This window comes from Pseudomonas sp. BR20 (genome assembly GCF_050780135.1).
In the GTDB taxonomy this organism is placed as follows: domain Bacteria; phylum Pseudomonadota; class Gammaproteobacteria; order Pseudomonadales; family Pseudomonadaceae; genus Aquipseudomonas.
In genome coordinates this window covers 169414-227084 of sequence record NZ_CP172012.1, presented here as the reverse complement: position 1 = coordinate 227084, position 57671 = coordinate 169414, and the positions used below count along the sequence as shown (strand labels likewise).

At 59.2% G+C, this 57671-nt stretch carries 49 protein-coding genes and 1 pseudogene (2 of these 50 only partly in view); 33 read left to right on the top strand and 17 right to left on the bottom strand.

All coding sequences use genetic code 11. From position 1 onward, the window contains the following. On the bottom strand, positions 1-289 hold the 5' portion of the coding sequence (gene hemF / locus ACHPFG_RS01005; RefSeq protein ID WP_431701361.1) for an oxygen-dependent coproporphyrinogen oxidase. It extends 644 nt beyond the left edge of the window; the window shows 289 of its 933 coding nt (coding positions 1-289); its start codon is at positions 287-289; the stop codon falls past the left edge of the window. A 160-nt stretch (positions 290-449) separates the two neighbouring features. Here hemF and ACHPFG_RS01000 point away from each other — a divergent pair, with 160 nt between their 5' ends. Continuing rightward, positions 450-1427: a quinone oxidoreductase family protein gene (locus ACHPFG_RS01000; RefSeq protein WP_431701360.1), complete on the top strand. Its 978-nt coding sequence runs from the start codon at positions 450-452 to the stop codon at positions 1425-1427. A 102-nt stretch (positions 1428-1529) separates the two neighbouring features. Here ACHPFG_RS01000 and ACHPFG_RS00995 read toward each other — a convergent pair whose 3' ends face one another. The 3 genes from ACHPFG_RS00995 to ACHPFG_RS00985 form a co-directional block, all read right to left on the bottom strand. After that, positions 1530-2087, bottom strand: coding sequence for an L-threonylcarbamoyladenylate synthase (locus ACHPFG_RS00995; protein ID WP_027608149.1), 558 nt, complete (start codon positions 2085-2087; stop codon positions 1530-1532). Between the two features lie 75 nt (positions 2088-2162). Beyond that, positions 2163-3266 (bottom strand): DNA-processing protein DprA, encoded by a 1104-nt coding sequence (gene dprA, locus ACHPFG_RS00990; protein WP_131699615.1) that lies wholly within the window; start codon positions 3264-3266, stop codon positions 2163-2165. 63 nt (positions 3267-3329) lie between these two features. Further along, positions 3330-4106, bottom strand: a complete 777-nt coding sequence (locus ACHPFG_RS00985) for a peptidoglycan-binding protein (protein ID WP_431701359.1) — start codon at positions 4104-4106, stop codon at positions 3330-3332. Between the two features lie 136 nt (positions 4107-4242). Here ACHPFG_RS00985 and def point away from each other — a divergent pair, with 136 nt between their 5' ends. The 5 genes from def to ACHPFG_RS00960 all read left to right on the top strand — a co-directional run bounded on the left by def (position 4243) and on the right by ACHPFG_RS00960 (position 8805). Then, a complete protein-coding gene (gene def / locus ACHPFG_RS00980) occupies positions 4243-4749 on the top strand; it encodes a peptide deformylase (RefSeq protein WP_005783383.1) in 507 nt (168 codons plus the stop codon). Positions 4750-4818: 69 nt separating this feature from the next. Then, positions 4819-5772 carry a methionyl-tRNA formyltransferase gene (gene fmt, locus ACHPFG_RS00975; protein ID WP_431701358.1) on the top strand — a complete coding sequence of 318 codons (954 nt, stop codon included), beginning with the start codon at positions 4819-4821 and terminating at the stop codon, positions 5770-5772. Then, complete coding sequence (gene rsmB / locus ACHPFG_RS00970; RefSeq protein WP_431701357.1) at positions 5769-7079, top strand: 16S rRNA (cytosine(967)-C(5))-methyltransferase RsmB; 1311 nt, start codon at positions 5769-5771, stop codon at positions 7077-7079. The genes fmt and rsmB overlap by 4 nt, the downstream gene beginning before the upstream one ends. A 22-nt stretch (positions 7080-7101) precedes the next feature. Next, entirely contained in the window at positions 7102-8475 is a 1374-nt protein-coding gene (gene trkA / locus ACHPFG_RS00965) for a Trk system potassium transporter TrkA (RefSeq protein WP_027608153.1), read from the top strand. Positions 8476-8493: 18 nt separating this feature from the next. Further along, positions 8494-8805 (top strand): tetratricopeptide repeat protein, encoded by a 312-nt coding sequence (locus ACHPFG_RS00960; RefSeq protein ID WP_431701356.1) that lies wholly within the window; start codon positions 8494-8496, stop codon positions 8803-8805. A gap of 124 nt (positions 8806-8929) precedes the next feature. Here the strand turns inward: ACHPFG_RS00960 and ACHPFG_RS00955 are convergent, their stop codons facing one another. Together ACHPFG_RS00955 and ACHPFG_RS00950 are read right to left on the bottom strand one after the other, a co-directional pair. After that, entirely contained in the window at positions 8930-9817 is an 888-nt protein-coding gene (locus tag ACHPFG_RS00955) for a lysophospholipid acyltransferase (RefSeq protein WP_431701355.1), read from the bottom strand. Positions 9818-9857: 40 nt separating this feature from the next. Then, on the bottom strand, positions 9858-10415 hold the full coding sequence (locus ACHPFG_RS00950; RefSeq protein WP_145338372.1) for a DNA-3-methyladenine glycosylase I: 558 nt from the start codon (positions 10413-10415) through the stop codon (positions 9858-9860). Positions 10416-10496: 81 nt separating this feature from the next. Here ACHPFG_RS00950 and glyQ point away from each other — a divergent pair, with 81 nt between their 5' ends. The 4 genes from glyQ (at position 10497) to ACHPFG_RS00930 (ending at position 14893) form a co-directional block, all read left to right on the top strand. After that, entirely contained in the window at positions 10497-11450 is a 954-nt protein-coding gene (gene glyQ, locus ACHPFG_RS00945; protein WP_003187265.1) for a glycine--tRNA ligase subunit alpha, read from the top strand. Further along, positions 11447-13501 (top strand): glycine--tRNA ligase subunit beta, encoded by a 2055-nt coding sequence (glyS, locus tag ACHPFG_RS00940; RefSeq protein WP_431701354.1) that lies wholly within the window; start codon positions 11447-11449, stop codon positions 13499-13501. The genes glyQ and glyS overlap by 4 nt, the downstream gene beginning before the upstream one ends. Further along, on the top strand, positions 13501-14040 hold the full coding sequence (gene gmhB, locus ACHPFG_RS00935; protein ID WP_431703540.1) for a D-glycero-beta-D-manno-heptose 1,7-bisphosphate 7-phosphatase: 540 nt from the start codon (positions 13501-13503) through the stop codon (positions 14038-14040). The genes glyS and gmhB overlap by 1 nt, the downstream gene beginning before the upstream one ends. 82 nt (positions 14041-14122) lie before the next feature. Then, positions 14123-14893, top strand: coding sequence for a lysophospholipid acyltransferase family protein (locus ACHPFG_RS00930; RefSeq protein WP_431701353.1), 771 nt, complete (start codon positions 14123-14125; stop codon positions 14891-14893). Positions 14894-15071: 178 nt separating this feature from the next. Here the strand turns inward: ACHPFG_RS00930 and ACHPFG_RS00925 are convergent, their stop codons facing one another. Next, positions 15072-17354, bottom strand: coding sequence for a CHASE2 domain-containing protein (locus ACHPFG_RS00925; RefSeq protein WP_167655881.1), 2283 nt, complete (start codon positions 17352-17354; stop codon positions 15072-15074). A 3-nt stretch (positions 17355-17357) separates the two neighbouring features. Further along, positions 17358-17518, bottom strand: a pseudogene (locus ACHPFG_RS00920) (hypothetical protein); the annotation flags it as partial. A 285-nt stretch (positions 17519-17803) separates the two neighbouring features. Between ACHPFG_RS00920 and ACHPFG_RS00915 the strand changes: the two are divergent. Next, a complete protein-coding gene (locus tag ACHPFG_RS00915; protein ID WP_431701352.1) occupies positions 17804-18526 on the top strand; it encodes a response regulator transcription factor in 723 nt (240 codons plus the stop codon). Between the two features lie 99 nt (positions 18527-18625). On the opposite strand, the gene gyrB is transcribed toward ACHPFG_RS00915, so the two are convergent. From gyrB to dnaA, 4 genes are read right to left on the bottom strand one after another with little or no spacing between them, the layout of a single operon-like run. Continuing rightward, entirely contained in the window at positions 18626-21043 is a 2418-nt protein-coding gene (gyrB, locus tag ACHPFG_RS00910) for a DNA topoisomerase (ATP-hydrolyzing) subunit B (RefSeq protein ID WP_431701351.1), read from the bottom strand. 4 nt (positions 21044-21047) lie between these two features. After that, on the bottom strand, positions 21048-22151 hold the full coding sequence (recF, locus tag ACHPFG_RS00905) for a DNA replication/repair protein RecF (protein WP_012721452.1): 1104 nt from the start codon (positions 22149-22151) through the stop codon (positions 21048-21050). A gap of 20 nt (positions 22152-22171) precedes the next feature. Next, entirely contained in the window at positions 22172-23275 is a 1104-nt protein-coding gene (gene dnaN / locus ACHPFG_RS00900; protein WP_065926810.1) for a DNA polymerase III subunit beta, read from the bottom strand. Between the two features lie 38 nt (positions 23276-23313). Further along, positions 23314-24834: a chromosomal replication initiator protein DnaA gene (dnaA, locus tag ACHPFG_RS00895; RefSeq protein WP_131699627.1), complete on the bottom strand. Its 1521-nt coding sequence runs from the start codon at positions 24832-24834 to the stop codon at positions 23314-23316. Between the two features lie 585 nt (positions 24835-25419). Here dnaA and rpmH point away from each other — a divergent pair. The 5 genes from rpmH to mnmE all read left to right on the top strand — a co-directional run bounded on the left by rpmH (position 25420) and on the right by mnmE (position 29369). After that, complete coding sequence (gene rpmH / locus ACHPFG_RS00890; protein ID WP_003213577.1) at positions 25420-25554, top strand: 50S ribosomal protein L34; 135 nt, start codon at positions 25420-25422, stop codon at positions 25552-25554. A gap of 16 nt (positions 25555-25570) precedes the next feature. Then, entirely contained in the window at positions 25571-25975 is a 405-nt protein-coding gene (rnpA, locus tag ACHPFG_RS00885) for a ribonuclease P protein component (protein WP_431703539.1), read from the top strand. Then, positions 25968-26213 (top strand): membrane protein insertion efficiency factor YidD, encoded by a 246-nt coding sequence (yidD, locus tag ACHPFG_RS00880; RefSeq protein WP_010207715.1) that lies wholly within the window; start codon positions 25968-25970, stop codon positions 26211-26213. The genes rnpA and yidD overlap by 8 nt, the downstream gene beginning before the upstream one ends. Before the next feature lie 2 nt (positions 26214-26215). After that, positions 26216-27919, top strand: coding sequence for a membrane protein insertase YidC (gene yidC, locus ACHPFG_RS00875; protein ID WP_431701350.1), 1704 nt, complete (start codon positions 26216-26218; stop codon positions 27917-27919). 79 nt (positions 27920-27998) lie between these two features. After that, positions 27999-29369: a tRNA uridine-5-carboxymethylaminomethyl(34) synthesis GTPase MnmE gene (mnmE, locus tag ACHPFG_RS00870; RefSeq protein WP_131699629.1), complete on the top strand. Its 1371-nt coding sequence runs from the start codon at positions 27999-28001 to the stop codon at positions 29367-29369. Positions 29370-29429: 60 nt separating this feature from the next. Here the strand turns inward: mnmE and ACHPFG_RS00865 are convergent, their stop codons facing one another. From ACHPFG_RS00865 to ACHPFG_RS00855, 3 genes are all read right to left on the bottom strand, one after another. After that, complete coding sequence (locus ACHPFG_RS00865; protein WP_431701349.1) at positions 29430-31868, bottom strand: TonB-dependent siderophore receptor; 2439 nt, start codon at positions 31866-31868, stop codon at positions 29430-29432. Positions 31869-31959: 91 nt separating this feature from the next. Continuing rightward, entirely contained in the window at positions 31960-32904 is a 945-nt protein-coding gene (locus ACHPFG_RS00860) for a FecR domain-containing protein (RefSeq protein ID WP_431701348.1), read from the bottom strand. Then, the gene (locus ACHPFG_RS00855; RefSeq protein WP_145338378.1) at positions 32904-33410 is read right to left on the bottom strand and encodes a sigma-70 family RNA polymerase sigma factor; all 507 of its coding nucleotides are present in this window, start codon (positions 33408-33410) and stop codon (positions 32904-32906) included. The genes ACHPFG_RS00860 and ACHPFG_RS00855 overlap by 1 nt, the downstream gene beginning before the upstream one ends. Positions 33411-33974: 564 nt before the next feature. Between ACHPFG_RS00855 and mnmG the strand changes: the two genes are divergently transcribed. The 17 genes from mnmG to ACHPFG_RS00770 all read left to right on the top strand — a co-directional run bounded on the left by mnmG (position 33975) and on the right by ACHPFG_RS00770 (position 50223). Beyond that, complete coding sequence (mnmG, locus tag ACHPFG_RS00850) at positions 33975-35867, top strand: tRNA uridine-5-carboxymethylaminomethyl(34) synthesis enzyme MnmG (protein ID WP_431701347.1); 1893 nt, start codon at positions 33975-33977, stop codon at positions 35865-35867. Further along, the gene (rsmG, locus tag ACHPFG_RS00845; RefSeq protein ID WP_065926803.1) at positions 35864-36508 is read left to right on the top strand and encodes a 16S rRNA (guanine(527)-N(7))-methyltransferase RsmG; all 645 of its coding nucleotides are present in this window, start codon (positions 35864-35866) and stop codon (positions 36506-36508) included. Before mnmG ends, rsmG begins: the two co-directional genes overlap by 4 nt. 18 nt (positions 36509-36526) lie before the next feature. Beyond that, positions 36527-37324, top strand: coding sequence for a ParA family protein (locus ACHPFG_RS00840; protein ID WP_015886651.1), 798 nt, complete (start codon positions 36527-36529; stop codon positions 37322-37324). A gap of 9 nt (positions 37325-37333) precedes the next feature. Further along, positions 37334-38206: a ParB/RepB/Spo0J family partition protein gene (locus ACHPFG_RS00835; protein ID WP_131699633.1), complete on the top strand. Its 873-nt coding sequence runs from the start codon at positions 37334-37336 to the stop codon at positions 38204-38206. A 148-nt stretch (positions 38207-38354) separates the two neighbouring features. Next, positions 38355-38762 carry a F0F1 ATP synthase subunit I gene (locus ACHPFG_RS00830; RefSeq protein WP_431701346.1) on the top strand — a complete coding sequence of 136 codons (408 nt, stop codon included), beginning with the start codon at positions 38355-38357 and terminating at the stop codon, positions 38760-38762. 16 nt (positions 38763-38778) lie between these two features. Continuing rightward, positions 38779-39648, top strand: a complete 870-nt coding sequence (atpB, locus tag ACHPFG_RS00825; protein WP_017736231.1) for a F0F1 ATP synthase subunit A — start codon at positions 38779-38781, stop codon at positions 39646-39648. Between the two features lie 133 nt (positions 39649-39781). Beyond that, complete coding sequence (atpE, locus tag ACHPFG_RS00820; RefSeq protein ID WP_002555987.1) at positions 39782-40039, top strand: F0F1 ATP synthase subunit C; 258 nt, start codon at positions 39782-39784, stop codon at positions 40037-40039. Between the two features lie 55 nt (positions 40040-40094). Next, on the top strand, positions 40095-40565 hold the full coding sequence (locus ACHPFG_RS00815) for a F0F1 ATP synthase subunit B (protein WP_008439543.1): 471 nt from the start codon (positions 40095-40097) through the stop codon (positions 40563-40565). Positions 40566-40577: 12 nt separating this feature from the next. Next, positions 40578-41114, top strand: a complete 537-nt coding sequence (locus tag ACHPFG_RS00810) for a F0F1 ATP synthase subunit delta (protein ID WP_053127454.1) — start codon at positions 40578-40580, stop codon at positions 41112-41114. Between the two features lie 21 nt (positions 41115-41135). Next, on the top strand, positions 41136-42680 hold the full coding sequence (gene atpA / locus ACHPFG_RS00805; protein ID WP_053127456.1) for a F0F1 ATP synthase subunit alpha: 1545 nt from the start codon (positions 41136-41138) through the stop codon (positions 42678-42680). A 50-nt stretch (positions 42681-42730) separates the two neighbouring features. Next, a complete protein-coding gene (atpG, locus tag ACHPFG_RS00800; RefSeq protein ID WP_003195829.1) occupies positions 42731-43591 on the top strand; it encodes a F0F1 ATP synthase subunit gamma in 861 nt (286 codons plus the stop codon). Between the two features lie 27 nt (positions 43592-43618). Next, positions 43619-44995 carry a F0F1 ATP synthase subunit beta gene (gene atpD / locus ACHPFG_RS00795; RefSeq protein ID WP_003177062.1) on the top strand — a complete coding sequence of 459 codons (1377 nt, stop codon included), beginning with the start codon at positions 43619-43621 and terminating at the stop codon, positions 44993-44995. A 44-nt stretch (positions 44996-45039) separates the two neighbouring features. After that, positions 45040-45456: a F0F1 ATP synthase subunit epsilon gene (locus tag ACHPFG_RS00790; RefSeq protein ID WP_003195825.1), complete on the top strand. Its 417-nt coding sequence runs from the start codon at positions 45040-45042 to the stop codon at positions 45454-45456. A 123-nt stretch (positions 45457-45579) separates the two neighbouring features. Continuing rightward, positions 45580-46947 (top strand): bifunctional UDP-N-acetylglucosamine diphosphorylase/glucosamine-1-phosphate N-acetyltransferase GlmU, encoded by a 1368-nt coding sequence (gene glmU, locus ACHPFG_RS00785; protein ID WP_431701345.1) that lies wholly within the window; start codon positions 45580-45582, stop codon positions 46945-46947. Positions 46948-47174: 227 nt separating this feature from the next. Further along, on the top strand, positions 47175-47942 hold the full coding sequence (locus ACHPFG_RS00780) for a DeoR/GlpR family DNA-binding transcription regulator (protein ID WP_431701344.1): 768 nt from the start codon (positions 47175-47177) through the stop codon (positions 47940-47942). Positions 47943-47952: 10 nt separating this feature from the next. Then, complete coding sequence (gene glmS, locus ACHPFG_RS00775; protein WP_131699637.1) at positions 47953-49785, top strand: glutamine--fructose-6-phosphate transaminase (isomerizing); 1833 nt, start codon at positions 47953-47955, stop codon at positions 49783-49785. A 60-nt stretch (positions 49786-49845) separates the two neighbouring features. Further along, complete coding sequence (locus ACHPFG_RS00770; protein ID WP_431701343.1) at positions 49846-50223, top strand: hypothetical protein; 378 nt, start codon at positions 49846-49848, stop codon at positions 50221-50223. Here ACHPFG_RS00770 and pbpC read toward each other — a convergent pair. Beyond that, a complete protein-coding gene (gene pbpC, locus ACHPFG_RS00765) occupies positions 50220-52517 on the bottom strand; it encodes a penicillin-binding protein 1C (protein WP_431701342.1) in 2298 nt (765 codons plus the stop codon). The genes ACHPFG_RS00770 and pbpC overlap by 4 nt on opposite strands. Next, positions 52498-57671, bottom strand: the 3' portion of a protein-coding gene (locus tag ACHPFG_RS00760; protein ID WP_431701341.1) for an MG2 domain-containing protein. The gene runs 631 nt beyond the window's last position; 5174 of the gene's 5805 nt are visible here — the last part of the coding sequence; the start codon falls outside the window, past its right edge; the stop codon is at positions 52498-52500. The genes pbpC and ACHPFG_RS00760 overlap by 20 nt, the downstream gene beginning before the upstream one ends.

Genomic DNA, 57671 nt, shown 5'->3' with positions numbered 1-57671 from the left:
GAATCACCAGCGACACGCCCAGGGCTTCAAAGCCGCGACCGGCCAGTTCAGGGCGATGCGCACTGGCTGACGGAGGAAGGCCGCTGCCGAACACGTGGGAAAAGTTAACGCCGCCCTTTTCGATGACCGAACCGTTTTCGATCACACGGGTGCGACCGCCACCGCCGGCAGGCCGGGTCCAGGCGTCTTCGATAAAGCGAGTGTCCGTCTCGAAGGTTTCCAGGGCGCTGCAAATGCGGTCTTGCAGGTCGAGCAGGTAGGCCTTTACAGCCTCGGTGCGGGTAGTCATGGCATCACCTTGAATCGGGCAAAGCTACGCGAGGCCGTGGGGCGTCGGCGGCAAATGGGCGCACAGGATACCACTGCACTCCATGTCGCCACAGTTGACGAAGATCAAGCTTAGGAGTCCGATAGGGAGCTACGCGAGATCGACCCAAGGAGATGTGCAGATGGCCAAACGTATCCAGTTCAGTGCCCATGGCGGCCCCGACGTACTTGAATATGTGAGCTACACACCGGCAGAGCCGGGCCCGCAGCAGGTTCGAGTGCGTAACGAGGCGATTGGCCTGAACTTCATCGATACCTATTTCCGCAGCGGCCTTTACGCGCCGCCGGCCCTGCCATCGGGGTTGGGCGCAGAAGGCGCCGGCGTGGTTGATGCGGTGGGCGGCGAAGTCACGCAATTTAAAGTCGGTGACCGCGTGGCCTACGGCAGTGGCCCGCTCGGGGCCTACAGCGAATTGCACGTGCTGCCCGCCGCCAACCTGGTGCACCTGCCGGACGACATCAGCTTCGAACAAGCCGCCGGCGCCATGCTCAAGGGCCTGACCGTGCAATACCTGCTGCGCCAGACCTATGAGCTGAAAGCTGGCGAGACCATCCTGTTCCACGCCGCTGCTGGTGGCGTGGGCTCCCTGGCCTGCCAATGGGCCAAGGCACTGGGCGTGAAGCTGATCGGTACCGTCAGCTCGCCGGAAAAAGCCGCCCTGGCCAAATCCCTCGGCGCGTGGGAAACCATCGACTACAGCAAGGAAAACGTCGCACAACGCGTGCTGGAATTGACCGACGGAAAAAAGGTGCCCGTGGTGTACGACGGTGTCGGCAAGGACACCTGGCTGACCTCATTGGACAGCGTGGCACCACGTGGCCTGGTGGTGAGCTTCGGCAATGCTTCGGGCGCGGTGGATGGGGTGAACCTGGGGATACTCGCTGCCAAAGGCTCGCTATACGTGACACGGCCGACCCTGGCGACCTACGCCAACAATCCGGCGAACTTGCAGGTGATGGCGGATGATCTGTTTTCGATGATCAAGAGCGGCAAGGTGCGCATTGATATCAACCAGCGGTATTCGCTGGCAGACGCGGCGAAGGCACAGACGGAGTTGTCGGGGCGGCGTACCACTGGGTCGACAATTCTGTTGCCGTGAGGGAACCTTCGGGGGCAAGCGCCTCCCACATTTGACCGTGTTGTCATAACGGACGCGGTTCAATGTGGGAGGTCGCTTGCCCGCGATGGATGCGACGCGGTCTCAGGAAGGCCGCACCACCTCACCCGTTGCCAAATCACGAATCAGGCTCGGGTTCTTGCGCCCACCCAAGGCACCACCCAAAACCAAATCCACCTGCCCGCGGAAATACTGCTCCACACGAATCCGCGTGCGCGCCGCCGGGCGGCCCTGGGGGTTGGCTGAGGTAGAAATCAACGGTCCCACCAGCGCGCACAAATCCCGTACCAGTGGATGATCGCTCACCCGCAGCGCCACCGTGTCATGCACACCGGTGACCCATTCCGGCAACAAATCCTGATGCGGTACCAGCCAGGTATTCGGCCCAGGCCAGGTGCTGGCCATGCGTTCGATCCAGGTATCCGGGAAGTCTTCGAACAGAAAGTCGAACTGGCGAATATTGTCTGCCACCAGGATCAGGCCCTTGTCCACCGAACGGTTCTTGATCGCCAGCAGCCGATCCACCGCCTCTTCGTTCCAAGGATCACAGCCCAGGCCCCAGACCGCTTCGGTTGGATAGGCAATCACCGCGCCTGCGCGAATTTCTCGTGCGGCTTCCAGCACACGCCACCTGTTGACCATTGTTTACTCTCCGGACTAAAGCTCTGGGCAGTTTACCGATCTTCTTTACAAAACCTAGTTCCAAAAAACCGGCCGCTACAAAAGCTGGTGACGCGCAAGCCAGCGCCCGCTTTCGCAGATCACCTGGCCTTCAAGCTCCAACTCCGTGAGGGTCGCCAGCACCTGGGCCAACGAGCGCCCGCTGGCAATCGCCAGGGCTTCGCTGGTATGGGGTGCCGCGTGCAACAGCGCCACCAACGGATGTATGACGGGCATCGGCGCCGGGCGCGACAATGCCTGCCAGCCACGCAAACCTTCGAGGATGTGTTCAATGGTCTCCACCAGCATCGCGCCATCACGGATCAACTGGTGACAGCCCTTGGCCCCGGGATGATGGATGGAGCCAGGGATCGCATACACCTCTCGCCCTTGCTCGGCCGCAAGCTTGGCGGTGATCAGCGAGCCGCTGGCCATGCTGGCTTCCACCACCAGCACGCCCAGGGACAGGCCGCTGATGATGCGGTTGCGCCGAGGAAAGTTACCGGCCTGGGGAGCGGCGTCCAGCGGAAACTCAGAAACCACGGCGCTGCCCTGGGCAATCATCGCCGCCGCAAGCCGCCGATGGCGCTGTGGATAAAGATTTTCCAGGCCCGTGCCGAGTACACCGATTGTATGACCCCCCACATCCAAAGCAGCTTGATGGGCCGCACCGTCGATACCCAGCGCAAGGCCACTGGTGATGACAAAACCGGCGCTCGCCAGGCTGCGGGAAAATGCTGCGGCCGTGTCCATGCCGGGGCGGGATGCACGGCGGCTGCCGACCATCGCCAGTTGCGGTTTTTCCAGGATCCCGGGGTCGCCAGCGACGAATAAAAGCGGCGGGGCGTCGTCTATCTGGGCGAGCAGTGCCGGGTACTCAGGTTGGTCCCACATCAGCAAATGCTGGCCCTGACGCTCCAACCATGCCAATGCCTCACTGGCACCGTCGCGAATTTCATGGCTACGTCGGGCATCGGCGCTGATGGGCGGCAATCCCAGAGAACGCCAGGCACTGGCAGGGGCACTGATGGCCTTTGAGGCACTACCGAACGCTTCGATCAACAACCTAAAACGCTTCGGGCCTACTTCCGGCAACCTGTGCAAGCGTAGGCGGGCTTCCAGTTCTGAAGGGGAAATTTCACTGCTGTTTATCGGAAACATCTGATCATCCTTGACCGGAACAAGCTGTGGATAACTCTGTTGGTAACTTATTTAGCAGGCTATTTATTGCGCTTGAGGGGCAGTCTCGAAACGGTCCGTTATCGCCAGCGCGCGCGAGGCACTGAGGACCAGGCCGTAGCTGAGCTTTTCGTAGGTGCGAAACACCAGCAGGGTGCCGGCACGCTCATCGGGAAGCTTCACCGGAGCGCCAGTGAGGGTGTCGCGTACGGTGCCGCCGGTTTTGATGACGGCCAACAACTGGCCCTCCACCAGACCGTCGCGTCGGCCCTTGTTCAGAGTCACGGTGTCCAACACGCCGACCTGGGTAACACCCTTGGGAATATCAATGATTTGCCCCTGGATGAAAGGTGTAGGGTGCAGCGCCTCGGGTCTTCCTCCCAAAACAGGCGGTTCGGTACGGAGCAGACGGTCGCCGGGGCGCACCTCCTGGGTGACCCGTTGCACCGCCAGGGTGCTGAGGTCTCCGGCCATCACAAAGCGCGCGGTGCCGATATCGTCGGCGTTGACGCCCAGCAGTTCATGGGTTTCAGGGTCTTTGTAGATCTTGCCTCGGCGGAAAATCCCATAGCTTGGCTGAGACGGGTCCAGCGCTCCGCGGGCATGCACGCGCTCGCCATTGGCACCCAACACCCGCCCCGTCTCTGCCGCGACGATGTAGGGCGCGTTGTCCAGGTCCATGGGGCTATCGAGAATGCGGTTATGTAACAAAAACCGCTGGATGGCCTGTTGCGTCGCCTGATCCAACCGCAGGCCGGGTTGTGGAAGCAGGGCCATGGCGAACGGGGCCCATAGCAGCAAGACGAGTAGCGATTTCCTCATGGGGTGAATCTCCTTTATTATGTGCGTTCGCGTGAAATGCCACAGCCTTCGCGGCTTTCGGGCGTTTCACACCGGCCGTATGGGTCCATTCCCACCGCCGATTTGCCTCTACCTCACATGTGCAGCAATTACGCTTATGGCTATTTTGAACATCCTCGAATTCCCCGACTCGCGCCTGCGCACAATCGCCAAGCCGGTGGCCGTAGTGGACGACAAGGTTCGTCAGCTGGTCGATGACATGTTTGAAACAATGTATGAAGCCCCGGGTATTGGCCTCGCCGCCACCCAGGTCAACGTGCATCTGCGCGTCGTGGTCATGGACCTGTCGGAAGATCGCAGCGAACCACGGGTGTACATCAACCCCGAGTTCGAACCGCTGACCGACGAGATGGGCGAATACCAGGAAGGTTGCCTGTCGGTGCCGGAGTTCTACGAGAACGTCGAACGCCCGTTGCGCGTGAAGATCAAGGCCCTGGACCGCGACGGCAAGCCGTTCGAACTGATCGCCGAAGGCCTGCTGGCCGTGTGCATCCAGCACGAATGCGACCACCTCAACGGCAAGCTGTTTGTCGATTACCTGTCCACGCTCAAACGCGACCGGATCAAGAAGAAGCTGGAAAAAAAGCATCGCCAGCAAGCTTGATGCCCTCCTTCCAAAGGCTTGCTGCGGCAAGCCTTTTTCTTTTGTGACTGCTTTTAACCGAGACTTCCCATGACCGAGCCATTGCGCATTGTTTTTGCCGGCACGCCTGAATTTGCCGCCGAACACCTCAAGGCCCTGCTTGCCAGCCCTTATGACATCGTCGCGGTGTACACCCAGCCGGACCGCCCGGCCGGTCGCGGGCAAAAACTAATGCCGAGCCCGGTCAAGCAGTTGGCGCTGGAACACAACATCCCCGTGCTGCAACCGCCGACCCTGCGCAACGCCGAGGCCCAGGCTGAACTGGCGGCGCTGCAACCGGACCTGCTGGTGGTGGTGGCCTACGGTTTGATCCTGCCCCAGGTCGTGCTGGATATTCCCCGCCTGGGCTGCATCAACAGCCACGCCTCACTGCTGCCACGCTGGCGCGGTGCAGCGCCGATCCAACGTGCCGTGGAGGCAGGCGACAGCGAAAGCGGCGTGACCGTGATGCGCATGGAGGCGGGTTTGGACACCGGCCCGATGCTGCTCAAAGTCACCACCCCGATCACGGGCGCAGACACGGGTGGCAGCCTGCACGACCGCCTCGCCGAGATGGGCCCGCCCGCCGTGATTCAGGCCATTGCCGGTCTCGCTGCCGGAACCCTGCACGGTGAGGTGCAGGACGACAGCCTGGCCACCTACGCCCACAAGCTGAACAAGGACGAAGCCCGCATCGACTGGAGCCGCCCGGCGGTGGAGCTGGAACGCCTGGTGCGTGCCTTCAACCCGTGGCCGATCTGCCACAGCACCCTCAATGGCGAAGCCTTGAAAGTGTTGGCCGCGACCTTGGCCGACGGCAAAGGCGCACCCGGTGAAATCATCGGCGCCAGCAAGGACGGCCTGCTGGTCGCTTGCGGCGAACAGGCGCTGTGCCTGACCCGTCTGCAATTGCCCGGTGGCAAAGCGCTTAATTTCAGCGATTTGTACAACAGTCGACGTGAGAAATTTTCCCTGGGCACGCTCCTCGGAGTGGCAGCCCAATGAACCCACGTCTGGCCGCCGCCAAGGCCCTGGCCGCCGTACTCAACGGCAAGGCTTCGCTGAACAGTTCGCTGCCCACCCAATTGGATAAGGTTGAAGACCGCGATCGCGGTTTCACCCAAGACCTGGCCTTCGGCACCGCCCGCTGGCAACCACGGTTGTCGGCACTGGCAGCCAAGCTGCTGCAAAAGCCGTTCAAGGCGGCCGATGCTGATGTCGAGGCGCTGCTGCTGGTCGGTCTCTATCAGTTGCTCTACACCCGCGTGCCGGCCCACGCCGCCATCGGTGAAACCGTCGGTTGCGCCGACAAGCTGAAAAAGCCCTGGGCCAAGGCCCTGCTCAACGCGGTACTGCGCCGCGCCCAGCGCGAAAGCGAAGCACTGCTGGCCGAGTTGGAACATGACCCGGTGGTGCGCACCGCTCACCCGCGCTGGCTGCAAAAATCCCTGAAGGCCTTCTGGCCCGAGCAATGGGAAGCCATTTGCGCGGCCAACAATGCGCACCCGCCGATGATCCTGCGGGTCAATCGTCGCCATCACAGCCGTGATGCGTATCTGCAATTGCTGACGAACGCAGGTATCAACGCCACGCCATGCGTGTACAGCACCGACGGCATCGTGCTGGAAGCGGCCACCGACGTGCGCAGCCTGCCGGGCTTCGCCGAAGGCTGGATCAGTGTGCAGGACGAAGCCGCACAACTGGCCGCCGACCTGCTCGACCTGGCTCCCGGTCAGCGTGTACTGGACGCCTGCTGTGCTCCGGGCGGTAAGACGTGTCACATCCTCGAAGTTGAAAAGGACCTGGCCGGTGTAGTGGCTGTCGATCTGGAAGCCAAGCGCCTGGTACGCGTACGGGAGAACCTCGCACGCCTGGGCCTCAGCGCCGAGCTGATCGCCGCCGACGGCCGCGACACCGCCAGCTGGTGGGACGGCAAACCGTTCCAACGCATCCTGCTCGACGCGCCGTGTTCCGCCACCGGTGTGATCCGCCGTCACCCGGACATCAAGCTCACCCGCCAACCCGACGACATCGCCGCCCTGGCGGTGCTGCAAGGTGAACTGCTCGACGCACTGTGGCCGACCCTCGAAGTCGGCGGCATCCTGCTTTATGCCACCTGCTCCACCTTGCCGACCGAAAACACCGAGGTCATCCAAGCCTTCCTCGCCCGCACCAGCGGCGCGCGGGAACTGGACCTCGCCACGGCAGCCGGTATCAAGCAGCCCCATGGCCGCCAGTTACTCGCACAGGAAGGCGGGCATGATGGTTTCTACTACGCCAAACTGATCAAGATCGCCGCCGCGCGCGGCTGAACGGGTTTAAGGGAGTGACCGGATGAAAATCATCATCCTTGGAGCAGGGCAGGTTGGCGGCACACTGGCCGAACATTTGGCCAGTGAAGCCAATGACATCACCGTTGTGGACACCGATGCCGAGCGCCTGCGCAACTTGGGCGACCGCCTGGACATCCGCACTGTGCAAGGGCGTGCATCGTTTCCCACCGTGCTGCGTCAGGCGGGCGCCGACGATGCCGACATGCTGGTCGCCGTTACCAACAGCGATGAGACCAATATGGTCGCGTGCCAGGTCGCCCACACCCTGTTCCACACCCCGACCAAGATCGCCCGTGTCCGCGAAGCCGCGTACCTGACCCGCGCCGGCCTGTTCGATAACGACGCTATCCCCGTGGACGTGCTGATCAGCCCGGAACAGGTAGTCACCCACTACATCAAGCGCCTGATCGAAATTCCGGGCGCCTTGCAGGTGATCGACTTCGCTGGCGGCAAGGCGCAGTTGGTGGCCGTGAAGGCCTATTACGGCGGGCCGCTGGTGGGTCAGCAGTTGCGTCAACTGCGTGAACACATGCCGAATGTGGAAACCCGCGTAGCCGCGATTTTTCGGCGTGACCGGCCGATCCTGCCCCAGGGCGATACGGTGATCGAGGCCGATGACGAAGTATTCTTCATCGCTGCCAAAGCGAATATTCGTGCCGTCATGAGTGAAATGCGTCGGCTCGATGAGAGCTACAAACGCATCGTCATCGCCGGCGGCGGGCAGATTGGCGAGCGCCTGGCCGAAGCGATCGAGAGTCGCTACCAGGTGAAGATCATCGAGATGAGCCCTGCACGCTGCCGGCATTTGTCCGACACCCTGGACAGCACCGTCGTACTGCAAGGCAGTGCCTCGGACCGCGACCTGCTGATGGAAGAAAACATCGCCGACGCCGACATCTTCCTGGCCCTGACCAACGATGACGAGGCCAACATCATGTCGTCGCTGCTGGCCAAGCGGCTGGGGGCGAAGAAGGTGATGACCATCATCAACAACCCGGCCTATGTCGACCTGATCCAGGGCGGCGATATCGACATCGCCATCAGCCCGCAGCTGGCCACCATCGGTACCTTGCTCGCCCACGTGCGCCGGGGCGATATCGTCAGCGTGCACTCCCTGCGCCGGGGGGCGGCGGAGGCCATCGAGGCGATTGCCCACGGTGATTCGAAATCGAGCAAAGTGATCGGCAAGGCCATCCGGGATATAGGCCTGCCGCCGGGCACCACCATTGGCGCAATTATTCGTGATGAGGAAGTGATCATCGCCCACGACGACACGGTGATCGCCACGGGTGACCACGTGATCCTGTTCCTGGTGGATAAAAAACATATCCGCGATGTGGAGAAGTTGTTCCACGTGGGATTGAGCTTTTTCTGATCAACCGGAGTGACCGACATGCTCGAATCCCTGGAAAAAATGCTCGCCAAGGGGGTGGATAACTCGCTGCTGCGCTTTGGGCTGGGCAAGGGTTATCTGGACTTGAAGGACAATGCCAAGGCGGCAGAGCATCTAGGCAAGTGCGTCGAGTTCGATCCGAAGTATTCGGCGGCGTGGAAGTTGTTGGGCAAGGCGCAGTTGGGTCAGGGTGATAGCGCCGCAGCGCGACAGGCGTGGGAGAAGGGCATCGAAGCCGCCCAGGCCCATGGCGACAAGCAGGCCGAGAAAGAGATGACAGTGTTCCTGAAGAAACTCGGCCGCCAAAGCTAAGCAGATCGAAAATGTGGGAGGGGGCTTGCTCCCGATAGCGGTGGTTCAGTCAAATATGCATTGGCTGACACACTGCTATCGGGGGCAAGCCCCCTCCCACATTTGGTTTTGTATTGGCTCCGGGTCAATACCACCGATCTTCACCCGGCGGGCGTTTCTTGAAGCGCTTCATGCTCCACATGTACTGGCTCGGGTAAGCGCCGACGTAGCGCTCTACCACCTTGCTCATCGCCGCGCAGGAGGTGGCGGTGTCGGTGCTGTACATGTCTTCCGGCGCCGCTTCCAGGATCACTTTGTAGCCCGAACCGTCCGGCAGCCGCAGTGCGTGCAGGAACACCCCCACGGCCTTGTGGCCGGCGAGCATGTTCGGCACGAACTTGCTCGTGAGCGCCTGGGTGGCGAAGAACGGCACGAAGATCCCTGCGGATTCGGCCGGCTCGGGGTCCGCCGGAATCCCCACCTGGCCGCCTTTGCGCACTTCCTTGATCACACTGAGGATGCCTTCCTTGGTGGACGCCGCCACGCGGTTACCCAGTTGTACGCGCTGCTTGCGCAGCAACTCATCCACCGCCTTGAGCTTGGGCGGGCGGTAAAAAATGATCGGTTTGCATTGGCTGCAATAGAAGTGGTTCAACACCTCCCAATTGCCCAGGTGGCTGGTGATGCCGACTACACCTTTGCCCGAGGCCAGGGCTTCGTGCAGCACCTCAAGGCCTTCGACTTCGCGCACCAGGTCGATGGAACGCTGGGCCGGCCAGATCCAGGCACAGGCGCTTTCGGTCAGGGACTTGCCGATGTCCTTCAGGCTCTGGCCGACCAGGCGCTCGCGCGCGGTGGGGTCCATGTCGGGGAAGCATTTTGAGAGGTTGATCCGCACCGTTTCACGGGAGCGGTTGGGGGTTTTCCACATGACCCAGCCGATGGCCGAACCCACGGCTTGCACCGCGCGCCATGGCAGCAGGGCAAACAACCGAAGAGCGCCTACCAGCAAGGCGCCTTTAAACTTTTCCACAGGTCACTCCTGATCGTGTGTGGTGCGCAAAGCCGCCATTCTAACCGGCGTTGGCCAAGTCAGCGTAACGGTCGCAGTCCTGAGTGTGGTCCATGACCATGCCCGAGGCCTGCATGAACGCGTAACAAATGGTCGGGCCGACAAAGGTGAAGCCGGCTTTCTTGAGTGCTTTGCTCATGGCTTCAGCCTCCGGCGTAATCGCCGGGACTTCGCTGCGGTCCTTGAAGTGATTGACCTTGGGCACGCCGCCGACAAACGACCAGAGCAACCCCACCGGATCTTCAAGCGCCAGCCAGGCTGCGGCGTTGCGCCGGGTGGCGTTGAGCTTGAGGCGGTTACGCACAATGCCTGGGTCGAGCATCAGTGCTTCGATCTCGGCATCGGTCAGCTGTGCCAAACGCCGGGCATCAAAACCAAACAAGACCTTTCGATAATGCTCGCGTTTGCGTAAAACGGTGATCCAGGACAGGCCCGCCTGGAACCCTTCGAGCAAAAGCAACTCGAACAAACCCTGCGCATCGCGCAGCGGCGTTCCCCACTCCTGATCGTGATAAGCCATGTACAGCGGATCTTCAGAACACCAAAAGCAGCGTGGCATAAGGCTCCAGGGGATGGTGGCGCGGCCGAATCGGGTATACTCCCGCTCTTTAAATCGCAGCCCAAGTAACAGGTGAATTTCGTGAGCCAGCCTACGCCAGCCGTGCGTACCTTCCAAGACTTGATCCTCGCCCTCCAGCAATACTGGGCCGAGCAAGGTTGTGTGGTACTTCAGCCCTACGATATGGAAGTAGGCGCCGGCACTTTCCACACCGCTACATTCCTGCGGGCCATCGGCCCGGAAACCTGGAACGCCGCTTACGTGCAGCCCAGTCGTCGACCGACTGACGGCCGCTACGGCGAAAACCCGAACCGTCTGCAGCACTACTATCAATTCCAGGTAGTCCTGAAGCCGAACCCGGACAACTTCCAGGAACTGTACCTGGGCTCGCTCAAGCACGTGGGTCTCGACCCACTGGTGCACGACATCCGTTTCGTCGAAGACAACTGGGAATCCCCAACCCTGGGCGCCTGGGGCCTGGGCTGGGAAGTCTGGCTCAATGGCATGGAAGTGACGCAATTCACTTACTTCCAGCAGGCCGGCGGCATCGAGTGCTACCCGGTGACCGGCGAGATCACCTACGGTCTTGAACGCCTGGCCATGTACCTGCAGGGCGTGGATTCGGTCTACGACCTGGTGTGGGCTGACGGCCCGTTCGGCAAAGTGACCTATGGCGATGTGTTCCACCAGAACGAAGTGGAGCAGTCCACCTACAACTTCGAACACGCCAACGTCGACAAACTGTTCGAACTGTTCGACTTCTATGAAAGCGAAGCCAAGCGCCTGATCGAACTCGACCAGCCGCTGCCGTTGCCAAGCTATGAAATGGTGTTGAAGGCGTCCCATACCTTCAACCTGCTGGACGCCCGCCGTGCCATCTCGGTAACCGCGCGTCAGCAATACATCCTGCGTGTACGCACCCTGGCACGTTCCGTCGCCCAAGCCTACCTGCTGGCTCGCGCCAAGCTGGGCTTCCCGATGGCCACCCCGGACCTGCGTGATGAAGTGTTGGCTAAGCTGGAGGCTGCACAATGAGTGCTCAAGATTTCCTGGTTGAACTGGGCACCGAAGAGCTGCCACCCAAGGCACTCAATACCCTGGCCGATGCGTTCCTGGCCGGTATCGAAAAAGGCCTGCAGAGCGCTGGCCTGAAGTTTGAAGCGAAAAAAGTCTACGCCGCGCCGCGCCGCCTGGCCGTGTTGCTGACCGCGCTGGAAACCCAGCAGCCGGACCGCAGCATCAACCTCGACGGCCCACCACGCCAGGCGGCTTTCGACGCCGAAGGCAACCCGACCCAAGCCGCACTGGGCTTCGCCAAGAAGTGTGGCGTCGAGCTGAGCGAGATCGACCAGAGCGGCCCGAAACTGCGTTTCAGCCAGGTCATCAAAGGCAAGCCGACCGCCAGCCTGTTGCCGACCCTCGTCGAAGACTCCCTGAACGACCTGCCGATCCCCAAGCGCATGCGCTGGGGCGCGCGCAAGGAAGAGTTCGTGCGCCCGACCCAGTGGCTGGTGATGCTGCTCGGTGACCAGGTCATCGACTGCACCATCCTCGCCCAGAAGGCTGGCCGTGACTCCCGCGGCCATCGCTTCCACCATCCAGAAGCGGTGCGCATCACTTCGCCGGCTAACTATGCCGCCGATCTGCGGGCTGCTTACGTGCTGGCCGATGCCAACGAGCGTCGCGAGCTGATCAGCAAGCGTACCGAAGAACTGGCCCGCCTGCAGGAAGGCACCGCCATCGTGCCGCCAAGCCTGCTCGACGAAGTGACCGCGCTGGTTGAATGGCCGGTGCCGCTGGTGTGCTCGTTCGAAGAACGTTTCCTCGACGTGCCGCAGGAAGCACTGATCACCACCATGCAGGACAACCAGAAGTATTTCTGCCTGCTGGACGTGGACGGTAAGTTGCTGCCGCGCTTTATCACCGTGGCCAACATCGACAGCAAGGACCCGCAGCAGATCATCGCCGGTAACGAGAAAGTCGTTCGCCCGCGCCTGACTGACGCCGAGTTCTTCTTCAAGCAAGACAAGAAGCAGAAGCTGGAAGACTTCAACCTGCGCCTGCAGAACGTGGTGTTCCAGGAAAAACTCGGCAGCGTCTACGACAAGGCTGTGCGCGTTTCCAAGCTGGCGGCCTACATTGCCCCACGCATTGGCGGTGATGCCGCCTGGGCTGCGCGTGCAGGCTTGCTGTCCAAGTGCGACCTGGCCACCGAGATGGTTGGCGAGTTCCCGGAGATGCAAGGCGTTGCCGGTTACTACTACGCCCTCAACGATGGCGAGCCAGACGATGTTGCCCTGGCGCTGAACGAGCAGTACATGCCCCGCGGTGCCGGCGCTGAGCTGCCGGCCACCCTGACCGGTGCGGCCGTGGCCATCGCCGACAAGCTGGATACCCTGGTCGGTATCTTCGGTATCGGCATGCTGCCCACCGGTAGCAAAGACCCTTATGCCCTGCGTCGTGCGGCCCTGGGCGTGCTGCGTATCCTGATCGACAAGAAGCTGGACCTCGACCTGACCCAGGCCGTGGTGTTCGCGGTCGGCCAGTTCGGTGGCAAGGTCAAGCAAGCCGGCCTGGCCGAGCAAGTGTTGGAGTTCGTGTTCGACCGCCTGCGTGCGCGTTATGAAGACGAAGGCGTGGACGTTTCCGTCTACCTGTCGGTACGTGCCCTGCAACCGGGTTCGGCGCTGGACTTCGATCAGCGCGTACAAGCCGTACAGGCCTTCCGCAAGCTGCCGGAAGCCGATGCCCTGGCCGCCGTGAACAAGCGAGTGTCGAACCTGCTGAGCAAGGCCGAAGGCCTGGGCAACGCCGATGTCGACCCTGGCCTGTTTGCCGACGCCAAGGAGTTCTCGCTGAACTCGGCCATTGCCAAGGCAGAGAATGCGGTGAAGCCGCTGATCGCCGAACGCAATTACGCCGAAGCCTTGGCACGTCTGGCTACCTTGCGTGAGCCGGTGGATGCGTTCTTCGAAGCGGTGATGATCAATGCCGAAGATGCCGGCGTGCGGAAAAACCGCTACGCCATGCTGGCGCGTCTGCGTGGCTTGTTCGTCAACATCGCTGACATTTCGACGCTGAGCTGATCATGTTGAAACTGCTGATTCTCGATCGGGACGGGGTGATCAACTACGACTCCGACGCTTACATCAAGTCGGTGGCGGAATGGATTCCACTGCCCGGTTCGATCGAGGCCATCGCGCAGTTGAGCAAATCCGGCTGGACGGTGGCCATCGCCACCAACCAGTCCGGTATCGCCCGTGGCTATTACGACATCGCCACCCTGGACGCCATGCATGCGCGCTTGCGCACGCTGGTGGCGGAGCAGGGCGGTGAGGTGGGGCTGGTGGTTTACTGCCCTCACGGGCCGGATGAGGGCTGCGATTGCCGCAAACCCAAACCCGGCATGTTGAAAACCATTGCAGAACATTACAAGGTGCCTTTGGCTGGGATATGGTTCGTCGGGGACAGCCTCGGTGACCTGGAGGCGGCCAAAGCCGTCGACTCTCAGCCAGTTTTGGTAAAGACCGGGAAAGGCGAAAAGACCCAGGCGAAAAACCTGCCGGTAGGCACCTTGATTTTTGACGATCTGGCGGCGGTTGCCGCAGAACTTATCAACAACTAGCCGCCCTCGACTTCCTGGCCAAGGACTGTTCGGGAGTGCGCTTTTAACAGGCGGGCCATGTCCCGCAACGGTAAATGCCGCCATGTCGATTTTGCAGGCCATCAGAACCTTTTTCTTTTACCTGCTGTTGGGCACCAGTTCGTTTCTCTGGTGCACCCTGAGCTTTTTTATTGCGCCGTTCCTGCCGTTCAAGGCGCGCTATCGCTTTATCAACGTCTATTGGTGCCGCTGCGCGTTGTGGCTGACCAAGGTGTTCCTGAACATTCGTTTCGAGATCAAGGGCGCTGAAAACGTACCGGACCAGCCGTGCGTGATTCTGTCGAATCACCAGAGCACTTGGGAGACCTTCTTCCTCTCGGCTTACTTCTCGCCCTTGAGCCAGGTGCTCAAGCGTGAGCTGCTGTACGTGCCGTTCTTCGGCTGGGCCATGGCCATGTTGCGCCCGATCGCTATCGACCGTGACAACCCCAAGGCGGCGCTCAAGCATGTCGCCAAGAAGGGCGATGAGCTGCTCAAGGACGGCGTGTGGGTGCTGATCTTTCCGGAAGGTACACGAGTCCCCTTTGGGACCATAGGCAAGTTCTCCCGTGGAGGTACGGCATTGGCGGTCAACGCCAACCTGCCGGTGCTGCCGATTGCGCATAACGCCGGCAGGTTCTGGCCGAAGACGGGTTGGGCAAAACGCGCAGGCACTATCACTGTGGTGATAGGCGAGCCAATGTACGCAGAAGGGGAAGGCCCACGTGCCATTGCCGCGCTGAATGACCGTGCCCAGGCATGGAATGAAGCGCAGCAGCGGGCCATGGGCTCTCTGCCGCCGGAGCCGATTGTAGTGGAGACGCCGGTGGTATGAGCATCTGTGGATAACCTGTGCACGGTTTGTTGGCGAATTGGCTTTTTTTCACCCTAATAAGTTGATTTACTTAGATATTTCTAAAACAGATAAAATCTAAAAAAACGTGCATAAGTTTTTTCCGCATTAAAAAACCGGTCCTTGAGACCGGTTTTTTATGCACAGCAGAAAACTACGTTTAGCAGTCGTCCAGCAAGGGCAGCTGCAGGCTGAAAGTGGTGCCTTTGCCCACGGTGCTTTCACACCCGATACGGCCCCCATGACGCTCAACGACCGCCTTGACCATGCTCAGTCCCAACCCCAACCCTTCGCTGCCTTGGGCCGAGTCAAAGCGCTTGTACTGGCTGAACAGCTCAGGCAAATCCTCGGCGGCTATCCCGGGGCCCTGGTCGCTGATGCGGCATTCCAACCAGCCTTGCGCGCTGCTGTGTCGCAGCCGAACGGTGGTACCGGACCGGGAGTATTTGATCGCGTTCTCCAGCACATTGAACAATGCGCGGGTGAGCAATGATTGATCGGCTGACACCATCCCTTCGTCGGCCTCGTCCAGATCGTGGACCAAGTGAATACCTTTGAGGTGGGCGATCACTGCCACTTGATCAAAGGCATCCATTACCAACATGGCGAACAGCGTTGGCTCGAACTGGTAGCCATCGGCCTCAGCCCTAGCCAGTTGCACAAATGATTCGGTCAGGCCCAAGGCGCGGCGTACCTGCTGCTCGATCTGGGCAAAAATCGGCGACTCACTGTTGTGCACATCCAACAGTGCGAGGATCGCCGAGTGGGGTGCGCGCAAGTCGTGGGAGAGGAAGCGCAGCATGGTTTCCCGATGCTGCTGGGCTTCGCGTTCCTTGCTCAGGTCGGTGAGGCTCAGCAGCCAGCCCAGCGCCACATCCCCTTCCGCCGGCAGCAGGGGGGCAAGCTCCATGCGCAGGCTGCGTTGGTGGATATCACGAAACTCAACGAGTTCCAGCGTTGAGAGGGTGGGGCGTACGCCATTGTGCAGCGGCGGATAACCGAGGTCAGCCAGCTGCTCCAGAAGGTTATGGTTGATCAAGTCATTGCCGAATACTTCCCGCGCAATACGGTTGGCCAAAAGGATATTAGCCTGGGTGTCGGTGATCAGTGTCGCCACCGGCAAGCATTCCAACCCATCGGCCATAAAACGTCGGGTGTCCCGCGTACGACTTACGGCTTGCTCCAGGGCAAAGATACGGCCCTGCAATACGTCACCTTTGTTGGCGGGTGCGCGACGGCGTTCGGGCAAGACTTTGGGTTCGTTATCCAGGCGCGCCAATTCCCAGCCGAAGTAGGCCAGGATCACACTCAAACGACGCCAGTTCCAGATCAGGTAGCTGAGCAGCAAACCGATCAAGCAGGCCGCAGGCGACCACCAGTAGCCCAGGCGCAACAAGGCCGCTGAACCCACCAAGGCCATGAACATGCACCCCAGGGTCATCCACAGCGCATAGCGCGGGCGGTAGAGCAGCAGGCCCAGCAGCATCGCCACCAGGGACGTTGCGATCAGTGCGGCCAGCCATCCGGGCAAGTCCACAATACTTCGATCTTGCAGCAAGCCATTGAGCACATTGGCCTGGATCTCCACACCCGCGGTGGTGCCGGCCATAGGAGAGAGCGGTGTGACAAAACGATCGCCCATGCCCGACGCTGTCGCCCCCACCAGAATCAGACGGCCCCGCAACCGCTCGGGAGGGACCTCACCGCGTAATACGCTGACATAAGACACGCTCGGGAAATGGGTGTCGGCAGCAATAAACGGGATACGGACGGCATGCTCCCGGTGCCAATCCTGGGTGATCGACGTCAGGGCCTGCCCGGGCATCTCGGCCGATTGCCCGCTCATCGCGAAGGCCAGCCACGCTAACTGAAGCGCTGTGGCGCCGGCTGGCCCCTCACGCATATACAGCCTGCGCACCACGCCATCGCTATCCGCCTCCACATTGATATGCCCGACACCCTTGGCACATTTGAGCAGTGACAGCATTTGTGTCCCGGGCTGGCTGTAGCTGGTGGAATCGTCACGGGCCAAGGGCAACAATACGTTGCCGGCGTTGCACACCGAGTCGGCCAAGCGCTTGTCATTAACCGGGTTACCGGGCTCGCTGAAGATCACATCAAACAAGATACCGGCCGGCTGCGCTGCGCTAAGACGATCGATCAGGTCGGCGTGCAAACTACGCGGCCAAGGCCACTGGCCGAGTTTCTTCAGGCTAGGGTCATCGATGGTCACCAGCAGGATGCGCGGGTCCACCGGCAGTGGCGCCAGGCGGCGAAGGCTGTCGTATAGCGGGTTGTTCAAGGCCAGGCCTGGACTCATCGAGAGGTAGGCAGTGATTGGCAACAGCAGCAAACCAATCCATAACCACTCCCGTACCAGACCGTGGAACAGGCGCTGGGCATGGGTGGGTTGGCGCTTTTCGGCCTTTCCCCAGAGCATCATGGATCAACGCGCCGGTGTTGTTGGCATGCGGTAGATGATGGCATAGGCCCCCGATTCCTCCTCAGGCGTTGCACGTCGTAAGCCGACATACGTACGTGATAGAACGACGCTTTGAGCCCAGTGAAGCTCATTTTCGGCGCGGTGGAAAAAACTTCCTGCTTGATGTTCATAACGCGGGGATTCCAAAGGGCATCCACTATCAGGGCACAGGAGTTTACGACAGCGCATGCGTCGGCTGATCCTTTTCCTTAACGCCTGGAGTCGGTATCTTTCCCACATAGGTATGGAAGACTTTCAATGGCGTATTCGCTTATTGATCCCAGCCTACCGAGAGATCCAAGGGGTCGACGAACCTGAGCACAATTCTTCAGATTCAATGACCGGCATCTGCGCAGTACGTGCCCCTCAATATACGACTGCCGTACTCTTCAAAAAGAAAGGACCCTCCCATGCGTGTCGCAATACTGGATGACGAACCCGCAGAATTGCGACGGGTGGAACAGACACTGCGACAAATCCCCAGCACCGCCGAACAACCCTGGACCCTGCATTGCTTCGAGCGCGGCGAAGGCCTGCTGCGTCAATTGCGCCGGGAGACCTTCGACCTGTTGATACTCGACTGGCAACTGCCCGACATCACCGGTATTGCTTTGCTGCGCTGGACCCGTGAGCACATGGAGTCACCACCCGCTGTTATCATGCTCACCAGCCGTGATGCCGAAAGCGATATCGTTACCGCATTGAACAGTGGCGCCGACGATTACGTCAGCAAACCCTTTCGCCCTAACGAACTGAAGGCGCGAGTTACAGCCGTTCTGCGTCGGCATGGCCTGCAGAAATCGGCGACCCCCGAAGTGCAGAGTTTCAATGACCTGACCTTCGACGACGCAGAGTTGACCGTCACGCGCGCAGGCAAACCGATCAACCTCACCGAGCGCGAATACCGTCTGGCGAGCTGCTTGTTCGCCAACCTGGCTCGGCCCCTGTCGCGCGAGTACCTTTATGAGCGGTTCTGGACCCATGAAGAAATGGTGTCCTCTCGGCCGCTGGATACGCATATCTATCGGCTACGCAACAAGCTCGGGCTTACCGCTGATAGGGGTTGGCAGTTGTTGACGATCTATGGGTATGGGTACCGGTTGGAGAGCGTGGCTGCGGCTTCTTCTGGATAAAAACCATGATGTTCCACGTGGAGCATTTTGCAGACCATTCGCAATAAAAAAGGCCAACGCTATGCGTTGGCCTTTTTTATTTTGGGGGTCGCGCCTGGATCAGAAGTCCAGGTTAGACACCGCCAAGGCATTGCTCTCGATGAAGTCACGACGAGGTTCGACCGCATCACCCATCAGGGTGTTGAAGATCTGGTCTGCGCCAATGGCGTCTTCGATGGTCACACGCAGCATACGGCGCTGGGCTGGGTCCATGGTGGTTTCCCACAGTTGGTCCGGGTTCATTTCGCCCAGACCTTTGTATCGCTGGATAGTGTGGCGCTTGGTGCTTTCCGCCATCAACCAGTCCAGAGCTTCCTTGAACTCCTTGACCGCTTTCTTACGCTCGCCACGCTGAATATAAGCACCGTCGTCCAGCAGGGTGCTCAGTTGCGCGCCGAGGGTCACAACGGTCTTGTAGTCGTTGCTGCCGAAGAAGTCGCGGTTGAAGGTGACGTAGTTCGACAGGCCGTGGGAGATCAATTCGACCTCTGGCAGCCAGACATTACGCTCACGGTCTTCACGCAGACTGGCTTTGTACACCAGGCCGGATTTTTCGACAGTGCGCAGGCGTACTTCGTACTGGGCCAGCCATTCTTGCATGTGTGCGTGGTCGCCCAACTGCTCCAGGCTTACGGACGGCAGGTAGATGAAGTGCTCGGTCAGTTCCTGTGGGTACAGGCGCGACAGGCGCTTGAGCGTCTTCATCACCATACGGAAGTCGTTAACCAGGCGCTCCAGCGCCTCGCCGGAGATGCCCGGGGCTTCGTCGTTCAAGTGCAGGCTGGCATCTTCCAGGGCCGACTGCGTCATGTACTCTTCCATGGCGTCGTCGTCTTTGATGTATTGCTCTTGCTTGCCTTTCTTCACTTTGTACAACGGCGGCTGGGCGATGTAGATGTAGCCACGCTCGATCAGCTCCGGCAACTGACGGAAGAAGAAGGTCAGCAGCAGGGTACGGATGTGCGAACCGTCGACGTCAGCATCGGTCATGATGATGATGTTGTGATAGCGCAGCTTGTCGATGTTGTACTCGTCACGGCCAATACCGCAGCCCAGTGCCGTGATCAAGGTGCCGACTTCCTGGGAGGAAATCATCTTGTCGAAGCGAGCCTTCTCAACGTTGAGGATCTTACCCTTCAACGGCAGGATGGCCTGGGTGCGACGATTACGACCCTGCTTGGCGGAACCGCCAGCAGAGTCACCTTCCACCAAGTACAGTTCGGAGAGGGCAGGGTCCTTCTCCTGGCAGTCAGCCAGTTTGCCTGGCAAGCCGGCAATATCCAGCGCGCCTTTACGACGAGTCATCTCACGAGCTTTACGCGCCGCTTCACGGGCACGCGCGGCGTCGATCATCTTGCCGACAACCAGTTTGGCTTCGTTCGGGTTTTCCAGCAGGAAGTCGGAGAAGTACTTGCCCATCTCCTGTTCAACCGCAGTTTTCACTTCGGAAGACACCAGCTTATCTTTGGTCTGGGAGCTGAATTTAGGGTCCGGCACTTTCACCGAAATAATCGCGGTCAGACCTTCACGCGCATCGTCACCAGTGGTGGCAACTTTATGCTTCTTCGCCAGGCCTTCGGCTTCGATGTAGGTGTTCAGGTTACGCGTCAGCGCGGAACGGAAACCCACCAAGTGAGTACCACCGTCACGCTGTGGAATGTTGTTGGTGAAGCACAACAGGTTCTCGTTGAAGCTGTCGTTCCATTGCAGGGCGATTTCCACGCCAATGCCGTCTTCACGCTGGACGTTGAAGTGGAACACCTGGTTGACCGCAGTCTTGTTGGTGTTCAGGTATTCAACGAACGCACGCAAGCCGCCTTCGTACTTGAACAGTTCTTCCTTGCCGCTGCGTTCGTCCTTGAGGATGATACCCACACCGGAGTTAAGAAAGGACAGTTCACGAATACGCTTGGCCAGGATGTCCCAGCTGAAGTGGATGTTCTTGAAGGTATCAGCCGATGGCTTGAAATGGATCTGGGTACCGGTGGTTTCACTGTCGCCAACGATTTTCATCGGCTCCTGTGGCACACCGTGGACATAGGTCTGCTCCCAGATCTTGCCACTGCGGCGAACGGTCAGGATCAGCTCTTCGGACAGAGCATTCACCACCGACACACCCACACCGTGCAAACCACCGGAGACTTTATAGGAGTTATCGTCGAACTTACCGCCGGCGTGGAGCACGGTCATGATGACCTCTGCCGCCGAAACGCCTTCTTCTTTGTGCACATCTACCGGGATGCCACGACCGTTGTCGCGCACAGTAATGGATTCGTCCGGATGGATGATGATGCTGATGTCGTCGCAGTGACCGGCCAGAGCTTCGTCGATGGAGTTGTCGACCACCTCGAACACCATGTGGTGCAGACCGCTACCGTCATCAGTGTCGCCAATGTACATACCGGGACGTTTGCGTACGGCATCCAAACCTTTCAGCACTTTAATGCTGGTCGAGTCGTACGTGTTTTCTTCGCTCATGCCTTCACTCCCGATGGTCGTGGGTCTGGGTGATACGGCCTTGTTCCACGTGGAACAAAGCGACTGGCGTTTCCGTCTGCCAGCCTTCCCTCAATAATTCGTGGTCTACACAGGTGATAAACACCTGGCAGCGTAATTCTTCCAACAAGCGGCATAACGCACGGCGATGTTGCTCGTCGAGTTCAGACGGCAAGTCATCCACCAGATAAATACACTGACCACGTCGGGCTTGGCTAACCAGATGACCCTGGGCGATACGCAGTGCACACACCACCAACTTCTGCTGGCCGCGGGACAAGATGTCCGCAGCATTGTGTGCGCCTAATCTAAGACGCAAATCAGCCCGTTGGGGTCCGGCCTGGGTATGGCCAATTTGCTGATCCCGCTGCAGGGACGTCGCGAGCACTGCACTCAGCTCACGTTCTTTATCCCAACCACGGTAGTAACTCAGCGTCAGCCCCTCGAGATCCAACAACTCGCTCAAGGTCTGCTCAAAGACTGGTTTCAAGGCTTTGATATAGGCGCGGCGGTATTCATCTATTTCGTCGCTGGCCAGGCACAATTCCCGGTCCCAGGCCGCTTGCGAAGCGGCGTCAAGTGTACCATGCCGCAGCCATGAGTTCCGCTGCCGCAGGGCCTTCTGCAGGCGCTGCCAAGTGGCCATGAATCGCGGTTCCACGTGGAACACTCCCCAGTCGAGGAACTGCCTGCGGATTTTTGGCGCGCCTTCCAGCAAGCGGAAGCTGTCAGGGTTGATCAGTTGCAATGGCAGGATCTCTGCCAGTTGCGCAGCACTGCGAGCATTCTGCCCGTCGATGCGAATCTGGAACTCACCGCCGCGATCACGAGAAATCCCCAGGCTGCTGTGCCCACCTTCTGCAAGTTCGACTTGGCCAAATACTGTGCAGGCCAGTTGTTCATACTGAATCACCGGCAACAAGCGGGCACTGCGAAAGGAACGGGCAAGCCCTAGCAGGTGGATGGCTTCCAGCACGCTGGTTTTGCCACTGCCGTTGGCGCCGTGGAGGATATTGATGCGGGGGGAGGGGGAGAAGGTCACCGGGTGCAAATTGCGCACCGCGGTGACCGAGACGCGACTAAGGGACATCTAGCTTCTGCTGAGCATGATTACAGACGCATCGGCATAACAACGTAAGCCGAGTCGTCATTATCGGATTCCTGCACCAGGGCGCTGCTGTTGGAGTCGGACAGGATCAGGCGAACCTGTTCGGTGGTCATCACACCCAGCACGTCCAGCAAGTAGCTCACGTTGAAGCCGATTTCCAAAGTGCCGCCGTTGTAATCAACGCCCACTTCCTCTTCCGCTTCTTCCTGCTCCGGGTTATTGGCCTGGATTTTCAACTGACCATTGGCCAGTTGCAGACGAATACCACGGTACTTCTCGTTGGACAGAATCGCAGTACGGCTGAACGCTTCACGCAGGGCCTGGCGATCACCGATCACCAACTTGTCGCCGCCTTTAGGCAGAACGCGCTCGTAATCCGGGAACTTGCCGTCAACCAGCTTGGAGGTGAAGGTGAACTCGCCGGTAGTCGCGCGGATATGGTGCTGACCCAGTACGATGCTGACATTGCCATCCGGCTCAGTGAGCAGGCGCGCCAGTTCGAGAATACCCTTACGCGGCACGATCACCTGATGACGATCAGGTTGACCGATATCGGCGCGCATCGAGCACATCGCCAGACGGTGGCCGTCGGTGGCCACGGCGCGGATGATGCCTTCCGACACTTCCAGCAGCATGCCGTTGAGGTAGTAACGCACGTCCTGCTGAGCCATGGCGAAGCTGGTACGCTCAATCAGACGGCGCAGTTTGCTTTGCTCCAGGCTGCAGGTCAGTGAGCCTGGGCCTTCTTCCACAGTCGGGAAATCATTGGCCGGCAAAGTAGACAGCGTGAAACGGCTGCGTCCCGCCTTGACCACCAACTTCTGCTCATCAACCTTAATGTCGATCAGCGCGTCGTTCGGCAGGCTTTTGCAGATGTCCATCAACTTGCGCGCAGGTACTGTGATCTCGCCAGGTTCAGCGGGTTCTTCCAGTTGCACGCGACCGACCAGCTCGACTTCCAGGTCGGTACCGGTCAGGGACAATTGCTGGCCTTCGACCACCAGCAATACGTTGGAGAGCACCGGCAAGGTCTGTCGGCGCTCGACGACGCCTGCGACCAGTTGCAGGGGTTTCAACAGGGCTTCGCGTTGAATGGTGAAATGCATGGTCTAGTCCCTTGCCTTAATAAGCTGCGCTGGTGTCATCAAGTAGTCAGTGTACGCAGCAGGTTCTTGTAGTCCTCGCGAATATCCGCGTCGGATTCCTTAAGCTCGTTGATCTTGCGGCACGCGTGCAAGACCGTGGTGTGGTCGCGGCCGCCAAACACATCACCGATTTCCGGCAGGCTATGGTTGGTCAACTCCTTGGAGAGTGCCATGGCCACCTGACGCGGACGAGCCACCGAGCGCGAACGGCGCTTGGACAACAGGTCGGAAATCTTGATCTTGTAGTACTCGGCCACGGTGCGCTGGATGTTATCCACACTCACCAGTTTGTCCTGCAATGCCAGCAAGTCTTTCAGGGATTCGCGAATCAGCTCGATGGTGATGTCGCGGCCCATGAAGTGAGAGTGCGCGATGACACGCTTGAGCGCACCTTCCAGCTCACGCACGTTGGAGCGAATGCGTTGGGCGATGAAAAACGCAGCGTCGTGGGGCAGATCGACTTTCGCCTGATCGGCCTTTTTCATCAGGATCGCAACGCGGGTTTCCAACTCCGGCGGCTCTACCGCAACGGTAAGGCCCCAACCAAAGCGCGACTTCAAGCGTTCTTCCAGGCCTTCGATTTCCTTCGGGTAACGGTCACTGGTCAGGATGACCTGTTGGCCACCTTCGAGCAGGGCGTTGAACGTATGGAAAAACTCTTCCTGGGAACGCTCCTTACGCGCGAAGAATTGAATGTCATCGATCAGCAATGCATCAACGGAGCGGTAGAACCGCTTGAACTCGTTGATCGCATTGAGCTGCAGGGCCTTGACCATGTCAGCCACGAAGCGCTCCGAGTGCAGGTATACAACCTTGGCATTCGGGTTCTTCTTTAATAGGTGGTTACCCACAGCGTGCATCAAGTGGGTCTTACCCAAGCCAACGCCGCCATAAAGGAAGAGCGGGTTGTAACCGTGCTTGGGGTTGTCTGCGACCTGCCAGGCGGCCGCGCGGGCCAGCTGGTTGGATTTACCTTCGACGAAGTTCTCAAAGGTGAACGTGCGGTTCAGGTAGCTGGTGTGCTTGAGCGCGCCTTCGACCTGTACCGTGCGCTGCTCGGCGCGGACCGGAGCCTGCTGGGAACTGGCGCCCGCCATTGGATCGAAGCTGTCGCGGGACGGCTCTTCATTTATAGGCGCGTTTTTCTGCGACGAGGATTTCGAAGGCGTCTGGGCAACCGGCGCTGGCGAGTTATTAACAGGCGCCGCGGCGACTTGAGCCTGCGAGGCACTCGCTGCGAGCGGAGCATTCGGTGCAGCACGAGGTGCCGAGCTGCGTTTGCTGCCTATCAATAAGGAGAGCACGGGCGCGAGGCCATTGCCGTGTTCATCGAGCAATTCGAGAACGCGGCTCAGGTACTTTTCGTTGACCCAGTCGAGAACAAAACGATTGGGCGCATAGACACGCAACTCGTCGCCTTCGGCTTCGACCTGTAGCGGGCGGATCCAGGTGTTGAATTGCTGGGCAGGCAGCTCATCGCGCAAAAGCTCAACGCACTGCTGCCAAAGTTCCACTGACACGGATATCCCCTAAGTTGAAAGCCGGTGAGGCAAAAACAGCCGCCATTGTAGCGGCCAGCAGCCCACTTATCCACATGTAGGTTGCTCACAGGCCAGCCAAAATCAATGCCTTAACTGCAAAAAATGCGACAGATGGTCTGTGCATAAGCTCTGTGGATAAGCGTGCCTGAGCTCGTTGTACAAGTGGGGGCGAAAGTCTGTGGGTAACTGGCCTGTGGATAACATGCCATTCCACACACAGCTTATCCGACAGCGCAGCACAGGCAGAGCACCGTTTCTCCCCCGTTTTGTCATTCTCTGTACATCACGTGGAATAAGGCCTTAAGGCAGTTATCCACAGAGGATGGCCTGCCTAGCTTTTATAAGCTTTACAGAAAAGCTTTAAATAACTTCCTTCTTTATTTTTATATCTATGGCATTGCTCGTGGAAGCAGAACGGAAAGAAAAGGGCTGGAGGCTCGTAAAGATCTAATTGAAGGAAAAGCTGGTTGGAAATTGACCTAGAGGCTTGCTTTCTCTAGAATCGCCGGTCTCTTAAAACGGGGGCCATTCCGGCCCGTTGTGGACGAACCAGGTAACAACGCCATGAAACGTACTTTCCAACCAAGCACCATCAAACGCGCCCGTACCCACGGCTTCCGTGCTCGCATGGCTACCAAGAACGGCCGTGCTGTCCTGTCGCGTCGCCGCGCCAAAGGTCGTGCGCGTCTGGCAGTTTGATAATCCGGTACTGGTGGTGAGTCAGGACTTCAGTCGGGAAAAGCGTCTGCTAACCCCCCGGCACTTCAAGGCAGTCTTTGACTCCCCCACCGGCAAGGTTCCGGGGAAAAATCTCCTGCTCCTTGCGCGTAACAACGATCTTGATTACCCCCGTCTCGGGTTGGTGATCGGCAAGAAGAGCGTAAAGCTCTCCGTTGAGCGCAATCGCCTCAAGCGTCTGATGCGCGAATCGTTTCGCCTCCACCAGGACACTCTGGTTGGTTGGGATATTGTTATCGTCGCGCGCAAAGGCTTGGGGGATGTAGAAAACCCCGAATTGATTCAGCATTTCGGCAAGCTCTGGAAACGTCTGGCGCGTACCAACAAACCAGCACCAGCAGTCAGCACCGAAACTGTAGGGGTAGACAGCACCGATGCGTAAACTGGCACTCGTTCCGATCCAGTTTTATCGCTATGCCATTAGTCCTCTGATGGCCAGCCACTGTCGTTTCTACCCCAGTTGTTCCTGCTACGCGTTAGAGGCCATAGAAAATCATGGTCTTCTGCGCGGTGGCTGGCTGACCTTTCGTCGTTTAGGTCGCTGTCATCCGTGGAATCCCGGTGGTTATGACCCGGTTCCACCTATCCCTACCTCCCGTTCTTCTTCGATGGCCGAGTAATCATGGATATTAAACGCACGATCCTGATCGTCGCCCTGGCAATCGTGTCCTACGTCATGGTCCTTAAGTGGAACCAGGACTATGGCCAAGCTGCCCTGCCGACTCAGAATGTTGCTGCCAATGCTGTTCCAGCGGGACTTCCCGATACAGTAAGTGGCACCAATACTGCCGCCAGTGATGACATTCCACGCGCAGCGGGCGAAACAAAAGCACCTGCCGAAGTTGCAGTTGCCACAAGCACCGACCTCATCCAGATCAAGACGGATGTATTGGACCTGGCTATCGACCCGCAAGGTGGCGATGTTGCCAAACTGACACTTCCGCTGTATCCGCGTCGTCAGGATCACCCGGAAATTCCATTCCAGTTGTTCGATAACGGTGGCGAACGTGTTTACCAGGCACAAAGTGGCCTGATCGGCACCAACGGTCCTGATGCGAGCGCAACCGGTCGTCCGATTTTCTCTGCGGAGAAGAAGAGCTATCAACTGGCGGATGGCCAAGACCAGCTGGTCGTGGACTTGAAGTTCAGCAAGGACGGCGTCAACTACATCAAGCGCTTCACACTCAAGCGCGGGCTGTACGACATCGTTGTCACCTATTTGATCGACAACCAGAGCGCTCAGCCTTGGACCGGCGCAATGTTTGCGCAGCTCAAGCGTGACGCCAGCTCCGATCCATCGTCCAGCACTGCGACCGGTACCGCGACTTACCTGGGCGCAGCCCTGTGGACAAGTTCGGAACCGTACAAAAAAGTATCCATGAAAGACATGGATAAGGTGGCCGAAGACAAAACCAAGGCACCGATCACCTATAACGTGAACGGTGGTTGGGTAGCCTGGCTGCAACACTACTTCGTAACTGCGTGGATTCCTCAGCCTGGCCAGAACAATGCCGTACTGGCGCGCAAGGACAGCAAAGGTAACTACATCATTGGCTACACCGGCCCGGCGTTGACCGTCGCTCCAGGTGCCAAGGCTGAAACCAGCGCAACCCTGTACGCCGGCCCGAAAAGCCAAGCGGTGTTGAAAGAGTTATCCCCAGGTCTGGAACTGACTGTGGACTACGGCATCCTGTGGTTCATTGCCCAGCCGATCTTCTGGCTGCTGCAACATATCCACAGCATCGTCGGTAACTGGGGCTGGTCGATCATCTTCCTGACCATGCTGATCAAGGGGATCTTCTTCCCACTGTCGGCCGCCAGCTACAAGTCGATGGCGCGCATGCGTGCCGTGGCCCCTAAACTGGCCGCGCTGAAAGAACAACATGGTGATGACCGGCAGAAAATGTCGCAGGCCATGATGGAGCTGTACAAGAAAGAGAAGATCAACCCGTTGGGTGGATGCTTGCCGATTCTGGTGCAGATGCCGGTATTCCTTTCGCTTTACTGGGTACTCCTGGAAAGCGTGGAAATGCGTCAGGCACCGTTCATGCTGTGGATAACTGACCTGTCGATCAAAGACCCGTTCTTTATCCTGCCGATCATCATGGGCGCGACCATGTTTATCCAGCAGCGCCTGAACCCGACACCCCCGGATCCGATGCAGGCCAAAGTGATGAAAATGATGCCAATCATCTTCACCTTCTTCTTCCTGTGGTTCCCAGCTGGTCTGGTTCTGTACTGGGTGGTCAACAACGTGTTGTCGATCTCTCAACAGTGGTACATCACACGTAAAATCGAAGCGGCTACCAAAAAAGCCGAGGCGTAATTTACTCTGTGGATAACCACTCAAGACGCCCCCTAGTGGGGCGTTTTGCTTTCCGTCATTTTTATTCTGGAACCTGCTGATGAGCGCTACTCGTGAAACCATCGCTGCTGTCGCTACCGCTCAGGGTCGCGGCGGCGTCGGTATCGTTCGTATTTCCGGACCGCTCGCCGGCATTGCCGCGAAGGCCATCAGCGGGAGAGAGTTAAAGCCACGCTATGCCCATTACGGCCCGTTCCTGGGCTCTGATGAAGAAGTATTGGACGAAGGCCTGGCCCTGTATTTCCCGGGCCCCAACTCCTTCACGGGTGAAGACGTACTGGAATTGCAGGGGCATGGCGGCCCAATCGTTCTGGATATGTTGCTGCAGCGCTGCCTGCAATTGGGTTGCCGCCTGGCTCGTCCTGGAGAATTCAGTGAGCGGGCATTCCTTAACGACAAGCTCGACCTGGCACAGGCTGAAGCAATTGCCGACTTGATCGAGGCCAGTTCTGCACAGGCAGCACGCAACGCATTGCGCTCTTTGCAGGGCGCTTTTTCCCTGCGTGTGCATAACTTGACCGAACAGTTGATAAGCCTGCGCATCTACGTCGAGGCGGCGATTGATTTTCCTGAAGAGGAAATCGACTTCCTTGCCGATGGCCATGTATTGGCGATGCTGGATAAAGTTCGCGATGAATTATCCACAGTCCTGCGTGAAGCCGGGCAGGGCGCGTTGCTGCGCGACGGCATGACGGTGGTGATCGCTGGGCGCCCCAATGCCGGCAAATCCAGCCTGCTGAACGCTCTGGCGGGTCGAGAAGCTGCCATCGTCACCGAGATTGCCGGTACTACCCGGGACATTTTGCGTGAACATATCCACATTGATGGCATGCCGTTGCACGTGGTCGACACCGCGGGTTTACGCGACACCGACGACCAGGTGGAAAAGATCGGCGTCGAGCGTGCGCTCAAGGCTATCAGTGAGGCGGACCGTGTGTTGCTGGTGGTAGATGCCACGGCGCCGGAAGCTGTAGATCCATTCGCACTGTGGCCGGAATTCCTTGAGCAACGGCCTGACCCGTCCAAAGTCACCTTGATTCGGAATAAGGCTGACCTGACCGGTGAAGCCATAGCGATGGAAACCAGCGAGGATGGCCATGTCACCATCAGCCTGAGTGCGAAATCGGCCGGTGATGGACTGGAGTTGCTGCGCGACCACCTCAAGGCCTGCATGGGGTACGAGCAGACCTCGGAAAGCAGCTTCAGTGCACGTCGCAGGCATCTGGAGGCGCTGCGTCACGCAAGTGCAGCGTTGGAGCACGGTCGGGCTCAATTGACCTTGGCGGGGGCTGGTGAGCTGTTGGCTGAGGACTTGCGTCAGGCGCAGCAGCTGTTGGGAGAAATCACCGGCGCGTTCAGCTCGGATGATCTGCTGGGACGGATCTTCTCCAGCTTCTGTATCGGCAAGTAGGAGCTGGCTTGCCCGCGATGAAGGCCTGAAGAATATTTTGATTCTTCAGGCCTTCATCCTTCACCAGTTGTACGAAACAGTCCCAAGCAGTGTACGACTGTCACCCCAATAGCAGCGGCCCGCGTCGTTGCAGCCAGAAACATACTCCTTGTCGAACAGATTCTTGGCGTTCACGTCCACTGACCAGTGCTTGTCGATCTGATAGCCGACGGCTGCGTCCACCAGAGTGACGCTCCCAGCATCCAGCTTTCCGTACAGGCTGGGCTGGGTGTAAGAAAACGTACTGTCGAAATAGCGCACACCGCCGCCCAGGGACAACCCCTTGAGTTGGCCATCGAGGAAGCGGTACTTGCCCCACGCCGAGGCCTGGTTGCGCGGAACCCCCGTCATCTGATGCCCCTCAACCAGCGAGGTAGCCGAGTCCTTGGTAATACGAGCGTCAGTGTAGGTGTAGGCTGCGGTCACATTCAGGTTGGGCGTGATATTGCTGTTCACCTCGACCTCGGCACCTTTGGCCCGGCTTTCGCCCACCTGGCGGTAGCTGTTGGTGGTGGCGTCGAGGTAGGTGTCGTCTTCCTTGCGCAAGTCATACACCGACAGAGTCATCGCTGTATCCCAGCCGACCGGCTCGTACTTCACACCCACTTCGTACTGACTGCTGGTGATCGGCTTCAACGGTGAACCGGCGTTGGAGATCTGCTGTACAGGCACAAATGCTGTGGAGTAGCTGACGTACGGCGTCAGGCCGTTGTCGAACTGGTACATCACCCCGCCCTGGTAGGTAAACTTGCGGTCTTCGGAGCCGGTGTTGCTGGCTTTGTTGACCTTGTCGCGGAAATCACTGTCGACCCAGTCCTGGCGGCCGCCCAGCAGGAACAACCAGTGGTCATACTTGCTCTGGATTTGTGCATAAACACCTTTCATCTGCTGCTCGAGCAAGGTGTTTTGCACAGCCACCGGGGTAAGCGGTTCACGCAGGTACACGGGGTTATACACATTGATGGTGCCGGCGAAGCCTGCGTCCCAATCCTGGTTGAACGAGGTTCGGTCATAACTGGCGCCGAACAGCACCGTATTTTCCAGGCCCCCGACCTGGAATTTTCCTTCCAACTGGTTATCCAGGGAGTACACCATTGACTTGTTGTAGCGGTCGTAGGCGGTCATGTTCAGTTGGGTGCCGAAACCGCCATTGTTCAATGTGCTCGGCCAGGTTTCGTGACGGTTGATGCGCGATTGCATGTACCGCGAGTTCTGGCGGAACTGCCACTCATCATTGAAGCTGTGGCTGAATTCGTATCCGCTGCTCCAGGCTTCACGTTCGAACGTATTCCAGTCCGGGTCGCCGAGCATGGTGTGCTTGGACAGCTTTCCGTTCGGATTTGTAAGCAAGGTCCCCGCAGCGGGTAGGCCAAGTTCGAGATTGGTGTGGTCCTTTTGGTAATTGGCCAACAACGTGAGCGTATTGAAATCGTCGAAATTCAGCGTCAGTGAAGGCGCGATATACAGGCGATCATCAGGAACATGGTCAGTCTGCGTGTCAGACTTGCGGCCAAGCATCACAACCCGGCCAAGGATGTTGCCGCTGTCGTTGAGTGGACCAGAGATATCCACACCCAACTGACGCCGATTATTCGAGCCATAACCGAGCTGCACTTCACCTTGCGGCGTGGCAGTCGGATGTTTGCTCACCAAGTTCACTAAACCGCCAGGCGCGTTTTCACCGTACAGCAGGGAAGAAGGCCCACGAAAGATTTCGACCCGCTCCAGGCCATAGGGCTCACTGGTGGTGTCGTACCGATTGCCTTGTACGCGCAGGCCATCTCGCAGCAGGCCGTAGCCGTAATCCGTGGCATTGAAACCGCGGATGAAGAACAAGTCCCCCGCAAGACCGTCGCCAGCAGCAAAGGGCGGTGCGAAGATACCTGGCACGTAACCCAATACTTCAGTCAGGGTCTGCGACTTCTGGTCTTTGATGCGCTGGCCGGTGACGACCGATACCGAACGCGGTGTTTCCGACAGAGGCGTGCTGGTCTTGGTACCGATACGGCTGTTTTGCGCTTTGTAGCCCACATCCCCGGCAATCTCTTGATTGAACCCCACCTGTTGATAAGTGCTGACTGTGGTGGGCGCGAGCGTGAGTTGCCCTGTAGGAATAGTCTGCAGGACATAACTGCCAGGCGCCTGGACTACAGCTTGTAACCCCGAGTTCTGCAGCAACAGTGCAAAACCTTGCTCAACCGAATAGTCACCTTCCAGCCCGGTGGTGTTCAAGCGCGCGGTTTGCTGGGGCGAGAAAGACAGAATCACATTCGCCCTGGCGGCAAATTGGCTCAAGGCATTGTCCAGGGGACCGGCCGCAATGACGTAATGCTGCACCGCGCTGGCGGCCATGGCGTCACTGGATAGCAAAACACCGGCTGTGGCTGCCGTGCCGAGCAGCAGGCTGCACGTCATACCGTGGTAGGAAAGTCGCTGGCGGAGCTTGGTGTGAAGGCGCATAGGTGGATAAGCCCTGAAGGTGGCGTCGTGATTACCTTTAGGGCCGTGTCAGGTAAAAAAAAGATAACCCCTTGTGAGGATATTTTTGCGATCAAGCGATTCGCTTCACCGAAACCCAATAGCGAGTGAAGTATTTCACCTGAATAGGCAAGGTTGCCTGCAGATTCGCCAGTACCGCATCGGTGGAATCCAGGCGGAAGGTCCCGGAAACACGTAGACGTGCACAAGCCAAGTCGCATTTCAGGACACCGGGACGGTAGCGGGCAAGGTCTTCGATCACATCCCCGAGGCGAGCATCCAATACGATCAGTTGGCCATCGACCCAGGCTGCGTGGGACCCGCTATACGTGTGGTCAAGCCCCACGTTTTGACGATCAAAGTCAGCGCTTTCACCGGCACCGAGCAGTCGAGCATGGCCGGGCTGGTCACCAGGGGACACACTTACGCGATCCTCCAGAACACCGACACGTGTGGAATCCGGCAACTGGCGCACTGTAAACCGTGTACCCAGTGCCTGGACTCTGCCTTGGCGGGTTTCGACATAAAAGGGCGTCTGCCCGCCCAACTTCCCGGTGTGGATAAGTACTTCACCTTCACGCAGCCGGATCAAACGTTGGCGCCCATCGAATATCACGTCAATCGCCGTGCTGGTATTCAGATCAATCCGTGTGCCGTCAGCCAATACGACGCGCCGGCGCTCACCCACAGACGTCCGGTAGTCGGCCCATACATTACCCAGGGAGGTGTGTTGCTGAACATTCCAGCCCAGGCACCCGGTACCGCCCATTACCAACATCCACTTCAACACCTGACGACGTTGTTGCGTAGTCGACAATGCCCGGCGGGTGAAATCCTGGGGCAGGGCGCCGAGACTGCGCTGCAATTGCTCCATCTGGTTCCATGCCGCCTGATGGGACGGATCGCCGTTGAGCCATTGTTGCCAGGCAAGGCGTTCAGCGGCCGTAGGCGTTTGGGATTGAAACTGTACATACCAGTTAGCAGCGGCCTCGAAGGTCTTGCGATCGGGGGCGGCCATTACAGGCTGGCCACGATCAGCGAGCATTCAGTCAATGCACGGATCATGTGCTTCTTCACCGTGGTCAGCGACACCTGCAGTTGATCGGCGATCTGTTGATAAGTCAGCCCCTCGATCTGCGACAACAGGAAGATCCGTCGCGCTCGCTCGCCGAGTCCGGACAGAGCTTTATCCACAGCCACCAGCGTCTCGATAATGATGGCCTTGTCTTCTTCACTGATGGCTGTGGTTTCAGGCCGTTCGGCCAAGGTTTGCTTGTAGGCCTGCTCGATGCCATGCCGGCGATAACGATCAATCACCAGGCCCCTGGCGATGGTCGCCAGGTAGTCACGCGGTTCAACAATCTGCGCCGCATGCCGCCCACCCAAAATGCGCACGAACGTATCGTGCGCCACATCGGCTGCATCGCAGGCGTTATGCAACTTACCTTTGAGCCACCCGTGCAACCAGGAATGGTGCTGCTCGTAGATGTTCTGAACCGCAGCCGTGTGTGAAGAAGGGGACATAGGCCATGACAAGGTAGGTTAATGATAATCGCTATTATTAACTGCCTCGCTGTTTTCTCACAATAGATCTCTTTTTTGACGTGCTTCCCCCCAATAGAAAGATTCGGTGGGCTTCATCGTGGGCGAAATTCACACCATTGCACGGAGTTCTGTGGATTAAGCCCTGTGAATAACCGCCCCTGTGCCCAGTTGATAACAGGGCTTGAAACCTGAGTAAAAAACCCTCTGTGGATAACCTCCTGTTTAATCCACAGGCTTAAAGCACTTATCCAAGGGCCTCATTGGCACATGACCACAGACTTTTGAATCTATGTACACATTGTAAATAAAGGCCTGTAGAGATCTATCCACAGAAAACGTGCTCAGTAGAAATAAACATAAAAACAAAGATTTAATAACTTTCTCTCTTTTAATTTCTATTGTCTGTGATTCATCCACAGCTGGTTAAATTTTGTGCAAAGGGTTCTTTAGGAAGGGCGAAGTCCCTATACTTGCCGCCAAAGCTCCAAAACCCTTTCAACAAACAACTCCTGATTACCTACATAAGCAGGCACGAGGTGCGTGGTGGATTTCCCTTCCCGTTTTGAAGTGATCGTCATCGGCGGCGGTCATGCCGGTACCGAGGCAGCACTGGCGTCAGCACGCATGGGCGTAAAAACCCTGTTGTTGACGCATAACGTGGAAACCCTCGGTGCCATGAGTTGCAACCCTGCCATTGGTGGGATCGGCAAAAGCCATCTGGTCAAGGAAATCGATGCCCTCGGTGGCGTGATGGCCGAGGCCACCGACAAGGGTGGTATTCAATTTCGCGTGCTCAACAGCCGCAAAGGCCCGGCCGTGCGTGCCACTCGGGCCCAGGCAGACCGCATCCTGTACAAGGCCGCGGTCCGCGAAACCCTGGAAAACCAGCCCAACCTGTGGATATTTCAGCAAGCCGCCGATGACTTGATCGTCGAACAGGACGTGGTTCGCGGTGTTGTCACCCAAATGGGCCTGCGTTTCTTCGCAGAATCCGTGGTGTTGACCACCGGTACGTTCCTCGGCGGACTTATCCACATCGGTATGCAGAACTATTCGGGTGGCCGTGCCGGTGATCCGCCGTCGATTGCCTTGGCAAAACGCCTGCGCGAATTGCCGCTGCGCGTAGGTCGCCTGAAAACCGGGACCCCGCCGCGTATTGACGGACGTTCCGTGGATTTTTCGGTGATGACCGAACAAGCCGGCGACACACCGATTCCGGTGATGTCGTTCATGGGTTCCAAGGAGCAACACCCCAAACAGGTGAGCTGCTGGATTACCCACACCAACGCCCGCACTCACGAAATCATTGCCGCGAACCTCGACCGTTCGCCGATGTACTCCGGGGTGATCGAAGGGATTGGCCCGCGTTACTGCCCGTCGATCGAAGACAAGATCCACCGCTTTGCCGACAAGGAAAGCCACCAGGTCTTCATCGAGCCTGAAGGGCTGACCACCCACGAGTTGTACCCAAACGGGATTTCCACTTCCCTGCCGTTCGATGTGCAAATCCAGATCGTGCAATCGATTCGCGGCATGGAAAACGCACACATCGTGCGTCCGGGCTACGCCATCGAATACGACTACTTCGACCCGCGTGACCTGAAGTACAGCCTGGAAACCAAAGTGATCGGCGGTCTGTTCTTCGCTGGCCAAATCAACGGCACCACCGGTTACGAAGAAGCCGGCGCCCAAGGTTTGCTGGCCGGGACCAACGCCGCATTGCGTGCACAGGGCAAAGACAGCTGGTGCCCGCGTCGCGATGAAGCGTATATCGGCGTGTTGGTCGATGACCTGATTACCCTGGGAACCCAGGAACCGTATCGGATGTTTACTTCCCGAGCGGAATATCGCCTGATCCTGCGCGAAGACAACGCCGACCTGCGCCTGACCGAAAAAGGTCGTGAACTGGGCCTGGTCGACGATGCCCGTTGGGCCGCCTTCTGCAAAAAACGCGAAAGCATCGAGCTCGAAGAGCAACGCCTGAAAAGTACCTGGGTTCGCCCGGGCACCCAGCAGGGCGATGCGATCTCGGAAAAATTCGGCACGCCGCTGACCCACGAGTACAACCTGCTGAACCTGCTGTCCCGCCCGGAGATCGATTACGCGGGTCTGGTCGAAGTGACCGGCGGCGGCGCAGATGATCCACAGGTTGCCGAGCAGGTCGAAATCAAAACCAAGTACGCCGGTTACATTGACCGCCAGCAGGACGAGATCGCTCGTCTGCGCGCCAGTGAAGACACCAAGCTGCCTGTGGATATCGACTACACCGGCATTTCCGGATTGTCGAAAGAAATCCAAAGCAAGCTGGGGATAACTCGCCCCGAAACGCTCGGCCAGGCTTCACGTATCCCCGGCGTCACCCCGGCAGCCATTTCGCTGTTGATGATTCACTTGAAAAAACGCGGCGCGGGCCGTCAGTTGGAGCAAAGCGCTTGAGTTCGTTGGTCACCTCGCAACACGCCGAAGAGTTATCCACAGGTGCGCGCCAGTTGGGCGTGGACTTGACCGAAGCCCAGCACGATTTGCTGTTGGGTTACCTGGCCCTGTTGATCAAATGGAACAAGGCTTACAACCTGACGGCCGTGCGTGATCCCGACGAAATGGTTTCCCGTCACTTGCTCGACAGCCTGAGCGTGATGCCATTTATCGAAAACGGTCGTTGGCTTGACGTGGGCAGTGGTGGCGGTATGCCCGGCATTCCACTGGCTATTCTGTTTCCCGAGTCGCAAGTGACCTGCCTGGACAGCAACGGCAAGAAAACTCGTTTCCTGACCCAAGTCAAACTTGAGCTCAAGCTGGATAACCTGCAAGTTATCCACAGTCGCGTCGAAGCCTTCACGCCTGAACTGCCCTTCAACGGAATTGTTTCCCGGGCGTTCAGCAGCATGGAGAACTTCAGCAACTGGACCCGTCACCTGGGCGACCGCGACACCCGCTGGCTGGCAATGAAGGGCGTCCATCCAAGCGATGAGCTGTTAGCATTGCCGGCAGACTTCCACCTCGATAGCGAACACGCCTTGGCCGTACCCGGTTGCCAAGGCCAACGCCATCTGCTGATACTGCGCCGCACGGCATGATTGGGAACACAAGCAAGAATGGCTAAGGTATTCGCGATAGCGAACCAGAAAGGTGGCGTGGGCAAAACCACCACCTGCATCAACCTCGCAGCATCCCTGGTCGCCACCAAGCGCCGGGTGCTGTTGATCGATCTCGATCCACAGGGCAACGCCACCATGGGTAGCGGTGTGGATAAACACGGCTTGGAAAACTCGGTCTACGACTTGCTGATTGGCGAGTGTGACCTGGCCCAGGCAATGCACTACTCCGAGCATGGCGGTTATCAACTGCTGCCGGCCAACCGCGATTTGACTGCGGCGGAAGTGGTGCTGCTGGAAATGCAGATGAAGGAGAGCCGTCTGCGCAGCGCTTTGGCACCGATCCGCGAGAACTACGACTACATTTTGATCGACTGTCCACCGTCGCTGTCGATGCTCACGCTTAACGCACTGGTGGCGGCCGATGGGGTGATTATTCCCATGCAGTGCGAGTACTACGCGCTGGAAGGGTTGAGCGACCTTGTGGATAACATCAAGCGTATCGCCGAGTTGCTCAACCCGAACCTGCAGATCGAAGGCCTGCTGCGCACCATGTTCGACCCGCGCCTGAGCCTGATGAACGATGTGTCGGCCCAGCTCAAGGAACACTTTGGCGAGCAGCTGTACGACACGGTGATCCCACGTAACATCCGCTTGGCCGAAGCGCCGAGCTATGGCATGCCGGCGTTGGCGTACGACAAGACTTCGCGTGGTGCCATTGCCTACCTGGCATTGGCCGGCGAGATGGTTCGTCGTCAACGCCGCAACTCACGCACCGCTGCAGCCCAGCCAACTTAAGGAATCCCCATGGCCGTCAAGAAACGAGGTCTCGGACGTGGACTGGATGCACTGTTGAGTGGTCCGACCGTCACATCGCTTGAAGAACAGGCGGTGCAGGCTGACGAACGTGAGCTGCAGCACCTGCCCCTGGACCTGATCCAGCGCGGCAAATACCAGCCACGCCGGGACATGGATCCCCAGGCGCTGGAAGAACTGGCCAATTCGATCAAGGCCCAGGGCGTGATGCAGCCGATTGTGGTTCGCCCGATCGGCGGCGGCCGCTTTGAAATCATCGCCGGTGAACGCCGCTGGCGCGCCAGCCAGCAGGCCGGTAAGGACACCATCCCGGCGATGGTGCGCGATGTAACGGATGAAACCGCCATCGCCATGGCGTTGATCGAGAACATCCAGCGTGAAGACCTCAACCCGATCGAAGAAGCGATCGCCCTGCAGCGTTTGCAGCAGGAGTTCCAGCTGACCCAGCAACAGGTCGCCGAGGCCGTGGGTAAATCCCGTGTCACCGTGTCCAACTTGCTGCGCCTGATCGCGCTGCCGGAAGTCATCAAGACCATGTTGTCCCATGGCGACCTGGAGATGGGTCACGCCCGTGCTTTGCTCGGTTTACCGGAAAATCAACAGGTTGAAGGGGCGCGACACGTTGTCGCACGAGGGCTCACCGTTCGTCAGACCGAGGCCCTGGTTCGCCAGTGGCTCAGCGGCAAACCTGCACCGGTCGAAGCGGCCAAACCTGATCCGGATATTGCGCGCCTGGAGCAGCGCCTGGCCGAGCGCCTGGGCTCTGCGGTACAAATACGCCACGGCAAGAAAGGCAAAGGACAATTGGTCATCGGATATAACTCCCTTGATGAGCTTCAGGGCGTCCTTGCCCACATCCGCTGAAACATTTGCTTATGTAGCGCGTGATCGGAAATCACTACCCGGCAGTTGAATAGGGGCAGAACCGCCCCTATACTCTGCGCGCATTTTGTCGGCACAAATTATGCCAAGTTATTGATTTCCGGCAGCCGACTATTGAGGAGCAAGAGTGATGGAAACCCGCACGCCAAACACGTTGCCCTTCCATCGCTTGGCTGTTTTTCCGGTTTTATTGGCTCAATTTGTCATTTTGCTGATCGCCGCGTTGGCGCTTTGGTACTGGCATGGAGTCGTAGCCGGATATTCAGGACTTTGCGGAGGCCTGATAGCCTTGCTGCCCAATATGTATTTTGCTCACAGGGCCTTTCGGTTTTCCGGCGCCCGAGCAGCCCAGGCTATCGTCCGGTCTTTTTATGCCGGCGAGGCGGGGAAACTGATTTTGACGGCAGTGCTGTTTGCACTGACCTTTGCAGGTGTGAAGCCATTGGCGTCGCTGGCTGTATTCGGCGTCTTCGTGTTGACCCAACTGGTCAGCTGGTTCGCTCCCCTGCTAATGAAAACAAGACTTTCGAAACCTTAGGGCGTTTGAGGCAACCATGGCAGAAACAACCGCTTCGGGCTATATCCAGCACCACTTGCAGAACCTGACCTTCGGTCAGCTTCCCAACGGCGGCTGGGGCTTTGCCCACTCCGCAGCAGAGGCCAAAGAAATGGGCTTCTGGGCTTTCCACCTGGATACTCTGGGCTGGTCGGTCGCTTTGGGTCTGATCTTCGTCCTGATTTTCCGCATGGCGGCAAAGAAGGCAACTTCCGGTCAGCCAGGTGCTTTGCAGAACTTCGTTGAAGTATTGGTCGAATTCGTCGATGGCAGCGTGAAAGACAGCTTCCATGGCCGTAGCCCGGTAATTGCACCGCTGGCACTGACCATCTTCGTCTGGGTGTTCCTGATGAACGCTGTCGACCTGATCCCGGTTGACTGGATTCCTCAGTTGGCCATGGCGATTTCCGGCGATCCGCACATTCCATTCCGTGCCGTATCGACCACTGACCCGAACGCTACCCTGGGCATGGCCCTGTCGGTATTTGCGTTGATCATTTTCTACAGCATCAAGATCAAGGGCATCGGCGGCTTCATCGGCGAACTGACCCTGCACCCGTTCGGCAGCAAGAACATCTTCGTTCAAGCCCTGCTGATCCCGGTGAACTTCCTGCTGGAATTCGTCACCCTGATCGCCAAGCCGATCTCCCTGGCCCTGCGACTGTTCGGCAACATGTATGCCGGCGAGCTGGTGTTCATTCTGATCGCTGTGATGTTCGGCAGCGGCCTGCTCTGGCTTAGCGGCCTGGGCATTGTTCTGCAGTGGGCGTGGGCTGTGTTCCACATCCTGATCATCACCCTGCAGGCCTTCATCTTCATGATGCTGACCATCGTCTACCTGTCGATGGCGCACGAAGAGAACCATTAAGACCAGTCTCGACTAGTCTGATGTCCTTCCCGGTGAAACGGGAAGGTGGCCCACCAGGGCTATGAAACGATTTGTTTTACCGCTTTAAAATCTAAAAAACCTAAACCATACGACGTAAAAGTCGGGAGGAAAGATGGAAACTGTAGTTGGTCTAACCGCTATCGCTGTTGCACTGTTGATCGGCCTGGGCGCCCTGGGTACTGCCATTGGTTTCGGCCTGCTGGGCGGCAAGTTCCTGGAAGGCGCAGCGCGTCAGCCAGAAATGGTTCCAATGCTGCAAGTTAAAATGTTCATCGTTGCCGGCCTGCTCGACGCCGTGACCATGATCGGCGTTGGTATCGCTCTGTTCTTCACCTTCGCGAACCCCTTCGTTGGTCAACTCGCCGGTTAATCACTCGTTTCTCGAGTGATTGGTGTGTTGTGCAACGAATGAGCGAGGTATTGGCGTGAACATTAATGCAACCATTATTGGTCAGTCCTTAGCGTTCTTGATTTTTGTCGTTTTCTGCATGAAGTTCGTATGGCCTCCGGTCATCGCGGCTTTGCACGAACGTCAAAAGAAGATCGCGGATGGACTGGACGCTGCCGCACGAGCAGCTCGCGACCTGGAGTTGGCCCAAGATAAAGCGGGTCAGCAACTGCGCGAAGCGAAAGCTCAAGCAGCCGAAATCATTGAGCAAGCCAAGAAACGCGGTAACCAGATCGTTGAAGAGGCTGTTGAAAAAGCCCGTATCGACGCTGACCGTGTGAAGGTTCAGGCTCAAGCCGAGATCGAGCAGGAACTGAACGGTGTCAAAGATGCGCTGCGTGCCCAATTGGGTGCTCTGGCCGTCGGCGGTGCTGAGAAGATCCTGGGTGCCACAATTGATCAAAACGCGCACGCGGAGCTGGTTAACAAACTGGCTGCTGAAATTTAAGCGAGGGCGATCATGGCAGAATTGACCACGTTGGCCCGACCTTACGCTAAGGCAGCCTTCGAGCACGCCCAGGCCCACCAGCAGCTGGCCTCTTGGTCAGCCATGCTCGGCCTGGCTGCAGCAGTGTCGCAAGACGACACCATGCAGCGCGTGCTCAAGGCCCCGCGACTGACGAGCGCAGACAAGGCCGCCACTTTTATTGAAGTGTGCGGCGACAAGTTTGATGTGAAAGTGCAGAACTTCATCAATGTCATCGCCGAAAACGACCGTCTCCTGCTTTTGCCGGAGATTGCCGCTCTGTTCGACCTGTACAAGGCCGAGCAAGAGAAATCGGTAGACGTTGAAGTGACCAGTGCTTTTGCATTGAACCAAGAACAGCAAGACAAACTCGCCAAGGTTCTCAGTGCACGACTCGACCGGGAAGTGCGCCTGCAAGTTGCGGAAGACCCATCCCTCATTGGGGGTGTTGTCATTCGCGCCGGCGACCTGGTTATCGATGGCTCGATTCGCGGCAAACTCGCGAATCTTGCCGAAGCATTGAAATCTTGAGTTTGAAGGGGCAGCAGAGCAATGCAGCAACTCAATCCTTCCGAAATAAGTGAAATTATCAAGGGCCGCATCGACAAGCTCGATGTGACCTCCCAAGCCCGTAACGAAGGCACTGTCGTCAGCGTATCTGACGGCATCGTGCGGATTCACGGTCTGGCCGACGTTATGTACGGCGAGATGATCGAGTTTCCGGGCGGCGTCTTCGGTATGGCCCTCAACCTGGAGCAAGACTCCGTAGGTGCCGTTGTATTGGGCGCTTACACCAGTCTGGCTGAAGGCATGAGCGCCAAGTGCACAGGCCGCATCCTGGAGGTTCCGGTTGGTAAGGAACTGCTGGGTCGCGTAGTCGACGCACTGGGTAACCCTGTTGACGGTAAAGGTCCACTGGGCAACACCGAGACCGACGCGGTCGAGAAAGTTGCTCCAGGCGTGATCTGGCGTAAGTCGGTAGACCAGCCTGTACAGACTGGCTACAAGGCTGTCGATGCCATGATCCCTGTCGGCCGTGGCCAGCGTGAGCTGATCATCGGTGACCGTCAGATCGGTAAAACCGCTCTGGCGATCGACGCGATCATTAACCAGAAGAACAGCGGCATTTTCTGCGTCTACGTAGCGATCGGTCAGAAGCAATCGACCATCGCCAACGTGGTTCGCAAGCTGGAAGAAAACGGCGCCCTGGCCAACACGATCATCGTGGCTGCCAGTGCTTCGGAATCTCCTGCGCTGCAATTCCTGGCACCGTACTCCGGTTGCACCATGGGTGAATTCTTCCGCGACCGCGGTGAAGACGCGCTGATCGTTTATGACGATCTGTCCAAGCAAGCAGTGGCTTACCGCCAGATTTCCCTGCTGCTGCGCCGTCCACCAGGCCGTGAAGCTTACCCAGGCGACGTGTTCTATCTCCACTCCCGTCTGCTGGAGCGCGCATCCCGCGTTTCGGAAGAGTACGTAGAGAAGTTCACCAACGGCGCAGTGACCGGCAAAACCGGTTCCCTGACCGCGCTGCCGATCATCGAAACCCAGGCTGGCGACGTTTCCGCGTTCGTTCCGACCAACGTGATTTCCATCACCGACGGTCAGATCTTCCTGGAATCGGCCATGTTCAACTCGGGCATCCGCCCTGCAGTGAACGCCGGTGTTTCGGTATCCCGTGTGGGTGGTGCCGCTCAGACCAAGATCATCAAGAAGCTCTCCGGTGGTATCCGTACCGCTCTGGCTCAGTACCGTGAACTGGCGGCATTCGCCCAGTTCGCTTCTGACCTGGACGAAGCGACCCGTAAGCAACTTGAGCATGGTCAGCGCGTTACCGAGCTGATGAAGCAGAAGCAATACGCCCCAATGTCGATCGCTGACATGGCGTTGTCGCTGTATGCCGCTGAGCGTGGGTTCCTGACCGACGTTGAAATCGCCAAGGTCGGCAGCTTTGAACAAGCGCTGATTGCTTACTTCAACCGCGATCACGCCGAATTGATGGCGAAGATCAACGTGAAGGGTGACTTCAATGACGATATCGACGCTGGCATGAAAGCCGGTATCGAGAAGTTCAAGGCCACCCAAACCTGGTAAGCCGCAGCGGGAGCCGCAAGGCTCCCGCTTGCTAACCTGATAGGTGTTACATGGCAGGCGCAAAAGAGATTCGCAGTAAGATTGCGAGCATCAAAAGCACGCAAAAAATTACCAGCGCCATGGAAAAAGTGGCGGTCAGCAAAATGCGCAAGGCACAAATGCGCATGGCTGCTAGCCGTCCTTATGCGGAGCGTATCCGCCAGGTAATTGGGCATCTGGCCAACGCCAACCCGGAATACCGCCACCCATTCATGATCGAACGCGCCGTCAAGCGTGTGGGTTATGTGGTAGTGAGCAGTGACCGTGGTTTGTGCGGTGGTTTGAATACCAACCTGTTCAAGGCCCTGGTCAAGGACATGGCGGTAAACCGCGAAAACGGCGTCGAGATCGATCTGTGTGTTGTTGGTAGCAAGGGTGCGGCCTTTTTCCGCAACTTCGGCGGTAACGTCGTTGCAGCTATCAGCCACCTGGGTGAAGAGCCGTCGATCAATGATTTGATCGGCAGTGTGAAGGTGATGCTGGATGCGTACCTGGAAGGCCGGATTGACCGCCTCTCCGTGGTATCCAACAAGTTCATCAACACCATGACCCAGCAGCCAACCGTGGAGCAATTGATTCCACTGGTGGCGACTCCGGATCAGGAACTCAAGCACCACTGGGACTACCTCTACGAACCAGACGCCAAAGAGCTGCTTGACGGCTTGATGGTGCGCTACGTGGAGTCGCAGGTGTACCAGGCGGTGGTCGAGAACAACGCAGCTGAACAAGCGGCGCGGATGATCGCGATGAAAAACGCTACCGATAACGCCGGTGATCTGATCAGCGATTTGCAGCTGATCTACAACAAGGCGCGTCAGGCTGCGATCACCCAAGAGATCTCGGAAATCGTCGGCGGCGCTGCCGCGGTTTAACGGTTCAAATATTCAGAGGATCCAGCTATGAGTAGCGGACGTATCGTTCAAATCATCGGCGCCGTTATCGACGTGGAATTTCCACGCGACAGCGTACCGAGCATCTACAACGCGCTGAAAGTACAAGGCGCGGAAACTACTCTGGAAGTTCAGCAGCAGCTGGGCGACGGCGTAGTTCGTACCATTGCGATGGGTTCCACCGAAGGCTTGAAGCGCGGTCTGGACGTTATCGACTCTGGCGCAGCCATCTCCGTACCGGTCGGTAAAGCGACCCTGGGCCGGATCATGGACGTACTGGGCAACCCGATTGACGAAGCTGGCCCGATCGACACCGAAGAGCGCTGGGGCATTCACCGTCCAGCACCTTCGTTCGCGGAACAAGCTGGCGGCAACGACCTGCTGGAAACCGGCATCAAGGTTATCGACCTGGTTTGCCCGTTCGCCAAGGGCGGTAAAGTCGGTCTGTTCGGTGGTGCCGGTGTAGGCAAGACCGTAAACATGATGGAACTGATCCGTAACATCGCCATCGAGCACAGCGGTTATTCCGTGTTCGCCGGTGTGGGTGAGCGTACTCGTGAGGGTAACGACTTCTACCACGAGATGAAGGACTCCAACGTTCTGGACAAAGTGGCACTGGTTTACGGTCAGATGAACGAGCCGCCGGGAAACCGTCTGCGCGTAGCACTGACTGGCCTGACCATGGCCGAGAAGTTCCGTGACGAAGGTAACGACGTTCTGCTGTTCGTCGACAACATCTACCGTTACACCCTGGCCGGTACTGAAGTATCCGCACTGCTGGGCCGTATGCCTTCCGCAGTAGGTTACCAGCCGACCCTGGCTGAAGAGATGGGCGTTCTGCAAGAACGTATCACTTCGACCAAGGAAGGTTCGATCACTTCGATCCAAGCGGTATACGTACCTGCGGATGACTTGACCGACCCATCGCCTGCGACCACCTTCGCCCACTTGGACGCCACCGTCGTTCTGTCCCGTGACATCGCTTCCCTGGGTATCTACCCAGCGGTCGATCCACTCGACTCGACTTCGCGCCAGCTGGACCCGAACGTGATCGGCCAGGAGCACTACGACACCGCTCGCGGCGTTCAGTACGTGCTGCAGCGTTACAAAGAACTGAAGGACATCATTGCGATCCTGGGTATGGACGAGCTGTCGGAAGCCGACAAGCAGTTGGTAAACCGTGCTCGTAAGATCCAGCGTTTCTTGTCGCAGCCGTTCTTCGTGGCTGAAGTCTTCACCGGTGCTTCGGGTAAATACGTTTCCCTGAAAGACACCATTGCTGGCTTCAAAGGCATCCTCAACGGTGACTACGACCACCTGCCAGAACAAGCGTTCTACATGGTCGGCGGCATCGAAGAAGCGATCGAGAAAGCCAAGAAACTGTAATCCAAGCGCCCGGAAACGGGCGCTCATCAGGTTGAGGCAATCAGATGGCTATGACAGTCCATTGCGATATCGTCAGCGCGGAAGGGGAAATCTTCTCCGGTCTGGTGGAGTTTGTGACAGCGCACGGTGACCTGGGTGATCTTGGTATCGCCATGGGCCACGCACCGCTGATCACCAGCTTGAAGCCAGGTCCGATCACTCTGACCAAGCAAGGCGGGGAACGTGAGGTGTTTTACATCTCCGGTGGTTTCCTCGAGGTTCAGCCGAACATGGTCAAGGTACTTGCCGACACCGTGCAACGTGCTGGCGATCTGGATGAAGCCTCCGCTCAGGAAGCCGTCAAGGCTGCCGAGAAGGCCCTGAACGAAAAGGGTGCGGACTTCGACTACAGCGCTGCTGCTGTACGTCTGGCCGAGGCTGCAGCTCAGCTGCGCACGCTCCAGCAGATCCGCAAGAAGTAAGCGGCCACGCCGTGATGCTTATGCGCGATTGATTAAAAAGGGTAGCCTCGGCTACCCTTTTTCTTTATTTAGCAAAACACATCTCTGGTCTGAAGCCGGACCGCCCAGGATTGGTAGCCATTCATGTCTCTTGAAATCGTCATTCTCGCCGCAGGCCAAGGCACCCGCATGCGTTCGGCCCTGCCCAAGGTGCTGCACCCGGTCGCGGGTAATTCCATGCTTGGGCATGTTATCCACAGCGCTCGCCAGTTGGACCCACAACGTATCCACGTAGTGATCGGCCATGGCGCCGATGTGGTGCGCGAACGCCTGGCTGCGGATGACCTGAATTTCGTATTGCAGGACAAACAACTGGGCACCGGCCATGCCACCGCGCAAGCTGTGCCGTTCATTACCGCTGACACCGTGCTGATCCTCTACGGTGACGTGCCGCTGATCGAAGTGGAAACCCTGCAACGCCTGCTCAAACATGTGGTGCCCGGCCAGATGGGCCTGCTCACCGTTGAGCTGGATGACCCCACCGGTTACGGGCGCATCGTGCGCGGTGCCGACGGCAAGGTCGCGGCGATCGTCGAGCACAAGGACGCCAGTGAAGCCCAGCGGGCTATCACCGAAGGCAACACCGGTATTCTCGCCGTGCCTGCCAACAAGCTCGCCGACTGGATGAGCCGCCTGTCCAACAACAACGCCCAGGGCGAGTACTACCTCACCGACGTGATCGAGATGGCCGTGAGTGATGGCCTGCTGGTCGCCACCGAACAGCCTCACGACCCAATGGAAGTGCAGGGCGCCAATGATCGCAAGCAGCTTGCAGAGCTCGAACGTCACTACCAACTGCGTGAAGGCCGCCGCCTGATGGCCCAGGGCGTGACCCTGCGCGACCCGGCTCGCTTCGACGTACGCGGTGAGGTCAGCGTGGGCCGCGACGTACTGATCGATATCAACGTGGTCCTCGAAGGCCGCGTGATCATCGAAGACGACGTGGTCATCGGCCCGAACTGCGTGATCAAGGACAGCACCCTGCGCAAGGGCGTGGTGATCAAGGCCAACAGCCATATCGACGGTGCCGTGATGGGCGAGGGCAGCGATGCCGGACCGTTTGCGCGGTTGCGTCCGGGCACTGTGATGGGCGCCAGGGCGCACGTCGGTAATTTTGTCGAATTGAAGAACGCACGGATGGGCGACGACGCAAAGGCCGGCCACCTGGCTTACCTGGGTGATGCGGTGATCGGTGCGCGCAGCAACATCGGTGCTGGCGCGATCACCTGCAACTACGACGGTGCCAACAAGTACCAGACCACCATTGGTGAGGACGTATTCATCGGCTCGAATAATTCGCTGATTGCACCTGTGACGATCGGCGATGGTTCGAATACAGCAGCGGGCTCAACCATCAACCAGGATGTGGATAAGTCCCAGCTGGCCGTGGCCCGCTCCCGCCAACGCAATATCGACGGCTGGAAACGCCCGGTCAAAATCAAAAAGACCTGAGTTATCCACAACCTCATCAGCAGTGTTATCCAAATGTGGGAGGGGGCTTGCCCCCGATGGCGGATTTTCAGTCAATGTTTTAGTCGACTGATCTACGCAATCGGGGGCAAGCCCCCTCCCACATTTGTCGTGTGTTGTTCGAAAAATCTCGTCCCGACGCTTGACGATATCTTGCCAATAGGTTTTGATTGCCTTCGTTATCTTTCGAAACGAAACTTATCATCACCATGTCGAAACGAAATACACCCCAACGGCGCCACAACATCCTGACCTTGCTCAACGAACAGGGCGAAGTCAGCGTGGACGAATTGGCCAAGCGTTTCGAAACCTCGGAAGTCACTATCCGCAAGGACTTGGCCGCCCTAGAAAGTAACGGCCTGTTGCTGCGCCGCTACGGTGGTGCGATCACCATGCCTCAGGAACTGGTGGGCGACCCCGCCCAACCGATCTCGGCCTACAAGCGTGCGATCGCCCGTGCTGCCGTGACGCGTCTGCGTGAACACGCCCGCATCATCATCGACAGCGGCAGCACCACCGCCGCCATGATCCCGGAACTGGGCCATCAGCCCGGCCTTGTGGTCATGACCAACTCCCTGCACGTGGCCAGCGCCTTGAGCGAACTGGAACACGAGCCGGTGCTGTTGATGACCGGCGGCACCTGGGACCCGCATTCGGACTCGTTCCAGGGCCAGGTCGCCGAGCAGGTGTTGCGTTCCTACGACTTTGATCAACTGTTCATCGGCGCCGACGGCATCGATCTGCTGCGTGGCACCACCACCTTCAACGAATTACTGGGCCTGAGCCGTGTGATGGCCGAGGTCGCCCGTGAAGTGGTGGTGATGGTCGAATCCGACAAGATCGGCCGCAAGATTCCCAACCTGGAACTGCCCTGGAGCAGCGTCCATACCCTTATCACCGATGATCGCCTGCCGCTTGAGGCCCGCGACCAGATCCAAGCCCGCGGCATTACGCTGATATGCGCGGCAATCATCTAGGAGAAGCACCATGTGTGGAATTGTTGGCGCAGTTGCCGAACGTAACGTTACTGCCATCCTGCTCGAAGGCCTCAAGCGCCTGGAATACCGCGGCTACGACAGCGCAGGTGTGGCCGTCTTCACCAATGCTGGCAAGCTTGAGCGCGTGCGCCGCCCAGGTAAGGTCAGCGAGTTGGAGCAGGCGTTGGCCGGCGAGCCGCTGGTAGGTCGCCTGGGGATTGCCCACACCCGCTGGGCTACCCACGGCGCACCGTGCGAGCGTAACGCCCACCCGCACTTCTCCGGTGACTTGGCCGTGGTGCACAACGGCATCATCGAAAACCACGAAGTGCTGCGCGAACAGCTCAAGAGCATGGGCTACGTATTCACCTCGGACACCGACACCGAAGTCATCGCCCACCTGCTCAACCACAAGCTCAAGGACCACAGTGACCTGACCACCGCCCTCAAGGCCACGGTCAAGGAACTGCACGGCGCCTACGGTCTGGCCGTGGTCAGCGCCAGCCAACCGGACCGCGTAGTTGCCGCCCGCAGTGGTAGCCCGCTGGTAATCGGCCTGGGCCTGGGTGAGAACTTCCTCGCCTCCGACCAACTGGCCCTGCGCCAGGTCACCGACCGCTTCATGTACCTGGAAGAAGGTGATATTGCCGACATTCGCCGTGAAAGCGTGGCGATCTGGGACGTGAACGGCAATTCCGTCGAGCGCGAAGCCGTGCAGTACCGCGACGGTGCAGAAGCCGCCGACAAGGGCGAGTTCCGCCACTTCATGCTCAAGGAAATCCACGAGCAACCGGCCGTGGTACAGCGCACCCTGGAAGGCCGCCTTGGCGACAAGCAAGTGCTGGTCAACGCCTTCGGCCCACAGGCTGCGGAGCTGTTCGCCAAAGTTCGCAATGTGCAGATCGTGGCCTGTGGTACCAGCTACCACGCCGGTATGGTTGCCCGTTACTGGCTGGAAGAACTGGCCGGCATCCCGTGCCAGGTCGAAGTCGCCAGTGAGTTCCGCTACCGCAAGGTGGTGGTGCAGCCCGACACCCTGTTCGTGACCATCTCCCAGTCCGGCGAAACCGCCGACACCCTGGCCGCGCTGCGCAACGCCAAAGAGCTGGGCTTCCTTGCCAGCCTGGCGATCTGCAACGTCAGCATCAGCTCCCTGGTGCGTGAGTCCGACCTGACCCTGCTGACCCAAGCCGGCCGCGAAATCGGCGTGGCCTCCACCAAAGCGTTCACCACCCAGTTGGTCGGCCTGTTGCTGCTGACCCTGTCCCTGGGCCAGGTTCGCGGCACCTTGGCTGCCGGCGTCGAAGCCACCCTGGTGGAAGAACTGCGCCGCCTGCCGACCCGCCTGGGCGAAGCCTTGGCCATGGACAGCACCGTGGAAAAAGTCGCCGAGCTGTTCGCCGACAAGAACCACACCCTGTTCCTCGGCCGTGGCGCGCAGTACCCGGTGGCGATGGAAGGCTCGCTGAAGCTCAAGGAAATTTCGTACATCCACGCCGAAGCGTACCCGGCCGGTGAGCTCAAACACGGCCCGTTGGCCCTGGTGGACGACGACATGCCGGTGGTCACCGTAGCGCCGAACAACGAACTGCTGGAGAAGCTCAAGTCCAACCTGCAGGAAGTCCGCGCCCGTGGCGGCCAACTGATCGTGTTCGCCGACGAAAAAGCCGGCATGACCAACGGCGAAGGCACCCACGTCATCAACATGCCGCACATCCACGACACCTTGTCGCCGATCCTCTACACCATCCCGCTGCAGCTGCTGTCGTACTACGTCGCCGTGCTCAAAGGCACCGACGTTGACCAGCCGCGTAACCTGGCGAAGTCGGTGACGGTGGAGTAACCCGCTCTACCCTGGAGGCCCGCCCGGGTCTCCAGGTACCCGCGAAAGGGCGCGCCTTCGATGAACACCCCCGCGCAAATCCACAAGCGTTTGCACAACCGCCGATTCACCGTCGCCAATAACACCCAAGGGCTATCCGGCACGGGCACGGTGTTTCATTACCGTGTCGACGGCGATGCCATTTCCGGCACCTACCAAGGTGGCCGAATTCGCTTGGGTACGCAGGTCGGCCGCGTCACAGGCCCAGACTCTATCGAACTGCTGTATCAGTGCCTGACGCTGGAAGGTGAGCTGCTGGCCGGCTGGTCCCGGGGCATCATCGGCGTCGATGCTGCCGGGCGTACCACGCTGAGTTTCGTGTGGGGTTGGTTGTCGGGCGCGATAGGGGGTGGGGAGTCGAACTACGTGGAGCTTGCAGAGTGCGATGGCCACTCCTAAGGCACAAACTCCACCCTAAACCCCCGGCTCGCACTACGCCCCTGATCATCACTGACCCGCAGCCGATACTCCCCCGACTTACCCGGCCGCCAGTTCAATGTGGCTTGCGGCGGGCCCTGGCCGATCAAGGTTTGATCCGCAAACCAGTACAGCGTCGCCGCATCGCTGGCCGCATTCGCGTTCAGCGGGATGCTTTCCTGGGGTTGGGACAGGCGCAACTGATAACTCACTTGAGTCAGCGGCGAGCGGATCTGCGGGGCTTCGCTCTGGTCGCTGATGCGGTTGGGCTGGCAGTTTTTCATCACGTTGGGTGGCGTGCGGCGGGGTAGGCCGGCGGCGCGGTACAGGCGTTGTATGTCGCTGGGCCAGAATTCGAAGACTTCCTCGCGGGTGTATTGCGCCTCGAACGGCGGGCACGCGGCCTTGCCGGTACGGGTGTCGATCAGTACCGGGCGGTGCAGGTTGGACACGCGAATCGGTGAAACACCGGGGATGTACCAGGTCTTGCGGGTTTGTGGGCACCAGCGGTTGGGCAATTCGCCCGAGGCGGCGCAGACGTCGATGCGCACCAGGCCGGCGGGTGGTTTGTCGGCCTTGATCACGACGTTGGGCAAGGCCAGGGGCAGGGCGTCGGCGATGCGGAAGAACAGCGGTGCAGCGGTCTTGGCACCGATAAACGCCGGGTTGGGTCGACCATCGAAGTTGCCCACCCACACCACCAGCACGTAGGGGCCGACCAGGCCCGCGCTCCAAGCATCATGGAATCCCCAGGACGTGCCGGTTTTCCAGGCGGTGCGCCAGTGCCGCGCGGGCAGGCCATCCGGTCGCGGGTTGCGGCGCAGCATGTCGCGCACCATGAAGGCGGCCTGCGGGGTGAGGAGCTGCGGGCCGGTGGCCTGGGGCTGCTCCTGTAAATAGCGCAACGGCCGCAGATGGCCGTCGCCCGCCAGCATCACATACAGTCGCGCCAGCTCTTCCGGCGTCATCTCACCGCCACCGAGGGCCAGGGCCAGGCCGTAATGGCTTTCAGCGCGCAGGCCCTTGATCCCGGCGCGTTGCAGCAACCCATACAACGACGGCGACTTCACCTGGCTGGCCAGCCACACAGCCGGGATATTCCGGCTACGGATCAACGCATCCCGTGCGGTCAGAGGCCCGACAAAACTGCCGTCGAAATTTTCCGGCTGGAAGTAGCCGAAGTTACTGGGCAAATCCTTGAGGATACTCATGGGGTGGATCACCCCTTGATCCAGCGCCAGCCCGTAGAGAAACGGCTTGAGGGTCGACCCCGGCGAACGGCGTGACAACACGCCGTTGACCTGGCCGTGGATGCCTGTGGATAAGTAATCCGCCGAGCCCACAAGCGCCTTGACGCTCTGGTCGCGGCTGTCGATCAGGATGGCCGTGGCATTTTCCACACCGGTGCTGCGCCGCTCGGCGATAAAGCCGCTGATCAGGCGTTCGAGCAATTGCTGCAGGGGCAGGTTGAGGGTGCTGTTGAGTTCGTTGCCTGGCTGGGAGGCCAATAGCTGCTCGCTCAGATGCGGCGCCAGAAACGGGATCTGCTGGCGGTTGCGGGCTTCCAGGGGCAGGTCGAGCAAACTGTCGTTACGCGGGTCCTGTGGATAAGTTTCACGCCAGTCATTCATCAAGCGCAGTCGCGCGTTTTGCAGTGACGGCCCAAAGCGTGCGCGCCGCCCCGGCTGCTGGGGAATCACCGCCAGCGCCAAGGCTTCGGACAACGACAACTGCGCGGCCGCCTTGCCAAAGTAGATGCGACTGGCCGCTTCGGCGCCTTCGATATTGCCGCCCATGGGCGCCAGGTTCAGGTACGCCTCAAGGATGTCGTGCTTGCTGTAGCGCGCCTCCAGCCACAGGGCCAACGCCATCTGCTGCAACTTGCCGGGTACCTGGCGGGTGTTGAGATCCCACAGGCGCCGCGCCAGTTGCATGCTCAAGGTCGAGCCGCCCTGACGTTGGCCGCCGCTGTAGGTGGCCAGGGCCGCGCGCAGCAACGCCGGGGGATTGATCCCCGGGTGCCAATAGAAATTGCGGTCTTCCTTGAGCAGCAAGGCCTCCACCAGTGACGGCGAGATGCGCTCCAGCGGTAGCCATAAACGGTATTGGCCGTCATCCGCCAGGGTCATGCGCAGCAGCGAACCGTCATCGGCCAACACCACCCGTGACGACGTCACAGCCTGTTCCAGCGGAGCGTGGGGCCACAGCCGCAGCCCCGCCAGCACCAGCGCCGCTGCCAGCAGCGGCGCCAGGTGTTTAAGGCTTGGTAATTTCAAGCTGGCCTACTTTGCCGCGCCCTTGCAGGGTGGTTTCGTACATGCCTTCGGCGTAGGACGGTGGCGTATTGAACGTGCCGGCGTTGGTGGCACGCACGCGATAAACGAAGGTGCCTACGTCGCGCAGCGCCGTGCCGTACAACACCACCCGATCATCACGCACATCCACGTAGTCCGGCTGCCAGTTGCTCAGCTCGGTTTCGCCGATCGGCGCTTGCCAGGCATCGGCTTCTTGATCGCTTTCTTCGACGTAATCGGACTCTTCGCCTTCACTTTCCTCGCTGCTGGCGGTTTCCGGCTCCGGCGGCAAGTTATACACAGGCTCGACGCCACCGGGCAGCAGGTCGACCACGGCCACTTGCTGCACCTGGTCACGGTCGGTGGCACGCAGGCGCAAGCGCACCAGGAACTCATCGCCCACCGCCACTGTGCTCACCGGCTCGCCTTTGAGGTCGAGGTATTCGTGGATGATCTCCAGCCCGTTGTTGATCGGCTTGAGCTTGGCACCCTTATCGAAACCGGCTTCGCTGAGCATGTAGAACGCCGCGGGGCCATCGGATTTTTCCATCAGCAGTTTTTGCGTGGCGCCCGGTACAGCCGCGCGGGGTGGCTGGCCGGCCATTTCCAGCAGTTGTTGCTGCTTGTCGCCCAGCCAGGCGGTGGCCTTGAGGGTCATATCGCTTTGCCCGCGCTGGCCGTAGTTGTCCAGGGCACGCAGCAACAGCGCCGCCGACAGCGAGTTGTAGCGCTGTTCGTTGAGGCGCTTGCCGAGTTTATCCAGCAGGGCGGTAGGAACATCGTCCAGCAACTCGGGGAAATGGCGAGCGAGCAGGTGCAGGTGCTCGGCATCGTGGACCAGCGGGTCGTAATACAGGCCATCGCTGTCCCACTTATCCACAAGCGAACGCCAAGGGATCTTGCGGAACAAGGTGTCGGCCTGGCGATCCTGCTTGAGCAGTTTGTAGCTGGCCGCCAGATAGGCGGCGCCCAGGTCGTTCTGCCAGCTGTCCTTGAAGTAGCTTTCGTAGCGTTCGCGTATATCGCTCAAGGCGCCGCTCACCAGAATCCCCTGACGACTCAACAGGTAACTGGCGTAGGCGCGGTTGCGCAATTCCGACAGGCCTTCGCTCGGGCCGTTGGCCAGGTCCGTCAGATAACTATTGGCGCGCACCAGCAGGTCTTCCGGCACCGGCAGCCCGCGTTCCTTGGCTTCGATCAGGAAATCGGTGGCGTACAGGCTGGCGTAGGGCGCCACATCCGGGTTGGCGGCCCACAAACCGAAACCACCGGCCTGGTTCTGGCGCTGACGCAGCATGCGCACCGCGCTGCTGAAGGCGTGTTCGGCTTCGGGTGCGGTACCGCCCCAGATCAATGCCGGCATGGCCTTGGACACCAGTTGCTCGGTGCAGGCATAGCCGTAGTCATCCAGGTAATGCTTGAGGCCGTTGGCCCATACCAGCGGCGAGGCCGCCACGCCCAGTTGCACGTCGCGCAGTTGGCTGAACAGTTCACGGGTGGGCTTGAGCTCTTTGCTGGCGCTGTCGAAGCGACCCAGGCTGAGGGCCACGCGATGCTCGCTCAGAGGGCGAATCGAAGTGGTTTCCGCCACCTGGATCCGCTTGCCATCCGGCAACACTGCAACAAAGCGCAAATCCGCCGAACCGAGGGTTTCGCCGACTTTGATCTTGAACTCGGCGGTGCCCTCCTTGCGCGGTTGCAGGGACAAGGTACTGGCTTTGTCGCCCTGCACCACCAGGCCGTCGCTGGTCTGCACCTCAAACTTCACGTCCGCCGCAGCCTCGAGGTTGCTGAATACCCCGGCGCTGACGTTGAACACATCACCCGGCGCCACGAAGGCTGGCACGTTCGGCGTGATGACGATCGGGCCACGGACCTCGGTATTGGCCTCGCTGACGCCAACGCTGTCGGCATCCACTGCCACCGCAAACAGGTGCAGCTTGCCGTTGAAGCTGTCGGGCACCTGGTAATGCAGCACGGTTTCGCCGGCGGGCAAGTCCACCAGCCCGGACCACCAGGCCACTGGCGGCTGATGTTTACGCTTAAATGGGTTGAGGTGGTTGGCCAGGGCGCCTTCCGTATCGCCACCGGGCGCCGCCCCACTGAGCAGGCGGCTGAATTCCGGCAGGATCAGGTCCAGGATCTGACTGGTGCCGACTTCCAGCGCACGCTTCTGGAAGAAGAAACCCAGCGGGTCGGGCGTCTGGTAGCGCGCTACCTGCAAGATGCCTTCGTCCACCGCGTACACCACCGCGCGGCCGGGGCGGTCGGCGTTGACCTTGATGTCGAGGGTCTGTCCCGGCTCGATTTTCGTCGGGCCCTCGACCTTCAACGCCATGCGCCGTGCATCCAGGTTGATGCTGAACGGCACCACCCCGTAGGACAGCGGGCTCATATAAACCTCGGACGAGCCGATGTCGCGCACAAACTGCACGTTGACGTAGGCATTGCCCTCAAGCCCCGCAGGCACGCGGATATGTTGCACGCTGTTGGTACTGTCGGCCTTGAACCACTGCTGGGTGTAGACCTTGTCCCGCTCGATGGTGATCAGGCCCGCACCGGTGTAAGGCGCGCGGATGCTGATCGCGATCTCATCGCCGGTGGCGTAGCTGCGTTTATCCAGGCGCAGTTGCAGCTCGGCGTTGCGTTCCAGGGAGCGCGAAGTATTCCCGCGTCCGGCCACGCTGTAGTCGATCTGGTTGAGCAGGTTGGCGTTGGCGTCCTTCACTTGCAGGGTGAAATCGCCAGGGGTGGCGGTGTTCAGGGTCTGCTTGGCGCCGTCCTTGGTCATCACCAGCGGTGAGGCCGGCTGGCTGATGTTCTTGATGCGCGACTCGTACTTGTAGGTGCCGTTGGACTGTTTCACCAGCACCGACACGTAGCGGTGTTCGACCACTTCGCTGGTCAGGCCATCCACCGCCAGCGGGGTGAGGTCGGGCGCGACGGCCAGCCATTGCACCTGGCGCGGGGCATCCTTGGCGACGTACGACAGCGAGTCCTGACTTTTCACACCCACAAGGTAGGGGGCGGACGACACCAGCAACGCACTTTGCGCCGCCACGTTACGACCCCCTTCGGCCTCGAACACCTGGGTCATCACTTGCAAGCGATAGGTGCTGTTGGCGAAGCGTTGCAGGTTGAGGTCGAGTACGGCCTGGCCGTTGTCGTCGGCGGTGGTTTCGGCCAGGTCTTCGGTGCTGGCCTCTTCCAGGGAATCGTTGAGGCGGAAACGGTAGTCGGGATAACGCTCAAATGCCGCAAGCGTCGGGCTCAGGGACATCTTTGCGGTGACGCGACGGCCGGCCGCCGGGGCGCCGAACAGGTGCATCGCGGTGACCTTGGCCACCACCTGGTCCGGTGGAATCCAGCCCTGCACCGGGGTGTCGTGCAGGCTCAGGTTGACCTTCATGCGGTCCGGTTCGAAATCGCGGACCTTGAAGCTGACACTGCCGAGGTCGGTGCGGGTCTGTTTCTGGCCAATCAACTGCAAGGTCGCGGTGTAATCACCGGCGGGGGCGACTTCGCTGCTGGGGAAATCAAAGGTTTCAAAACCGCTGGCAGACAGCTTCAGCGGCTGGCGAATCACTTCAAGACCGCGTGGGTCGGTGATCTGCAACTCCACGGGCAGGCCTTGCAGGGCGCCTTTCCAGTTGCCGCTGCGCACGATCATGCCCAGGTGCGCGGTTTCGCCAGGGCGGTAGAGGCCACGGTCGGTGAACAGGTAGGCACTGAGGCGATCAATCGCGCCGTCTTCTTCCAAGCCGCCTACGTCGAAGCGCGACAAATCCAGCTGCTGGGACTGACGAGCGATCGGCAGGAACGACTGGTCATTGCCGCGAGTGACCACATACATCAGCGGTGTTTTCTCACGGCGCAGTTCATCCAGCTTGGCGAAATGCACGTGGCCTTCGCCGTCGGTGTGGCCGCTGCTCACGGGCAGACCGTTGCGGCCAATGATGTCGACCTGGGCGTCGGACACTGGCGAACCGTTGCCGATGGACTGCACATATACGTCATGGCTGCCATCGCTGGAGCGCTTGGCGATGATGCCGAGGTCGGTGACCACGATAAAGCGCAGGTCAGAGGTGGTGCTGCGCGAATAGTCGAACGTGCGCTCGGCCGGCTCATCCTGAGGGCTGAGCTTGAGCACGAAAATGCCGCGACGGCCACCGTTGGCGGTGAGGTAGTGGCTCAGATCGACGTTGTCATAGACGGTTTTCGCCGGGTCCGAGGACGACAGCGCAATATCCAGGGACTGGCGTTCAACCATGCGGTCGAAGTACTCGTTGCCGAAATTGGGCCGGGCAAAGCTGCCGCTGCTCTGGTCCACCAGGTGCTGCAATTGGTTGGGCAGCAAGCGCGCGATTTCCACATGGGCGCCAGGTACACCACGGGCCATGAAGCCCAGGCGTTTTTCGCCATTGAGGCTGAGCAACGCGCCGTCGGACAGGAACTGCAAGGTGCGCGGATAAGCCGGCATGCTGATCAGCGAGGCCGTCGGGTTTTTCGCCAGGTAGCCACCGATGGCTTCCAGGTTGGCGGGCACGCGCACATACAGCGCACGGCCGGCCGGGGCCTTGAACTTGAAGGCGTGCAGGGTGTTCAGCGGTTCGACGCTGGGCACGTGGGTCAGCGTGACCTTGGTGCTACGGGCCAGCAGGGCGTCATCTATGTCGTTGCTGTTATAGGGACGGGTGTCGTCCTGGGCTTTTTCCGGCAGCAGCCAGGCCTGGACCTTACCGGCAATGGTGTCATCGGCCACGGCGCTGGAACTGCTGAACATCAGTACCGGCTCAGGCTCGCCGCGCTCGTTATCCACAAAGCTCACTTCGGCGCCGGTAAAGGTCAGGCGATAGCGGCCAGGCACGGTGACTTCCGCCACCAGTGGCGCGGTGCTGGCGTTGCCGCCGTCGCGGGCCTTGATGCCTTCATCCAGCTTGGCACTGACCGGCGTGCTTTCCAGCGGCGTGGCCAGGGCGGCGGAGCGTACGTAGGCGTTCAGCTTGGTCTCGTCGAAGCTGATTTCCGGGCGGTTGGGCAATTGGGCGTCGCGGTAGGCCAGGCCTTTGCCGAGGGTTACGGAGACGCGCTTGCGCAGGCTGTCTTCATCGACCGGGTGGGAAAAATGGAAGGTCG

Coding starts and splice junctions, on each gene's coding strand:
- ACHPFG_RS00835 (WP_131699633.1), top strand. CDS start 37,334: ATGGCCGTCAAGAAACGAGGTCTCGGACGTGGACTGGATGCACTGTTG.
- atpG (WP_003195829.1), top strand. CDS start 42,731: ATGGCAGGCGCAAAAGAGATTCGCAGTAAGATTGCGAGCATCAAAAGC.
- ACHPFG_RS00985 (WP_431701359.1), bottom strand. CDS start 4,106: ATGAGGAAATCGCTACTCGTCTTGCTGCTATGGGCCCCGTTCGCCATG.
- atpE (WP_002555987.1), top strand. CDS start 39,782: ATGGAAACTGTAGTTGGTCTAACCGCTATCGCTGTTGCACTGTTGATC.
- ACHPFG_RS00770 (WP_431701343.1), top strand. CDS start 49,846: ATGAACACCCCCGCGCAAATCCACAAGCGTTTGCACAACCGCCGATTC.
- ACHPFG_RS00930 (WP_431701353.1), top strand. CDS start 14,123: ATGTCGATTTTGCAGGCCATCAGAACCTTTTTCTTTTACCTGCTGTTG.
- glmS (WP_131699637.1), top strand. CDS start 47,953: ATGTGTGGAATTGTTGGCGCAGTTGCCGAACGTAACGTTACTGCCATC.
- yidC (WP_431701350.1), top strand. CDS start 26,216: ATGGATATTAAACGCACGATCCTGATCGTCGCCCTGGCAATCGTGTCC.
- ACHPFG_RS00925 (WP_167655881.1), bottom strand. CDS start 17,354: ATGATGCTCTGGGGAAAGGCCGAAAAGCGCCAACCCACCCATGCCCAG.
- trkA (WP_027608153.1), top strand. CDS start 7,102: ATGAAAATCATCATCCTTGGAGCAGGGCAGGTTGGCGGCACACTGGCC.
- atpD (WP_003177062.1), top strand. CDS start 43,619: ATGAGTAGCGGACGTATCGTTCAAATCATCGGCGCCGTTATCGACGTG.
- ACHPFG_RS00960 (WP_431701356.1), top strand. CDS start 8,494: ATGCTCGAATCCCTGGAAAAAATGCTCGCCAAGGGGGTGGATAACTCG.
- ACHPFG_RS00810 (WP_053127454.1), top strand. CDS start 40,578: ATGGCAGAATTGACCACGTTGGCCCGACCTTACGCTAAGGCAGCCTTC.
- def (WP_005783383.1), top strand. CDS start 4,243: ATGGCTATTTTGAACATCCTCGAATTCCCCGACTCGCGCCTGCGCACA.
- glmU (WP_431701345.1), top strand. CDS start 45,580: ATGTCTCTTGAAATCGTCATTCTCGCCGCAGGCCAAGGCACCCGCATG.
- ACHPFG_RS00860 (WP_431701348.1), bottom strand. CDS start 32,904: ATGGCCGCCCCCGATCGCAAGACCTTCGAGGCCGCTGCTAACTGGTAT.
- ACHPFG_RS00830 (WP_431701346.1), top strand. CDS start 38,355: ATGGAAACCCGCACGCCAAACACGTTGCCCTTCCATCGCTTGGCTGTT.
- atpB (WP_017736231.1), top strand. CDS start 38,779: ATGGCAGAAACAACCGCTTCGGGCTATATCCAGCACCACTTGCAGAAC.
- ACHPFG_RS00995 (WP_027608149.1), bottom strand. CDS start 2,087: ATGGTCAACAGGTGGCGTGTGCTGGAAGCCGCACGAGAAATTCGCGCA.
- dprA (WP_131699615.1), bottom strand. CDS start 3,266: ATGTTTCCGATAAACAGCAGTGAAATTTCCCCTTCAGAACTGGAAGCC.
- ACHPFG_RS00840 (WP_015886651.1), top strand. CDS start 36,527: ATGGCTAAGGTATTCGCGATAGCGAACCAGAAAGGTGGCGTGGGCAAA.
- dnaN (WP_065926810.1), bottom strand. CDS start 23,275: ATGCATTTCACCATTCAACGCGAAGCCCTGTTGAAACCCCTGCAACTG.
- ACHPFG_RS00780 (WP_431701344.1), top strand. CDS start 47,175: ATGTCGAAACGAAATACACCCCAACGGCGCCACAACATCCTGACCTTG.
- ACHPFG_RS00855 (WP_145338378.1), bottom strand. CDS start 33,410: ATGTCCCCTTCTTCACACACGGCTGCGGTTCAGAACATCTACGAGCAG.
- recF (WP_012721452.1), bottom strand. CDS start 22,151: ATGTCCCTTAGTCGCGTCTCGGTCACCGCGGTGCGCAATTTGCACCCG.
- fmt (WP_431701358.1), top strand. CDS start 4,819: ATGACCGAGCCATTGCGCATTGTTTTTGCCGGCACGCCTGAATTTGCC.
- ACHPFG_RS00865 (WP_431701349.1), bottom strand. CDS start 31,868: ATGCGCCTTCACACCAAGCTCCGCCAGCGACTTTCCTACCACGGTATG.
- ACHPFG_RS00915 (WP_431701352.1), top strand. CDS start 17,804: ATGCGTGTCGCAATACTGGATGACGAACCCGCAGAATTGCGACGGGTG.
- rsmB (WP_431701357.1), top strand. CDS start 5,769: ATGAACCCACGTCTGGCCGCCGCCAAGGCCCTGGCCGCCGTACTCAAC.
- ACHPFG_RS01000 (WP_431701360.1), top strand. CDS start 450: ATGGCCAAACGTATCCAGTTCAGTGCCCATGGCGGCCCCGACGTACTT.
- atpA (WP_053127456.1), top strand. CDS start 41,136: ATGCAGCAACTCAATCCTTCCGAAATAAGTGAAATTATCAAGGGCCGC.
- gyrB (WP_431701351.1), bottom strand. CDS start 21,043: ATGAGCGAAGAAAACACGTACGACTCGACCAGCATTAAAGTGCTGAAA.
- mnmE (WP_131699629.1), top strand. CDS start 27,999: ATGAGCGCTACTCGTGAAACCATCGCTGCTGTCGCTACCGCTCAGGGT.
- ACHPFG_RS00950 (WP_145338372.1), bottom strand. CDS start 10,415: ATGCCACGCTGCTTTTGGTGTTCTGAAGATCCGCTGTACATGGCTTAT.
- ACHPFG_RS00790 (WP_003195825.1), top strand. CDS start 45,040: ATGGCTATGACAGTCCATTGCGATATCGTCAGCGCGGAAGGGGAAATC.
- rpmH (WP_003213577.1), top strand. CDS start 25,420: ATGAAACGTACTTTCCAACCAAGCACCATCAAACGCGCCCGTACCCAC.
- yidD (WP_010207715.1), top strand. CDS start 25,968: ATGCGTAAACTGGCACTCGTTCCGATCCAGTTTTATCGCTATGCCATT.
- glyS (WP_431701354.1), top strand. CDS start 11,447: ATGAGTGCTCAAGATTTCCTGGTTGAACTGGGCACCGAAGAGCTGCCA.